At 66.3% G+C, this 56,016-nt stretch carries 51 protein-coding genes and 1 pseudogene (2 of these 52 running past the window's edge); 11 read left to right on the forward strand and 41 right to left on the reverse strand.

From position 1 onward, the window contains the following. From hisD to VLK31_RS03815, 26 genes are all read right to left on the reverse strand, one after another. On the reverse strand, window positions 1–386 hold the 5' portion of the coding sequence (hisD, locus tag VLK31_RS03690; protein ID WP_409167009.1) for a histidinol dehydrogenase. The gene continues 985 nt to the left of window position 1, outside the view; the window shows 386 of its 1,371 coding nt (coding positions 1–386); its start codon is at window positions 384–386; its stop codon lies off the left edge, out of view. Between the two features lie 17 nt (window positions 387–403). Further along, entirely contained in the window at window positions 404–1,054 is a 651-nt protein-coding gene (hisG, locus tag VLK31_RS03695) for an ATP phosphoribosyltransferase (protein WP_409167010.1), read from the reverse strand. Next, window positions 1,051–2,340 carry a UDP-N-acetylglucosamine 1-carboxyvinyltransferase gene (gene murA, locus VLK31_RS03700; RefSeq protein WP_409167011.1) on the reverse strand — a complete coding sequence of 430 codons (1,290 nt, stop codon included), beginning with the start codon at window positions 2,338–2,340 and terminating at the stop codon, window positions 1,051–1,053. Before murA ends, hisG begins: the two co-directional genes overlap by 4 nt. Window positions 2,341–2,383: 43 nt before the next feature. Further along, window positions 2,384–2,626 carry a BolA family protein gene (locus tag VLK31_RS03705; protein ID WP_007835251.1) on the reverse strand — a complete coding sequence of 81 codons (243 nt, stop codon included), beginning with the start codon at window positions 2,624–2,626 and terminating at the stop codon, window positions 2,384–2,386. Window positions 2,627–2,645: 19 nt separating this feature from the next. Then, window positions 2,646–3,410, reverse strand: a complete 765-nt coding sequence (locus tag VLK31_RS03710) for an ABC transporter permease (RefSeq protein WP_409167012.1) — start codon at window positions 3,408–3,410, stop codon at window positions 2,646–2,648. 82 nt (window positions 3,411–3,492) lie between these two features. Then, complete coding sequence (locus VLK31_RS03715; protein ID WP_409167013.1) at window positions 3,493–4,440, reverse strand: ABC transporter ATP-binding protein; 948 nt, start codon at window positions 4,438–4,440, stop codon at window positions 3,493–3,495. Window positions 4,441–4,473: 33 nt separating this feature from the next. Then, window positions 4,474–4,749: a lipid asymmetry maintenance protein MlaB gene (locus VLK31_RS03720; RefSeq protein WP_093048583.1), complete on the reverse strand. Its 276-nt coding sequence runs from the start codon at window positions 4,747–4,749 to the stop codon at window positions 4,474–4,476. Window positions 4,750–4,754: 5 nt separating this feature from the next. Then, window positions 4,755–5,414, reverse strand: a complete 660-nt coding sequence (locus VLK31_RS03725) for a phospholipid-binding protein MlaC (RefSeq protein ID WP_409167014.1) — start codon at window positions 5,412–5,414, stop codon at window positions 4,755–4,757. A gap of 198 nt (window positions 5,415–5,612) precedes the next feature. Continuing rightward, window positions 5,613–6,329: a VacJ family lipoprotein gene (locus VLK31_RS03730; protein WP_409167015.1), complete on the reverse strand. Its 717-nt coding sequence runs from the start codon at window positions 6,327–6,329 to the stop codon at window positions 5,613–5,615. Between the two features lie 35 nt (window positions 6,330–6,364). After that, on the reverse strand, window positions 6,365–6,865 hold the full coding sequence (mlaD, locus tag VLK31_RS03735) for an outer membrane lipid asymmetry maintenance protein MlaD (RefSeq protein ID WP_409167016.1): 501 nt from the start codon (window positions 6,863–6,865) through the stop codon (window positions 6,365–6,367). A 37-nt stretch (window positions 6,866–6,902) separates the two neighbouring features. Further along, a complete protein-coding gene (gene mlaE / locus VLK31_RS03740) occupies window positions 6,903–7,685 on the reverse strand; it encodes a lipid asymmetry maintenance ABC transporter permease subunit MlaE (RefSeq protein ID WP_409167017.1) in 783 nt (260 codons plus the stop codon). Continuing rightward, the gene (locus VLK31_RS03745) at window positions 7,682–8,512 is read right to left on the reverse strand and encodes an ABC transporter ATP-binding protein (RefSeq protein WP_409167018.1); all 831 of its coding nucleotides are present in this window, start codon (window positions 8,510–8,512) and stop codon (window positions 7,682–7,684) included. Before VLK31_RS03745 ends, mlaE begins: the two co-directional genes overlap by 4 nt. A 100-nt stretch (window positions 8,513–8,612) precedes the next feature. Further along, complete coding sequence (locus tag VLK31_RS03750; RefSeq protein WP_409167019.1) at window positions 8,613–10,091, reverse strand: glutamate synthase subunit beta; 1,479 nt, start codon at window positions 10,089–10,091, stop codon at window positions 8,613–8,615. 35 nt (window positions 10,092–10,126) lie between these two features. Further along, on the reverse strand, window positions 10,127–14,866 hold the full coding sequence (locus VLK31_RS03755) for a glutamate synthase-related protein (protein WP_409167020.1): 4,740 nt from the start codon (window positions 14,864–14,866) through the stop codon (window positions 10,127–10,129). A 185-nt stretch (window positions 14,867–15,051) separates the two neighbouring features. Continuing rightward, entirely contained in the window at window positions 15,052–15,747 is a 696-nt protein-coding gene (locus VLK31_RS03760) for a transposase (protein ID WP_409167021.1), read from the reverse strand. 59 nt (window positions 15,748–15,806) lie between these two features. Then, the gene (locus VLK31_RS03765; protein WP_409167022.1) at window positions 15,807–16,694 is read right to left on the reverse strand and encodes a class I SAM-dependent methyltransferase; all 888 of its coding nucleotides are present in this window, start codon (window positions 16,692–16,694) and stop codon (window positions 15,807–15,809) included. Next, a complete protein-coding gene (locus tag VLK31_RS03770; protein WP_409167023.1) occupies window positions 16,691–17,275 on the reverse strand; it encodes a DUF1415 domain-containing protein in 585 nt (194 codons plus the stop codon). Before VLK31_RS03770 ends, VLK31_RS03765 begins: the two co-directional genes overlap by 4 nt. Beyond that, on the reverse strand, window positions 17,272–18,549 hold the full coding sequence (locus VLK31_RS03775) for a CynX/NimT family MFS transporter (RefSeq protein WP_409167024.1): 1,278 nt from the start codon (window positions 18,547–18,549) through the stop codon (window positions 17,272–17,274). The genes VLK31_RS03770 and VLK31_RS03775 overlap by 4 nt, the downstream gene beginning before the upstream one ends. After that, window positions 18,546–19,688, reverse strand: coding sequence for a deoxyguanosinetriphosphate triphosphohydrolase (locus tag VLK31_RS03780; RefSeq protein ID WP_409167025.1), 1,143 nt, complete (start codon window positions 19,686–19,688; stop codon window positions 18,546–18,548). The genes VLK31_RS03775 and VLK31_RS03780 overlap by 4 nt, the downstream gene beginning before the upstream one ends. Beyond that, on the reverse strand, window positions 19,673–20,782 hold the full coding sequence (gene aroB, locus VLK31_RS03785; RefSeq protein ID WP_409167026.1) for a 3-dehydroquinate synthase: 1,110 nt from the start codon (window positions 20,780–20,782) through the stop codon (window positions 19,673–19,675). The genes VLK31_RS03780 and aroB overlap by 16 nt, the downstream gene beginning before the upstream one ends. A gap of 33 nt (window positions 20,783–20,815) precedes the next feature. Beyond that, window positions 20,816–21,364 carry a shikimate kinase gene (locus VLK31_RS03790; RefSeq protein ID WP_409167027.1) on the reverse strand — a complete coding sequence of 183 codons (549 nt, stop codon included), beginning with the start codon at window positions 21,362–21,364 and terminating at the stop codon, window positions 20,816–20,818. Window positions 21,365–21,387: 23 nt separating this feature from the next. Further along, on the reverse strand, window positions 21,388–23,520 hold the full coding sequence (gene pilQ, locus VLK31_RS03795) for a type IV pilus secretin PilQ (RefSeq protein ID WP_409167028.1): 2,133 nt from the start codon (window positions 23,518–23,520) through the stop codon (window positions 21,388–21,390). Next, window positions 23,517–24,059, reverse strand: a complete 543-nt coding sequence (locus VLK31_RS03800; RefSeq protein WP_409167029.1) for a pilus assembly protein PilP — start codon at window positions 24,057–24,059, stop codon at window positions 23,517–23,519. Before VLK31_RS03800 ends, pilQ begins: the two co-directional genes overlap by 4 nt. Then, window positions 24,056–24,733 (reverse strand): type 4a pilus biogenesis protein PilO, encoded by a 678-nt coding sequence (locus VLK31_RS03805; RefSeq protein WP_409167030.1) that lies wholly within the window; start codon window positions 24,731–24,733, stop codon window positions 24,056–24,058. Before VLK31_RS03805 ends, VLK31_RS03800 begins: the two co-directional genes overlap by 4 nt. Window positions 24,734–24,739: 6 nt before the next feature. Beyond that, the gene (locus VLK31_RS03810) at window positions 24,740–25,360 is read right to left on the reverse strand and encodes a PilN domain-containing protein (RefSeq protein ID WP_409167031.1); all 621 of its coding nucleotides are present in this window, start codon (window positions 25,358–25,360) and stop codon (window positions 24,740–24,742) included. Continuing rightward, window positions 25,357–26,436 (reverse strand): pilus assembly protein PilM, encoded by a 1,080-nt coding sequence (locus VLK31_RS03815; RefSeq protein WP_409167358.1) that lies wholly within the window; start codon window positions 26,434–26,436, stop codon window positions 25,357–25,359. Before VLK31_RS03815 ends, VLK31_RS03810 begins: the two co-directional genes overlap by 4 nt. A 239-nt stretch (window positions 26,437–26,675) precedes the next feature. Here VLK31_RS03815 and VLK31_RS03820 point away from each other — a divergent pair, with 239 nt between their 5' ends. Next, a complete protein-coding gene (locus tag VLK31_RS03820; protein WP_409167032.1) occupies window positions 26,676–29,084 on the forward strand; it encodes a penicillin-binding protein 1A in 2,409 nt (802 codons plus the stop codon). Window positions 29,085–29,094: 10 nt separating this feature from the next. Here VLK31_RS03820 and cyaY read toward each other — a convergent pair whose 3' ends face one another. Then, the gene (gene cyaY, locus VLK31_RS03825; protein ID WP_409167033.1) at window positions 29,095–29,427 is read right to left on the reverse strand and encodes an iron donor protein CyaY; all 333 of its coding nucleotides are present in this window, start codon (window positions 29,425–29,427) and stop codon (window positions 29,095–29,097) included. Window positions 29,428–29,439: 12 nt separating this feature from the next. Here cyaY and lptM point away from each other — a divergent pair, with 12 nt between their 5' ends. Together lptM and lysA are read left to right on the forward strand one after the other, a co-directional pair. Next, window positions 29,440–29,730, forward strand: coding sequence for an LPS translocon maturation chaperone LptM (gene lptM, locus VLK31_RS03830; protein ID WP_409167034.1), 291 nt, complete (start codon window positions 29,440–29,442; stop codon window positions 29,728–29,730). Then, the gene (gene lysA, locus VLK31_RS03835; protein WP_409167035.1) at window positions 29,727–31,013 is read left to right on the forward strand and encodes a diaminopimelate decarboxylase; all 1,287 of its coding nucleotides are present in this window, start codon (window positions 29,727–29,729) and stop codon (window positions 31,011–31,013) included. The genes lptM and lysA overlap by 4 nt, the downstream gene beginning before the upstream one ends. Window positions 31,014–31,030: 17 nt before the next feature. Here lysA and VLK31_RS03840 read toward each other — a convergent pair whose 3' ends face one another. The 5 genes from VLK31_RS03840 to VLK31_RS03860 form a co-directional block, all read right to left on the reverse strand. Further along, window positions 31,031–31,699, reverse strand: coding sequence for a sulfite oxidase heme-binding subunit YedZ (locus VLK31_RS03840; RefSeq protein WP_409167036.1), 669 nt, complete (start codon window positions 31,697–31,699; stop codon window positions 31,031–31,033). Window positions 31,700–31,727: 28 nt separating this feature from the next. Continuing rightward, complete coding sequence (gene msrP, locus VLK31_RS03845) at window positions 31,728–32,747, reverse strand: protein-methionine-sulfoxide reductase catalytic subunit MsrP (RefSeq protein WP_409167037.1); 1,020 nt, start codon at window positions 32,745–32,747, stop codon at window positions 31,728–31,730. Window positions 32,748–32,874: 127 nt separating this feature from the next. After that, window positions 32,875–34,191: a c-type cytochrome biogenesis protein CcsB gene (gene ccsB, locus VLK31_RS03850; RefSeq protein ID WP_409167038.1), complete on the reverse strand. Its 1,317-nt coding sequence runs from the start codon at window positions 34,189–34,191 to the stop codon at window positions 32,875–32,877. Continuing rightward, window positions 34,188–36,368 carry a cytochrome c biogenesis protein ResB gene (locus VLK31_RS03855; RefSeq protein ID WP_409167039.1) on the reverse strand — a complete coding sequence of 727 codons (2,181 nt, stop codon included), beginning with the start codon at window positions 36,366–36,368 and terminating at the stop codon, window positions 34,188–34,190. The genes ccsB and VLK31_RS03855 overlap by 4 nt, the downstream gene beginning before the upstream one ends. Before the next feature lie 130 nt (window positions 36,369–36,498). Further along, the gene (locus tag VLK31_RS03860) at window positions 36,499–37,179 is read right to left on the reverse strand and encodes a c-type cytochrome (RefSeq protein WP_409167040.1); all 681 of its coding nucleotides are present in this window, start codon (window positions 37,177–37,179) and stop codon (window positions 36,499–36,501) included. A gap of 79 nt (window positions 37,180–37,258) precedes the next feature. On the opposite strand from VLK31_RS03860, the gene yihA reads away from it, so the two are divergent. Then, window positions 37,259–38,050, forward strand: a complete 792-nt coding sequence (gene yihA, locus VLK31_RS03865) for a ribosome biogenesis GTP-binding protein YihA/YsxC (RefSeq protein WP_409167041.1) — start codon at window positions 37,259–37,261, stop codon at window positions 38,048–38,050. Window positions 38,051–38,135: 85 nt separating this feature from the next. Beyond that, entirely contained in the window at window positions 38,136–39,050 is a 915-nt protein-coding gene (locus tag VLK31_RS03870) for an alpha/beta fold hydrolase (protein WP_409167042.1), read from the forward strand. Here the strand turns inward: VLK31_RS03870 and VLK31_RS03875 are convergent. After that, window positions 39,044–39,928, reverse strand: coding sequence for a lipid A biosynthesis acyltransferase (locus VLK31_RS03875; protein WP_409167043.1), 885 nt, complete (start codon window positions 39,926–39,928; stop codon window positions 39,044–39,046). The genes VLK31_RS03870 and VLK31_RS03875 overlap by 7 nt on opposite strands. After that, window positions 39,925–40,815: a lysophospholipid acyltransferase family protein gene (locus VLK31_RS03880; protein WP_409167044.1), complete on the reverse strand. Its 891-nt coding sequence runs from the start codon at window positions 40,813–40,815 to the stop codon at window positions 39,925–39,927. Before VLK31_RS03880 ends, VLK31_RS03875 begins: the two co-directional genes overlap by 4 nt. A gap of 227 nt (window positions 40,816–41,042) precedes the next feature. Between VLK31_RS03880 and metK the strand changes: the two genes are divergently transcribed. Continuing rightward, window positions 41,043–42,224, forward strand: coding sequence for a methionine adenosyltransferase (gene metK, locus VLK31_RS03885; RefSeq protein WP_409167045.1), 1,182 nt, complete (start codon window positions 41,043–41,045; stop codon window positions 42,222–42,224). A 3-nt stretch (window positions 42,225–42,227) separates the two neighbouring features. Here metK and VLK31_RS03890 read toward each other — a convergent pair whose 3' ends face one another. Together VLK31_RS03890 and VLK31_RS03895 are read right to left on the reverse strand one after the other, a co-directional pair. Then, window positions 42,228–43,655, reverse strand: a complete 1,428-nt coding sequence (locus VLK31_RS03890) for a sensor histidine kinase (protein ID WP_409167046.1) — start codon at window positions 43,653–43,655, stop codon at window positions 42,228–42,230. A gap of 342 nt (window positions 43,656–43,997) precedes the next feature. Then, window positions 43,998–44,672 carry a response regulator gene (locus tag VLK31_RS03895; protein ID WP_409167047.1) on the reverse strand — a complete coding sequence of 225 codons (675 nt, stop codon included), beginning with the start codon at window positions 44,670–44,672 and terminating at the stop codon, window positions 43,998–44,000. Window positions 44,673–44,876: 204 nt separating this feature from the next. On the opposite strand from VLK31_RS03895, the gene VLK31_RS03900 reads away from it, so the two are divergent. Genes VLK31_RS03900 through VLK31_RS03910 form a run of 3 tightly spaced genes read left to right on the forward strand, consistent with a single transcriptional unit; the run spans window position 44,877 to window position 47,652 of the window. Then, entirely contained in the window at window positions 44,877–45,914 is a 1,038-nt protein-coding gene (locus tag VLK31_RS03900; RefSeq protein ID WP_409167359.1) for an ABC transporter substrate-binding protein, read from the forward strand. A gap of 2 nt (window positions 45,915–45,916) precedes the next feature. Further along, window positions 45,917–46,729 carry an ABC transporter ATP-binding protein gene (locus VLK31_RS03905; RefSeq protein WP_409167048.1) on the forward strand — a complete coding sequence of 271 codons (813 nt, stop codon included), beginning with the start codon at window positions 45,917–45,919 and terminating at the stop codon, window positions 46,727–46,729. A gap of 47 nt (window positions 46,730–46,776) precedes the next feature. Continuing rightward, entirely contained in the window at window positions 46,777–47,652 is an 876-nt protein-coding gene (locus VLK31_RS03910) for an ABC transporter permease (RefSeq protein ID WP_409167049.1), read from the forward strand. A 334-nt stretch (window positions 47,653–47,986) separates the two neighbouring features. Here VLK31_RS03910 and VLK31_RS03915 read toward each other — a convergent pair whose 3' ends face one another. The 4 genes from VLK31_RS03915 to VLK31_RS03930 form a co-directional block, all read right to left on the reverse strand. Further along, window positions 47,987–50,146: a TonB-dependent receptor domain-containing protein gene (locus VLK31_RS03915; RefSeq protein ID WP_409167050.1), complete on the reverse strand. Its 2,160-nt coding sequence runs from the start codon at window positions 50,144–50,146 to the stop codon at window positions 47,987–47,989. Between the two features lie 62 nt (window positions 50,147–50,208). Continuing rightward, entirely contained in the window at window positions 50,209–50,397 is a 189-nt protein-coding gene (locus VLK31_RS03920; protein WP_409167051.1) for a hypothetical protein, read from the reverse strand. Continuing rightward, on the reverse strand, window positions 50,394–51,590 hold the full coding sequence (locus tag VLK31_RS03925; RefSeq protein ID WP_409167052.1) for a PepSY-associated TM helix domain-containing protein: 1,197 nt from the start codon (window positions 51,588–51,590) through the stop codon (window positions 50,394–50,396). The genes VLK31_RS03920 and VLK31_RS03925 overlap by 4 nt, the downstream gene beginning before the upstream one ends. A 33-nt stretch (window positions 51,591–51,623) precedes the next feature. Further along, entirely contained in the window at window positions 51,624–53,744 is a 2,121-nt protein-coding gene (locus VLK31_RS03930; RefSeq protein WP_409167053.1) for a TonB-dependent siderophore receptor, read from the reverse strand. A gap of 469 nt (window positions 53,745–54,213) precedes the next feature. Between VLK31_RS03930 and VLK31_RS03935 the strand changes: the two are divergent. Continuing rightward, window positions 54,214–54,294: pseudogene (locus VLK31_RS03935) on the forward strand (hypothetical protein); the annotation flags it as partial. Window positions 54,295–54,455: 161 nt separating this feature from the next. Further along, complete coding sequence (locus VLK31_RS03940) at window positions 54,456–55,553, forward strand: phospholipase D-like domain-containing protein (protein ID WP_409167360.1); 1,098 nt, start codon at window positions 54,456–54,458, stop codon at window positions 55,551–55,553. Between the two features lie 25 nt (window positions 55,554–55,578). Here VLK31_RS03940 and VLK31_RS03945 read toward each other — a convergent pair whose 3' ends face one another. Further along, on the reverse strand, window positions 55,579–56,016 hold the 3' portion of the coding sequence (locus VLK31_RS03945) for a sulfite exporter TauE/SafE family protein (RefSeq protein WP_409167054.1). The gene runs 342 nt beyond the window's last position; the window shows 438 of its 780 coding nt (coding positions 343–780); its start codon lies beyond the right edge, outside the window; the stop codon is at window positions 55,579–55,581.

Raw genomic sequence — 56,016 nt, forward strand, 5'->3', positions numbered from 1 at the left:
TTCTGGCCCAGCAGCGTGCCGTCGGCGTCGCGGTAGCTCCAGCTTTCGCCGGAGGCCTTTTTCTGTGCCTCGTGGTAGCTGCGCACGCGGTCGGCCGCGGCTTGCAGGGCGTCGCGCTGCACAGCGGGCAATGAGTCGAAGGCTTCCTTGAAGTCGGCCTGCGTCAGTTCGAGCTCGGCCACCGACGCGGCACCCAGCCCGTCGAACCGGCGCGTGTACTCCAGCACCGCGTCGTCGCCGCGCTTTTGCACATCGGCCAGGATGTCCGCCACCACCTTCTCGATGGCCGCGTCCGCGTCGGCGGACCAATGCAGCCGCGCCTTGAATTCAGCGTCAAAGCTGGCTGAAGTCGTGGAGAGTCGGGCGGGGGCGGCTTGCAGAGTCATGGGCGTGGGGAAAAGATTCAGGCGGAAGGAGCGGCAGGAATGGCCGACGCAAACGCGTCGATGATGCGGCGGATGGGCTCGCGCTTGAGCTTCAGCGCGGCCTGGTTGACCACCAGGCGGGCGCTGATGTCCATGATGCGTTCCACCTCGACGAGGTGGTTGGCCTTGAGCGTGTTGCCGGTCGAGACCAGGTCGACGATGGCGTCGGCCAGGCCCGTGAGGGGCGCCAGCTCCATGCTGCCGTAGAGCTTGATCAGGTCGACGTGCACACCCTTGCTGGCGAAGAAGTCGCGCGACAGGCCCACGTACTTGGTGGCAACGCGCAGGCGCGAGCCCTGCTTCACGGCCGAGGCGTAGTCGTAGTCGTTGCGCACGGCCACGCTCAGGCGGCAGGCCGCGATGCGCAGGTCCAGCGGCTGGTACATGCCCTGGTTGCCGTTTTCCAGCAGCACGTCCAGCCCGGTCACGCCCAGGTCGGCGCCGCCGTACTGCACGTAGGTGGGCACGTCGGACGCGCGCACCAGCACCACGCGCACGTCGGGCCGGGTGGTGGCGAGGATGAGCTTGCGCGACTTCTCGGGGTCTTCGGTGACCTCGATGCCGGCGGCGGCCAGCAGAGGCATCGTCTCTTCGAAGATGCGGCCCTTTGAGAGTGCCAGGGTGATCATGCTGCGGCTCCGGTCACACGTTCGATGTCGGCACCCAGGCCGCGCAGCTTGGCTTCCATGCGGTCGTAGCCCCGGTCCAGGTGGTAGATGCGGTCGACCAGCGTTTCGCCCTCGGCCACGAGGCCGGCAATGACCAGGCTGGCGGACGCGCGCAGGTCGGTGGCCATCACGGTGGCGCCCGAGAGCTGTTGCACGCCCTCGACCATGGCCACCTTGCCCTCCACATGAATGCGCGCGCCCAGGCGCACCATTTCGTTCACATGCATGAAGCGGTTTTCGAAGATGGTCTCGGTGACCATCGAGGCGCCGCGCGCAATGACGTTCAGGGCCATGAACTGGGCCTGCATGTCGGTCGGAAAGCCCGGGTACTCGGTGGTGCTGAAGCTTTGCGCCTTCAGGTTCTCGTGCGCCGGGCCTTTCGAGCCGATGCGCACGCCGTCTTTTTCGCTGGTCACCGTGCAGCCCGCCTCGCGCAGCTTGTCGATCACGGCGTCCATGTGGTCGCCGCGCGCGTGGCGCAAAAAGGCCTCGCCGCCCGTGGCCGCCACGGCGCAAAGAAAGGTGCCGGCCTCGATGCGGTCGGCCACCACGGCGTGTCCGCAGCCGTGCAGTTTTTCCACGCCCTGAATGCGGATGTGGCTGGTGCCGTGGCCTTCGATCTTCGCGCCCATGCGAATGAGCATCTCGGCCAGGTCGACGATCTCGGGCTCCTGCGCGGCGTTTTCGAGCAGCGTTTCGCCCTCGGCCAGCACGGCGGCCATCAGAAAGTTTTCGGTGCCGGTGACGGTGACCATGTCGGTCAGAATGCGCGCGCCCTTCAGGCGGGTGCGGCCTTCGGGCAGGCGCGCGACCATGTAGCCGTGCTCGACCAATATCTCCGCGCCCATGGCCTGCAGGCCCTTGATGTGCTGATCGACCGGCCGCGAGCCGATGGCGCAACCGCCCGGCAGCGACACCTTGGCGTGGCCGAAGCGCGCCAGCAGCGGGCCAAGGGCCAGCACGGAGGCGCGCATGGTCTTCACCAGCTCGTACGGAGCCTCGGGGTTGGTGAGGTCGGCGGCGTTGAGCTGCACGGTGCCGTTGTCGTCACGCTCGGCGGTCACGCCCATGTTGCGCAGCAGCTTGAGCATGGTCGACACGTCCTGCAGGCGCGGCACGTTGTGCAGCGTCACCGGCTGGTCGGTCAGCAGCGCCGCGCACAGCTCGGGCAGCGCGGCGTTCTTGGCGCCGGAAATGAGTACTTCGCCGCGGAGCTCTCGCCCGCCGCGAATCAGAAGTTTGTCCATCGGAATTCCAGCGAAATCAAAGGCCCCCGCAAGGGCCGAAACGTTATTTTTCCACTGCCGCCCATTCGGCCGGCGTGTAGGTCTTCATCGAAAGCGCATGCACCTCGTCGGTGTGCATTTTCGCACCGAGGGTGGCGTAGACCCGCTGATGGCGCTGGATCGCGCGCTTGCCCTCGAATTCGGCCGAGACAATGGTGGCGTACCAATGTCGGCCGTCCCCCTCCAGCGTGATGTGCTCGCACGGAAGATGGGACTGGATCAGGGCCTGGAGTTGTTCGGCGGTCATGGGGTCTGGAATGAAGCGGTCAGCTTCGGATTTTGTAGCCGATGCGCAGGAGATGAACGGCAATGGCGCTCACCACCAGCCAGGCGGTGCCGACGATGCCCAGGCTGAGCCAGGGCGAGGCGTCGCTCACGCCGAAGAAGCCGTAGCGGAAGCCGTCGATCATGTAGAAGAACGGGTTCAGGTGGCTCACCTTCTGCCAGAACGGCGGCAGCGAACCGATGGAATAGAACACGCCCGACAGAAAGGTCATGGGCATGATCAGAAAATTCTGGAACACGGCCATCTGGTCGAACTTCTCGGCCCAGAGCCCTGCAATGAGGCCCAGCGTGCCGAGCATCGCGGCGCCCAGGAACGCGAACACGATGATCCAGACCGGCGCCACGAAGTCCGGCGTCGCGAAGAACACGGTCACCACGAACACGCCCAGCCCCACGGCCAGGCCGCGGATGAGCGACGAGCCCACATAGGCGAAAAACCAGCCCCAATGCGACAGCGGCGTGAGCAGCACGAACACCAGGTTGCCCATGATCTTGCTCTGGATGATCGAAGACGAGCTGTTGGCAAACGCGTTCTGCAGCACGCTCATCATCACGAGGCCAGGCACCAGGAAGGCCGTGTAGCCGACGGTGCCGTAGACCGTGACGCGGCCTTCGAGCACATGGCCGAACACCATCAGGTACAGCAGCGCGGTGAGCACCGGTGCACCCACCGTCTGAAAGCCGACCTTCCAGAAGCGCAGCGTCTCTTTGTAGAGCAGCGCGCGCCACCCGGTGACGGCCATCATAGGACCCCCTTGCGCGGCACTGCGTGTTTGCGCGTCCGCCCAAGGGGGAGCCTCGCTTGCTTGGGGCGGCCCGGCGCGGCGCTCATCGCGCCACCTCCAGCGGGGTCTGCTCGCCCGCCATCAGGTCGATGAACACGTCTTCCAGGTCGGCCTTGCGCATTTCCACGTCTTCCACGGCGACGCCGGCTTCGCGGATTGCGGCCAGCAGTTGTTCGACTTCATGGGCGTTCTGCGCCGGCAGCTGCACGATGCGCCCGGTGATGCGCGCATGCTGGGCAATGGCCCAGGGCAGCATGGCGTCGGTCTTGAAGCGCAGCACATTGCTCGCGGCCGACTTCAGCAGCTCGCTGGTGCGGTCGAGCGCAATCACGCGGCCCAGCTTGAGCATGGCGATGCGGTTGCACAGCGCCTCTGCCTCTTCGAGGTAATGGGTGGTCAGCAGCACGGTGCTGCCCTGCTTGTTGAGCTTGGCGACGAACTGCCAAAGCGTTTGGCGCAGCTCGACGTCGACACCGGCCGTGGGCTCGTCGAGCACGATCACCGGCGGCTTGTGCACCAGCGCCTGCGCCACCAGCACACGGCGCTTCATGCCGCCAGAGAGCTGGCGCATGTTGGCGGTGGCCTTGTCGGCCAGGCCCAAGCTCTGCAGCAGCTCGTCGATCCAGGCTTCGTTGTTCTTGATGCCGAAGTAGCCCGACTGAATGCGCAGCGACTCGCGCACATTGAAGAAGGGGTCGAACACCAGTTCCTGCGGCACGATGCCCAACTGGCGGCGCGCCTCGGCAAAGTCGCGCTGCACGTCGAAGCCATGCACGCTGATGCTGCCGGACGTGGGGCGGGACAGCCCCGCGAGCATGCTGATCAGGGAGGTCTTGCCTGCCCCGTTCGGCCCGAGCAGGCCGAAGAACTCGCCTGGCTCTATCTGGAATGTGACCTCGTCGACGGCCTTCAGCCCGGACTTGCCTTGGGCTTTTTGCTGCTTGGAGGGGGGGTAGGTCTTGGAGACCGATTGGAATGAGATCGCGGGCATGGGAGCCCGCGATTTTACGGGGCCGTTACTTTTTCAGGGCGCGGCCGGCAAAAGGCCTGCGATTCCGTACAGAGCGGCCAGCTCGCGCAGCCGCGGCGACAGGCCCTTGACCGAGAAGCCGCGACCCAGCGCGCTGGACTCGCGCCGGCATTCGAGCAGCACCGCGAGGGCCGACGAATCGAACTGCGCCAGGGCCGTGGCGTCCACCACGGTGGAGGACGAGTCAGCCTGGCCTTTGAGCCCCTGCTGCAGCATGCGCATGCAGGCGGGGGCCTCGTCGTGAGTCAGGCGCGTGGGCAGGACCAGCATGGGTGTCAGCCCTTGCTGTTGCCCTTGTTGCGCGCCGCGAGCGCCGCAATCAGGCCGTCGACACCGCTCTTGTTGATTTCCTGCGAGAACTGGGTGCGGTAGGTATCGACCAGCCACACGCCCAGCACGTTCAGGTTGTAGACCTTCCAGCCGGCGCCTTGGCCGGGGGTCTTCTCAAGACGGTAGTCGAGTTGCACCGGGTCGCCACGGCCCTTGACCTCGGTGCGCACGAGCACGTCGGTGTCGTCGGCGGAACCGCGGAACGGGCGCACGGTGACGGTCTGGTCGCTGACTTGGTCGAGCGCGCCCGCGTAAGTGCGCACCAGCAGCGTCTTGAACTCTTCCTGCAGGCGCTTTTGCTGCTCCGGTGTGGCCGAGCGCCAGGCCGGGCCGACGGCCGAGGCCGTCATGCGCTGGAAGTTGACGTTGGGCATGATCTTGCTGTCGACCAGCACCATGATCTTGCTGACATCACCCGACTTGATCGACTTGTCCGACTTGATGGTGTCGAGCACGTCGGTCGAGATGCGCTTCACCAGCGCATCGGGGGTTTCGTCGGCAGCGCGCGCGGGGGTCACGAAGGCGGCTGCGGCGCTGAACAGCATTGCGCCGGCCAACACCATGTGGCCGAAGCTGCGGCGCGGCAGAGTCATCTTGTTGTTCATTGAGAGGTCCCTCTGGTTTCGGATTGGACGCAGCACGCAAACAAAACGGCGTGCCACGACTTGAACGGTTTGGACAGGACCCGGGACGACCGGGTTCCTTTAGCGCAGGTGAAGCCTTGCAACGGAATGCAAGCGCTCGGCCTGGGCCGGGGGTATGTCCTTGCGCGTTCGGTTTGCTCGTTGTACCTGTTGTACCTGCTACTTGCCCGCGTCGTCGTCGGACGACTTGCCGTCCTGGATGAGGCTGCGGCGGCGTTGCAGGAAGGCATCGCGCGTGAAGGAGTACTTGTCGAGCGCGGCGTCGTCGATCAGGCGACCGGCGCGCAGGTATTGCGAGCGCTTGTCCACCACACGCAGCACGGTCAGCGAATTGCGCCATGCCACGTCGTTCACGGCATTGAGCGCATCGCCGTAGAAGTCGACCGGCTTGGCGATCGTGTCGCGCAGCGTGGACGGCCCGAGCACCGGCAGCACGATGTACGGACCCGCACCCACGCCCCAGCGGCCCAGCGTCTGGCCGAAGTCTTCGTCGTGGCGGTCGATGCCAGCTTCGGTCGCCACATCGAGCAGGCCGCCAAGGCCGAAGAAGGTGTTGACGTTGACCCGCATGAAGGTCTCGGCGCTGTTTTGCAGCTTGAGCTGGGCCACGCTGTTGGCAAAGCTCCAGACGTCGCCCAGGTTGCCAAAGAAGTTGCTCACGCCGGTGCGCACCATCGAGGGCAGCACCTTCACGTAAGCGGTCGACACCGGCACGAGCACGGCCTCGTCGAGCTTGTCGTTGAACGTGAACACACCGCGGTTGAACGGCTCGAACGGGTCGGACGGATTCGCGTTGGGGCCGGTCGCGCAGCCGGCCACAAGGGCGAACAAGGCTGCCGCGCTGGTCCAGCGGGCGTATTTGGCTATGTTTTTCATAGCAATTGGGGCGGCATGCAAGAAGGATCGTGTTTTCATTTTTTATTGGGAGTGCCCTGCGCCGAACCGGAGCTCGAACTCCCATCGGCGGCTTTGCTGTAGAGGAACTGGCTGATCAGATTTTCCAGCACAACCGCCGATTGCGTGGCTGTGATGGTGTCGCCGGCCTGCAGGTTCTTCTCCTCGGCGCCCGCCTCGATCCCGATGTACTGCTCGCCGAGCAGGCCACTGGTCAGGATCTTGAGCGAACTGTCCTTGGGAAAACTGTAGCGGTTTTGCAATGCCAGCGTCACGTCGGCCTGAAAGGACTTGTCGTTGAAGGTGATCGACTCGACCCGGCCCACCACCACCCCGGCGCTCTTCACCGCCGTTTGCGGCTTGAGCCCGCCGATGTTGTCGAAGCGCGCGGTCACCGCGTAGGTCTTCTGGAAATTCAGGCTCAGCAGGTTGGCCGACTGCAGCGCGAGAAACAGCAGGGCCGCCGCGCCGATCAGCACGAACAGGCCGACCCAGATGTCGTTGTTGGAACGTTGCATGGTTTGCACTCTTTAGAACGATGGGGCCCGGGCCCCTTTAGATACTGAACATCATGGCGGTCAACAAGAAGTCGAGCCCCAGCACCGCCAGCGATGCCGTCACCACGGTGCGCGTGGTCGCGCGCGACACGCCCTCGGGCGTCGGCTGGGCTTCATAGCCCTGCAGCAGCGCGATGAAAGTCACGGTGAAGCCGAAAACGACGCTCTTGATGACGCCGTTGCCCACGTCACGCCACACATCGACGCCGCCTTGCATCTGCCCCCAGAACGCGCCCGGGTCGACACCCAGCATCAGCACGCCCACCACATAACCGCCCATGATGCCGACCGCGCTGAACACGGCCGCCAGCAGCGGCATGGTGATGACGCCGGCCCAGAAGCGCGGCGCAAGAATGCGCTGCACCGGGTCGACCGCCATCATTTCCATGGCGCTCAGTTGCTCGTCGGCCTTCATGAGGCCGATTTCCGCGGTGAGCGAGGTGCCGGCACGCCCGGTGAACAGCAGCGCCGCCACCACCGGGCCGAGCTCGCGCACCAGGCTCAGCGTGACCAGCAGGCCCAGCGCTTCGGAAGAACCGTAGCGCTGCAGCGCGTAGTACATCTGCAGCCCCAGCACGAAGCCCACGAACAACCCTGACACGCCGATGATCGCGAGCGAGTAGTTGCCCAGAAAGTGGATCTGGTCGCGCACGAGGCTGAAGCGCCGCATGATCTGCGCGCCGGGGCCCAGGAGCCGCAGGAAGAGCTTCGCGCCATGGCCCAGGTTGGCCAGCCGGCTGCGCACCGCAAAGCCGACATCGGCGGGCTTCCACCAACTCATGACCGCCCCCCTTCCACATTGCCGAAGTCGTCTTCGATGCTGACGCCCGGGTAGTGGAACCGCACCGGCCCGTCGGGCAGTGCATTGACGAACTGATGGACCAGCGGGTCGACGCTGTTGCGCACATCGTCGGGCGTGCCCTGCGCGGCAATGCCGCCGTTGGCCAGAATGATCACGTGGTCGGCGATGCGGAGGGTTTCTTCCAGGTCGTGCGACACGATGATGCTGGTGAGGCCGAGCGTGTCGTTGAGCTGGCGAATGAGGCGCGCCGCGGTGCCCAGCGAAATGGGGTCGAGGCCGGCGAAGGGCTCGTCGTACATCACGAGGTCGGGGTCCAGCGCAATGGCACGCGCCAGTGCCACGCGCCGCGCCATGCCGCCCGACACCTCGGTGGGCATCAGGTCGCGCGCGCCGCGCAGGCCGACGGCATCTAGCTTCATCAGCACGATGTCGCGCACCAGCGCTTCGGAGAGTTGCGTGTGCTCGCGCAGCGGAAAGGCCACGTTGTCGAACACGGTCATGTCGGTGAACAGCGCGCCAAACTGAAACAGCATGCCCATGCGCCGTCGTGCCGCATAGAGCGCTGGCGCATCGAAGCTGACGACGTCCTGACCGTCGAAAAGCACCTCGCCGCGCTGTGCCTTCTGCTGTCCGCCGATCAGTCGCAAGACAGTGGTCTTGCCACCGCCCGATGCGCCCATCAGGGCGGTCACCTTGCCGCGCGGAACGCTGAAGGAAACGCCGTCGAGGATGGCGCGCGCACCGTAGCCGAACGTGACGTCGCGGAACTCTACGAAGGGATGTGGCGGGGGTGCGGCAGGGTCCATCTCAATAAAAAAGCCGGGGCGCTTTTTCAAGCATCCCGGCATGCGGTTTCACGCGGATGATAACGGGGCCGTGACCGGCCCCGCAAAATTGAAACAAAATTCAGCGCGGCAAGTCGCTGAAACCCATCAGAAATTCATCCACCGAACGCGCGGCTTGACGGCCCTCGCGAATGGCCCACACAACCAGCGACTGGCCACGGCGAATGTCGCCCGCCGCAAAGACCTTCGGCACGCTGGTGGCATAGCCGCCGATGAAGTCGACCGTTGCCTTGGCGTTGCCGCGCGCGTCCTTCTCGACACCAAAGGTGTCCAGCACGGTGGCCACGGGGCTGATGAAGCCCATGGCAAGCAGCACAAGGTCGGCCTTCAGGATCTGCTCGCTGCCGGCAACCTCTTGCATGCGGCCGTCCTTCCATTCGACGCGCACGGTCTTCAGGCCGGTGACCTTGCCCTTTTCGCCGATGAACTCCTTGGTGGAGATGGCGAACTCGCGCTCGCAGCCTTCTTCATGGCTGGAGCTGGTGCGCAGCTTGATCGGCCAGTACGGCCAGGTCATGGGGCGGTTCTCTTCCTCGGGCGGCTGCGCCATCAGCTCGAACTGCGTGACGCTGAGCGCGCCGTGGCGGTTGCTGGTGCCCACGCAGTCGGAGCCGGTGTCGCCACCGCCGATGACGATCACATGCTTGCCCTCGGCGCGCAGTTGGCCCTTGACCTTGTCGCCCGCATTCACGCGGTTTTGCTGGGGCAGGAACTCCATCGCGAAATGAATGCCGTCGAGGTCGCGGCCGGGCACCGGCAGGTCGCGCGACTGTTCTGCGCCGCCGGTGAGCAGCACGGCGTCGAAGTCTTTGTGCAACTGCTCGGGCGTGACGGTTTCCTTGGCCAGGTTGGTGACCTTGGAGCCCTTGCCCAGCGGGTCTTTCGCGGCACCGACCATCACGCCGGTGCGAAAGGTGACGCCCTCGGCCTTCATCTGCTCGACGCGGCGGTCGATGTGCGTCTTCTCCATCTTGAAGTCGGGAATGCCGTAGCGCAGCAGGCCGCCGATGCGGTCGTTCTTTTCGAACAGCGTCACGTCGTGGCCCACGCGCGCCAACTGCTGGGCAGCGGCCATGCCGGCCGGGCCCGCGCCCACCACGGCCACCTTCTTGCCGGTCTTGTGCTTGGCGACGCGCGGCGCCACCCAGCCTTCGTCCCAGGCGCGGTCGATGATCGCGTGCTCCAGCGACTTGATGCCCACCGGGTCGTCGTTCACGTTGAGCACGCAGGCCGCCTCGCAGGGCGCGGGGCAGATGCGGCCGGTGAACTCGGGGAAGTTGTTGGTCGAGTCGAGCACCGCGAAGGCGTTCTGCCAGTCGTTGCGGTACACCAGGTCGTTGAAGTCCGGAATGATGTTGTTGACCGGGCAGCCGCTGTTGCAGAACGGCGTGCCGCAGTCCATGCAGCGCGCGCCCTGCACCTTGGCCTGGTCGGTGTCGAGGCCGACAACAAATTCCTTGTAGTGCTTGACGCGCTCCTCGACGGGCTTGTAGCCCTCCTCGACGCGCTCATGCTCCATGAAGCCAGTGATCTTGCCCATCGTGATTCCTCTGTTCTTCGTATCTGTGGCCGCGCTCAGACGGCGGCCGGTGCGGTCAGCGCATGCGGCTCGAGGCCGGCGTGCGCATTGTTGCCACTGCTCGTGAGCTCGACCTTGCGGTCGTGCAGCTCGGCCAGCGCGCGCTTGTATTCGTTCGGGAACACCTTCACGAACTTGGTGCGCGACACGGCCCAGGTGTCGAGCAGTTCGCGTGCGCGCTTGCTGCCGGTCCAGCGGTGGTGGTCCTCGAGCAGCTTCTTCAGCTGCGCTTCGTCGGTCACGCCGCCGTGCCAGATCTTGCGGTGCACGCTGGCCGTTTGTTCGGCCGAGGTCAGCACCTTGTCCAGCGACACCATCGAGAGATTGCAGCGCGTGGCGAACTGGCCGTCTTCGTCGTAGACGAAGGCAACGCCGCCGCTCATGCCGGCCGCAAAGTTGCGGCCCGTCTGGCCCAGCACGGCCACCGTGCCGCCCGTCATGTATTCGCAACCGTGGTCGCCGGTGCCTTCAATGACCGCCGTGGCACCCGACAGGCGCACCGCGAAGCGTTCACCGGCCACGCCGCACAGGTAGGCCTCGCCGGTGGTCGCGCCGTACAGCGCGGTGTTGCCCACGATGGTGTTGCGCACCGCTTCACCGCGGAAGTCGAGGCTGGGGCGCACCACCACGCGGCCGCCGGACAGGCCCTTGCCGGTGTAGTCGTTGGCGTCGCCGATCAGGTACAGCGTGATGCCGCGTGCCAGGAAGGCGCCGAACGACTGGCCGCCCGTGCCTTCGAGCTGGATGCGGATCGAGTCGTCGGGCAGGCCTTGCGGGTGCACCTTGGTCAGCGCGCCCGACAGCATGGCGCCCACCGAGCGGTTCACGTTGCGCACCACCTCGATGAACTGCACCTTCTCGCCCTTGTCGATGGCGGGACGCGACTTCTCGATGAGCTTGACGTCCAGCGCGCGCTCCAGGCCGTGCTCCTGGTTCTCCACATGGAAGCGCGGCACGTCGGCCGGCACGTTCGGCAGCGCGAACAGGCGGCTGAAGTCCAGGCCCGAGGCCTTCCAGTGCTCGATGCCCTTGCGCATGTCGAGCAGGTCGGCGCGGCCGATCAGGTCGTTGAACTTGCGGATGCCCAGCTGGGCCATGATCTGGCGCACTTCTTCCGCCACAAAGAAGAAGTAGTTGACGACGTGCTCGGGCTTGCCCGAGAACTTCTTGCGCAGCAGCGGGTCTTGCGTGGCCACGCCCACCGGGCAGGTGTTCAGGTGGCACTTGCGCATCATGATGCAGCCCTCGACCACCAGCGGCGCGGTGGCAAAGCCGAACTCGTCCGCGCCCAGCAACGCGCCAATGGCAACGTCGCGGCCGGTCTTCATCTGGCCGTCGGCCTGCACGCGGATGCGGCTGCGCAGGCGGTTGAGCACCAGCGTCTGCTGCGTCTCGGCCAGGCCGATTTCCCACGGGCTGCCCGCGTGCTTGATCGACGACCAGGGCGATGCGCCCGTGCCGCCGTCATGCCCGGCAATCACGACGTGGTCGCTCTTGCACTTGGCCACGCCCGCGGCAATGGTGCCCACGCCAATTTCGCTCACCAGCTTCACGCTGATGCTGGCGTGCGGCGCGGTGTTCTTCAGGTCGTGAATGAGCTGCGCGAGGTCTTCGATCGAGTAGATGTCGTGGTGCGGCGGCGGCGAAATGAGGCCCACGCCCGGCACGGCATAGCGCTGCTTGCCGATGTACTCGGTGACCTTGCCACCCGGCAGCTGGCCGCCCTCGCCCGGCTTGGCGCCTTGCGCCATCTTGATCTGGATCTGGTCGGCCGAATGCAGGTACTCGGCCGTGACGCCGAAGCGGCCCGACGCCACCTGCTTGATGCGCGAACGCAGCGAGTCGCCGTCCTTCAGCGGCAGGTCGACCTCGACGTTCTCGGCACCGATCACGCTCTTGAGCGTGTCGCCCTGCTTGATCGGGATGCCCTTGAGCTCGTTGCGGTAGCGCGCCGGGTCTTCACCGCCCTCGCCCGTGTTGCTCTTGCCGCCGATGCGGTTCATGGCAATGGCGAGCGTGGCGTGCGCCTCGGTGCTGATGGAGCCCAGCGACATCGCGCCGGTGGCAAAGCGTTTGACGATGTCCGCGGCCGACTCGACCTCGTCCACCGGAATGGCCTTGGCCGGGTCGATCTTGAACTCGAACAGGCCGCGCAGCGTGAGGTGGCGGCGGTTCTGGTCGTTGATGAGCTGCGCGTATTCCTTGTACGTGTTCCAGTTGTTGGAGCGCGTGCTGTGCTGCAGCTTGGCAATGGCGTCGGGCGTCCACATGTGCTCTTCACCGCGGGTGCGCCAGGCGTATTCGCCGCCGGCGTCCAGCATGTTGGCCAGCACCGGGTCGTCACCGAAGGCGGCCTTGTGCATGCGGATGGCTTCCTCGGCGATCTCGAACACGCCGATGCCCTGCACGCGGCTGGCGGTGCCGGTGAAGTACTTGTCCACGGTCTGCGTGTTCAGGCCGATGGCCTCGAACAGCTGCGCGCCGCAGTAGCTCATGTAGGTGCTGACACCCATCTTCGACATGATCTTGGACAGACCCTTGCCGATGGCCTTCACGTAGTTGTAGACCGCCTTCTCCGCGCTCAGGTCGCCCGGCAGGTCGGCGTGCATGGCCGCCAGGGTTTCCATGGCCAGGTACGGGTGCACGGCTTCCGCGCCATAGCCCGCGAGCACGCCGAAGTGATGCACCTCGCGCGCCGAACCGGTTTCCACCACCAGGCCGGCCGTGGTGCGCAGGCCTTCACGCACCAGGTACTGGTGCACCGCCGACAGCGCCAGCACGGCGGGAATGGCCACCTGCGTGGGGCTCACGCCGCGGTCGCTGATGATCAGGATGTTGTGGCCGCCCTTGATGGCGTCCACCGCTTCGGCGCACAGCGAGGCCAGCTTGGCTTCGACACCTTCGTCGCCCCAGGCGAGCGGGTAGGTGATGTCCAGCGCGTAGCTCTTGAACTTGCCCTGCGTGTACTTGCCGATGTCGCGCAGCTTCGCCATGTCGGAGAAGTCGAGAATCGGCTGGCTCACTTCGAGCCGCATAGGCGGGTTGACCTGGTTGATGTCCAGCAGGTTGGGCTTGGGGCCGATGAAGGACACCAGCGACATCACGATGGCTTCGCGGATCGGGTCGATCGGCGGGTTGGTCACCTGTGCAAACAACTGCTTGAAGTAGTTGTACAGCGGCTTGTTCTTGCTGGAGAGCACGGCCAGCGGGCTGTCGTTGCCCATGGAGCCGATGCCCTCTTCGCCGGCCTGCGCCATCGGGCTCATCAGGAACTTGATGTCTTCCTGCGTGTAGCCAAAGGCCTGCTGGCGGTCGAGCAAAGCGACCTGGCTCAGCGGTGCGGAGACCGGCTCGGCCTTCACGCTGTCGAGCTTGATGCGCAGGTTTTCGATCCACTGCTTGTAGGGCTTGCTGTTGGCGAGGGTGGACTTGACCTCCTCGTCGTCGATCATGCGGCCCTGCTCCAGGTCGATGAGGAACATCTTGCCGGGCTGCAGGCGCCACTTGCGCACGATCTTCTGCTCGGGCACGGGCAGCACGCCTGATTCCGACGCCATGATGACCAGGTCGTCGTCGGTCACGCAGTAGCGCGAGGGGCGCAGGCCGTTGCGGTCGAGCGTGGCGCCGATCTGGCGGCCGTCGGTGAACACGATAGAGGCCGGGCCGTCCCACGGCTCGAGCATGGCGGCGTGGTACTCATAGAACGCGCGGCGGCGCGGGTCCATGGTGGCGTGCTGTTCCCAGGGCTCGGGAATCATCATCATCACGGCCTGGCTGATGGGGTAGCCGGCCATCGTCAGCAGCTCGAGGCAGTTGTCGAAGGTGGCGGTGTCGGACTGGTCGGCAAAGCTGATGGGGTAGAGCTTTTGCAGGTCCGGGCCGAGCACGGGCGAGGACATGACGCCTTCGCGCGCCTTCATCCAGTTGTAGTTGCCCTTGACCGTGTTGATTTCACCGTTGTGGGCGACGTAGCGGTACGGGTGGGCCAGCGGCCATTCAGGGAAGGTGTTGGTCGAGAAGCGCTGGTGCACCAGGCCCAGGGCCGAGACGCAGCGCTTGTCCTGCAGGTCGAGGTAGTAGGTACCGACCTGGTCCGCCAGCAGCAGGCCCTTGTAGACCACGGTGCGGCTGGACATGCTCGGAACGTAGTATTCCTTGCTGTGCTTGAGCTTCAGGCGCTGGATGTTGGCGCTGGCGGTCTTGCGGATCACGTAGAGCTTGCGTTCCAGCGCGTCCTGCACGATCACGTCGTTGCCGCGGCCGATGAACACCTGGCGCAGCAGCGGTTCCTTTTCGCGCACGGTGGGCGACATGGGCATGTCGCGGTTCACCGGCACGTCGCGCCAGCCGAGCAGCACCTGGCCCTCGGCCTTGATGGCGCGTTCCATCTCCTGTTCGCAGGCCTGGCGCGAGGCGTGTTCCTTGGGCAGAAAGATCATGCCGACGCCGTACTCGCCGGGCGGGGGCAGCGTGACGCCCTGCTTGGCCATTTCTTCGCGGTAAAGGTGGTCGGGCAGCTGAATCAGGATGCCCGCGCCGTCGCCCATGAGCTTGTCGGCGCCCACGGCGCCGCGATGGTCGAGGTTTTCGAGGATCTTCAAGCCCTGCTGCACGATGGCATGGCTTTTTTCGCCCTTGATGTGTGCGACAAAGCCGACGCCGCAGGCATCGTGCTCGTCGGCACCGGAATACAGACCGTGTTCTTGGAGATATTGAATCTCGGCAGCCGTCGTCATGGGCGCGCTCCTTCAGTTTTCGCAGGGAAAGGGAGCATATTGCGATGCACAAAGAATGCCAAACACTTTAATTGGGGTCAGATTCCAATTAAATCCCGACTTTTCTGGTCAGAATTAAATTAGGGACATATTAAAAAGAGAAGCAATGAATTCATGGCAGGCAATGGATCTGCCCGAATTGCAGCTCAGGATTCAGGTGTCGAAGGCGGCCGGCCGGCCTTGCCTTTGACCACGCGACGCTCGGTCGACTTCTGCAAGCCATCCAGAAAATCGTTGTCGCCGGCCGCCCAGCCCCGCAATGTGGCCTCGGTCAGCGCGCTCTGGTCGGCCGCCCGCACCCCGCCGCGCACCAACTCGACATACGCGGCCTCCCGCGCAAAAGGCGTGTTGCCCAGCTCCCAGTACAGCGGGTGCGGCGTCAGAAGCCGGTCGTGCCGCAGGCCGGCGTAGTGGCCGTGGCTGGACCAGGGAAAGTCCCGCGCGTCCGCAGCCATGCCGGCGCGCACCGGGTTCAGGTCGATGTAGGCCATGCAGGTCAGCAGGTAGCGGTCGGTCTGGATCAGCGTCGACCTGTAGCGCCCCTCCCACAGCGTGCCGCTGCGGCCGTGCCGGTCGTTGAAGTAGCGCACATAGCTGCGCCCCACCGACTGCATGAACTGCGGCAGGCCGGTGGTGCTGTCGGGCGTGGCCAGCAGGTGGAAGTGGTTGTCCATCAGCACATAGGCATGCAGCGCGATGCCGAAGCGCACGGCGTTCTCGGCCAGCAGGGCGAGCAGCTTCTCGTGGTCGGCGCGGTCCACGAAGATCGGCTGGCGGTTGTTGCCGCGCTGGATCACGTGGTGCGGCATGTCGGCCAGGGTCAGACGGGGAAGGCGGGCCATGGACTGAGCGGGTGCTGAACGGGTGGTCGGACCGGCCTGTCGGGTTTGGGGACTGGCCTTCAGTCGAGGCGAAAGCGCGTGTCGCCCAGCGTGTCGAGCCCGAACTGCGCCAGCAGCTCGCGCAGCCGCGTCGCCGCACTCGCCTTGCGCTGGCCGGTGTAGCGCGCCAGGATCAGCTCGTTCTTCATGCTGTGCTCCCAGCCCACCAGCTCGGTGACGGTGACGCTGTAGCCGTTGGCTTCCAGGTACAGGCAGCGCAGCACATTGGTGAGCTGGCTGCCGATTTCGCGCGTGTGCAGCGGGTGGCGCCACAGCTCAGCCAGCGGGGTGCGCGCCAGTGCCAGCGCCTTGGTTTCGCGCAGGCAGGCCGCCACCTCGGCCTGGCAGCAAGGCACCAGCACCATGCAGCGCGCCTTCTTGGCAAGGCCGAAGGCGATGGCGTCGTCGGTGGCGGTGTCGCAGGCGTGCAGCGCGGTGACCACGTCGATCTGCTCGGGCAGCTCGCCGGCCTTTGCGGATTCGGCCACGGTCAGGTTCAAAAACGACATGCGCTCGAAGCCCAGGCGTTGCGCCAGCGCGCGCGAACGCTCGACCAGCTCGGCGCGCGTCTCGATGCCGTACACGTGCCCTGCCCCCGGCCGCGCGCGGAAGAACAGGTCATAGATGATGAAGCCCAGGTACGACTTGCCCGCGCCGTGGTCGGCCAGCGTGGCACCGGCGCCCTCCTCCGGCAGCTCCCGCAGCAACTGCTCGATGAACTGGAACAGGTGATACACCTGCTTGAGCTTGCGCCGCGAGTCCTGGTTGAGCCGGCCCTCGCGGGTGAGGATGTGCAGCTCCTTGAGCAGCTCGACGGACTGGCCGGGCTTCAGCACCTCGGCCAGTTCGGCGTCGGCCTTGGCGACCTTGTTCGTCTTCACTTCTTTGCTGGCAGTTTTCATGTTCATGGCTTGGCACTCCCGGGGCCGACGTCGAGCGCGGCCCAGCCCTGGGCGCCCAGCGCCTGGAGGGTGTCGATGTTGCGTTCGAAGATCGCTTGCGCCTCCGGAAACGCGTCGACCGCGCGGTCCACGCTGTCTTCGCGCAGCAGGTGCAGCGTGGGGTACGGCGCGCGGTTGGTGGCGTTGCCCAGGTCGTCGGGCTCGGTGCCGGCGAACTGGAATTGCGGATGAAAGCTCGCCAGCTGGAACACGCCGTCGTAGCCGGCGCGCGCAAGCTGGCGCTCGGCACGGGCCGTGAAGTCGTTGAAGTCCAGAAAGTCGGCCAAGGTGTTGGGTGCAATCAAAAGGGTGGTGTCGCGCACGGCGGCGTCGAGGGCGGCGAGGTCGGCGGCTTGCGCGAGCAGCGCCGCCATCAGGTCGGCGGAAGCGGGGTCATCGGCGGGCTCGTACACGGCGTAGTGAATCTGCCCCTTCACATGCACCGCCTTCGCGAACGGGCACAGGTTGAGGCCGATCACCGCGCGCTCTAGCCAGCGCCGCATGTCGGCTTCGGCCTGAAGGGCGCTGATTGTCGCCGCGCCGCTCATGCCATCTCCGCCGCAGGGCGAATGCGCCCCAGCCGCCGCGCGATGGCCATGCCGATCAGCGAGCAGGCCAGCGTGGCCGTCCAGGTCCAGTGCCACCCGCCGACGCGGTGGGCCACCCACGCCACCGCCGGCGGCGCCAGGAACTGCCCGAGGGACGACGCCTGCTGCATGAGCCCGATCGTCGTCGACACGGTGGAAGGCCCGGGCGCCAGCCGCACGCCCAGCAGGAACAGCGTGGCCGGCACCATGCCGCCGCCCAGCGAGAACGCGCACACCGCGATGTAGCGCAGCGCGGGTGGCAGGCTCAGCGCGTCGCTGCCCTGCCCCAGTTGCGCGAAGGCCGCGACGCCGCCCAGCGCCATCGTCAAGAAGCCAAGTTGCAGCAACCGCTGCGGCGCCACGCCGCGCTGCAGCCAGCGGCCGCCAGCAATATTGCCGACGATGTTCATGGCCGCGGCCAGCGCGGTCAGCACCGCGTTCCAGCCGGGCGGCACGCCGGCGCCGGCGTAAATGGCCGGCAAGAAGCCGATCACGGCCATCCACTGGGCCGAGTACACAGCGAACGTGAGGCCCACGAGCCACGGAGCGCGCGCGCCGACCGTGGCGCGCAGGCGCGACGACCAGCCGGCGGTGCCCTGCCCGGAGGCCGCCGCCGCACGCGAACCATCGCCCGGCACCACCAGCCACACCCAAAGCGCGGCCAGCGCCGACACCAGCGACAGCGCCCACCACCAGTCGGCCCATCCGCCCCACGCGATCAGCGCGGGCCCCAGCAGCAACGCCAGCGCCACGCCAAGCGGCATGTAGGCGCCCCACAGGCCCAGCGCGGCCTTGTCGGCGCCCGGCGGGGTCAATGCGCGGATGAGGCCTGGGCCCGGCATCACGGCCAGCAGAAAGCCGATGCCCTCGACGGCGCGCAGCGCCAGCAGCCACTGCACGGCATGCGCCTGGCCCAAAACGCCCGCGCCGACCAGCCCGCCCAGCAGGCTGGCGACCGTCAGCACGCCCAGCCCGGTGAGCATGCTGCGCCGCAGGCCGATGCTGTCGGCCGCGAGGCCGGCGACCAGGCCCAAGGTCATGCTCGCCACCTGCACCAGGGACAGCAGAAAGCCGGCCTCCACCAGACCGATGCCGAGCGAGGCCTGCAGCGCCGGCACAGCGGGCGGCAGCTTGCCCAGGTGCAAGGCGCCGCTGACGCCGCCCAGCAGGACGGCAAAGGCGGCGACGGGCACGCGCGGCCGTGCAGCCCTTGCAACCTCGACGGAAGCGTTCACGCGATGCCCCGGCGGCCCGTGAGCCGCTCGTGTTCGCGCATGGCGAACCGGTCGGTCATGCCCGCGATGTAGTCGGCCACCGCGCGGTGCCTGTCGTCGCGCTCGGCATAGGAGTCGGGCATTTCGGCGCTGCGCGCGAGGTAGGCGTCGAACAGCTCGCGCACCACGTCCTGCGCCTGGTCGGTGGTCTGCGTGACCTGCGGATGGCGGTAGAGGTTGTGAAAGAGAAAGCGCTTGAGGTCTTCCGACTGCGCCTGCATGGCCTGGCTGAAGGCCACCACCGGCGGCGCACGGCGCACGCCGTCCGCATCGGCCGGCGCGAGAGTTTCCAGCGCGGCGCGCGTGGCGTCGATCACGTCGTAGACCTGCGCGCTCAGCATGCGCCGGATGGTCTCGTAGAGCACGCGGCGGCCCTGCAGCTGCGGATACTCCGCCATCGCCTCGCGGCGGTAGCGTTCGAACAGCTCGACCTCGGACAGCTGCGCCAGCGTGATCAGGCCCGAGCGCACGCCGTCGTCGATGTCGTGCGCGTTGTAGGCGATGGCATCGGCCAGGTTGCACAGCTGGGCTTCAAGGCCCGGCTGCGTGCGGTCCAGGAAACGCCGGGCCACCCCGCCGGGCTCCGCCGCCTCGATGCGCTCGGCGTTGGCGCGGGAACAGTGCTTCAGGATGCCCTCGCGGGTCTCGAAGCTGAGGTTCAGTCCGTCGTACTGCGGATAGCGGTGCTCCAGCGCATCGACCACGCGCAGGCTCTGCAGGTTGTGCTCGAAGCCACCGTGCGCGGCCATGCAGGCGTTGAGCGCGTCCTGTCCGGCATGGCCGAAGGGCGTGTGGCCCAGGTCGTGCGCCAGGGCAATGGCCTCGACCAGGTCTTCATTGATGCGCAAGGCCCGCGCGATGGAGCGGCCCAGCTGGGCCACCTCCAGCGAGTGCGTGAGCCGGGTGCGAAACAGGTCGCCCTCGTGGTTCAGGAAAACCTGGGTCTTGTAGACCAGCCGGCGAAAGGCCGTGGAATGCACGATGCGGTCGCGGTCGCGCTGGAACGCATCGCGCGTGGGCGCGGGCGCCTCGGCATGCCGACGGCCGCGCGAGTGCGCGGGCTGGCAGGCATAGGCCGCGAGACTCATCCCGCGCAGCATTGCGCGAGCACTTCGCGCACCAGCGCGTCGGGCGCGCCGCGGACCACGGCGCTGCCGGGCCTGTCGATCACCACGAAGCGGATCTCGCCGGCTTCGGATTTCTTGTCGACCCGCATCAGCGACAGATAGCGCTCCGCCCCCAGCGCCGGGCCCACCGTGGGCAGGCCGGCGCGCTGGATCAGCCGCGTGAGCCGCTCGACGAAGGCGGCGTCGATACCGCCGAGCCGCTGCGACAGGTGCGCGGCCATGACCATGCCGCAGCCCACGCCCTCGCCGTGCAGCCATTCGCCATAGCCCAGGCCCGACTCGATGGCATGGCCGAAGGTGTGGCCGAAGTTGAGGATGGCGCGCAGGCCGGTCTCGCGCTCGTCCTGGCCCACCACCAGCGCCTTGATTTCGCAGCTGCGCTTGACGGCGTACGCCAGCGCGGCCGGGTCGCGCGCCACCAGCGCGTCGATGTTCGCTTCGATCCAGTCGAAGAACGCCATGTCGTGGATCGGGCCGTACTTGATGACCTCCGCCAGGCCGGCGCTGAGCTCGCGCGGCGGCAGCGTCTGCAGCGTGGCCAGGTCGCACACCACCAGCTGCGGCTGATAGAACGCGCCGATCATGTTCTTGCCCAGCGGGTGGTTGATGGCGGTCTTGCCGCCTACCGAAGAATCGACCTGCGCCAGCAGCGTGGTCGGCACCTGAATGAAAGGCACGCCGCGCATGTAGCTGGCGGCGGCAAAGCCGGTCATGTCGCCGACCACCCCACCGCCCAGGGCGAACAGCACGGTCTTGCGGTCGCTGCCATGGCCCAGCAGGTCGTCGAAGATCAGGTTCAGCGTCTGCAGGTTCTTGTGCACTTCGCCGTCGGGCAGCTCGAGCAGGTGAACGGTGCGAAAACGCCCCGCGAGGGCAGTCTGCAGCGCCTTCGCATACAGCGGCGCCACCGTGGTGTTGCTGACGATCAGGGCGGAAGCGGCCGCGGGCACGGCGGCAAAACTCTGGGGGTCGTCCAGCAGGCCGGCACCGATGAGGATGGGGTAGCTGCGGTCGCCGAGCTGGATGTCGACGCGTTCTGGCAAGGCGGGAAGTACGGGCAAAGGCATGGCGGCGAGTTTAGGCGCTGCGGCCGGGCGGGGTCAGGCGGCAGGATCTTCCGGGTGGGCGCCTGGCTCGACGATGCCGGCCAGTTCCAGCTGCATCACGATGATGTTCACCAGCATCGCAATGGAGGGGCGGCCGGTATCGACCACGTCGTGCGCGGTCTGCCGGTAGAACGGATCGCGCGCATCGTGCAGCTCACGCAACCGGCCCAGCGGATCGGCCACCTGCAGCAAGGGGCGCTTGACGTCGTGGCGCAGGCGCCGGAACAGGTCTTCGGGGGTGGAGCGCAGGTAGATCACGTGGAAGTGATCGCGCAACTGGCCGCGGTTGGCATCCCGCAGCACCGCGCCACCGCCGGTGGCCAGCACGCCGTGGGCGTTGGCCGCCAGGTCGGCGATCACGTTCTGCTCGAGATCCCGAAAGGCGGCCTCGCCTTCGCGGTCGAAGTAATCGCGAATCGAGCAGCCAATGCGCTGCTCGATCACATGGTCGGTGTCAATGAAAGGAAGGTCCAGCCGCATGCCCAGGCGCCGGCCCACTGCGGATTTTCCGGCGCCGGGCAAACCGACAAGTGCGACCGCCACGCGGTGGCTGCTACGCCCGCGCGTCAGCGCGCGGCGTTGCGGTCGGTAATCATCTTCGGAGTGATAAAGACGAGCATTTCGGTCTTGTTGGCAACGCGTTCGCGCTTGCGGAACAGTGCACCCAGGTAGGGCACTTCACCCAGCACCGGCACGCGCGATTCGTCGTTGGTTTCTTGAAGCTCGAAGATACCACCGATGACAACCGTGCCGCCGTTCTCGACCAGCACCTCGGTCTGCACGTGCTTGGTGTTGATGGCCGGGCCGGCCGACGTGTTCACGCCGCGCGCGTCCTTGCTCACATCCAGCGTGAGGATGATGTTGCCTTCGGGCGTGATCTGCGGCGTCACTTCCAGCTTCAGCACCGCCTTGCGGAACGAGATGGAGGTTGCACCGCTGGACGTTGCCTGCTGGTAAGGAATTTCCTCGCCCTGCTCGATCAGCGCCTTGGTCTGGTCGGCCGTGATGACGCGGGGGCTGGAAACCAGCTTGCCCTTGCCGTCGGCTTCCAGCGCGGAGATCTCGAGATTCAGCATGCGCGAGAAGCTGGAGTTGAACAGCGACAGGGCGAAGGTGCCTGCCGAGTTGCCGGTGCCGCCGGCGTCGCCCGCAGGGAGGTTGATGAAGTTGGAATTGGTGAAGGTGGTCGTGGTGCCGCCGGCGGTCGAGAGCGGCATCGCACCGACCGTGGCCAGGGCACGATTGCCCGACGACGTCGCGAAACGCTCGCCGGCAATGCCGCCGCCCAGCTTCACGCCCAGCGACTTGCCGAAGGTGTCCGATGCCTCGACGATGCGAGCCTCGATCAGCACCTGGCGAACCGGAATGTCGAGCTTCTGAATCAGTTCGGAAACCTGCGCCAGGCGCGACGGAATGTCAGACACGAAAAGCTGGTTTGTCCGGGCCTCGGCGATCACACTGCCGCGCGGGCTCAGGATGCGCGTCGTGGTGCCGCCACCACCGCCACCGCCGGCAGACGCACCCGTGCCCGTCAGCCCCTGTGCAATGGCAATTGCCTTGGTGTAGTTCAGCTGGAACGATTGCGTGCGCAGCGGCTCCAGGTTTTCGATAGTGGCCTTGGCTTCGAACTCGAGCTTTTCCTTGGCGTTGAGCTCATCCTTGGGCGCAATCCACAGCACGCTGCCGTTCTTGCGCATGCCCAGGTTCTTGGCCTGCATGATGATGTCGAGCGCCTGGTCCCACGGCACGTCCTTCAGACGAAGCGTGAGTGCACCGTTCACCGAGTCCGAGGTCACGATGTTGAAGTTCGTGAAATCGGCGATCACCTGCAACAGCGAGCGGATTTCGATGTTCTGGAAATTGAGCGACAGCTTTTCGCCGTTGTAGCCGACGCCTTGCGTCAGCTTGGTCGGGTCGACCTTGCGCGCCCGCATTTCGACCACGAACTGGTTTTCGCTTTGGTAGGCACTGTGTTCCCAGTCGCCCTTGCCCTCGATCGTCATGCGAACGCGATCGCCTGCCTGTTGCGAGGTGATCAGCTGAACCGGCGTACCGAAGTCGGCAACGTCGAGACGGCGGCGAAGGCCTTCGGGCAGCGTGGACTTGGTGAACTCCACAACCAGGTTCTTGCCCTGCTGCTTCACATCGACGCCAACCTGGTTGTTTGGAAGGTCGACGATCACGCGGCCCGTGCTGTCCTTGCCAAGACGGAAGTCAACGTCTTTCAGCGGCAAGGTGTCACGGTTGCGATTTTCCGCGAATGCCGTCGCGGCGGAGGCAACCAACGCCGTGCCGGCCACCGGCTCCAGCACGATCAACAACGACTTGCCCTGGATCTCGGCCTTGTACGCTGTCGCCTGCTTCAGGTTCAGCACAACGCGGCTGCGTTCACCCGCCTGAACCACGTTGACAGAACGCAAGTTGCCTTGGTTCACATCGATGGCGGAACGGCCGATGCCATTCGTGACGCCCGGAAAGTCAAGTGCGATGCGCGCCGGCGTCTGCACGGCAAACCCGGCAGGCACCGCGGTGAGCGGCTGTGCAAGATCGATGCGAATCACTTCCACACCGGACTGCGTCGAACTGGTCACCGCTTCAATGGCGTTTTGTGCATGGGCCGCGGCCAATGCGCCGAAGGCCAGCAGACCAAGTCCTGCGGCGCGCAGCCACTGTGCCGTTTTCAATATTTTGGGGTTCATTTTTTCGCACTCTCTTGCAACTGCAGCGTGGCTACGCGTTCGATCCATTCACCGGCCGCGTCTTGCACGATCTCACGCAAGTCGACGTCGGTTTCGTTGATACGGGTGATGCGCCCGTAGTTGAGTCCCAGGTATTCGCCGACGCGCACCTTGTAGAGCAGCTTGTCCACACGAACAAGCGCCACCAACTGGCCGTTGCGGTTCATGCTGCCGACCATCGCCATCGCGTCGAGCGGAAAGGCTTCGAGCGCTTCCTTGCGGCGCGCCAGTTCGGGCGCGATCAATTCAGACGTGCTCGGCTGGTTCGACTCGCGTCGAAGCGCCTGCGTCAGCTTCAGCATGTTGAAAGGCTCGAACGAAGCGGCCTCCGTGTAGGCTTGCGGCGTGAATTTCTTGGGTGCCGTGATGGGAGGCACCGAAGGTTTCACCTGCGCACGCTGCTCGGCCATCCAGCGCTGCGTGTCTTCCTGATCGGACTCGCAGGCCGTCAGCGCCAACGCAGCCAGCGTCAGCCAGAGGATCTTGGCAACGGCCTTCACTTCTTCCCCTTCGGCGCGGCGGCACGCTTCTGCGCAGCCCGCTCGTCATCGTCCAGGTAGCGGAACGTGCGCGCGGTGGTGTCCATCGTCAGCATGTCCTTGTCCTTCTGCGGCGTGACGGTGATGTTGTTCAGCGTCACGATGCGCGACAGCGCTGCCACGTCGGCCACGAAGGCCCCCATGTCGTGATAGCGCCCGGTCACGCGCATGGCGATCGGCAGCTCGGCGTAGTAGTCCTTGACCGACACCTGGCCGGGGCGGAACAGCTCGAACTGCAGGCTGCGGCCAAGGCCCGCCTGATTGATGTCGGACAGCAGTGCATCCATTTCAGCCTTGCTGGGCAGCTGCTTCTCGAGCAACGTCACGTACTGCTGCACCTGCTCGCGCTGCTTCTTCAGCAGATCGAGGTTGGCGGCCTGCGCCACCTTCTTGGAATAGTCGGCCTTGAGCGCGACTTCCTTGGTGCGCTCGCTTTCAAGTTCGTCGTTCGAGTTGGTCAGCCAGACGAACCACAGGGCGACCAGCACCAGGGCGGTCACCGCCAGGCACAGCGCGTAGCGCGGCACCGCCGGCCACATCGACGGATCGTTCGGGTTGAGCCCGCGGAACTGGTCGCCAAAACGGCGCAGTGCCGCGGCGACATCTACTTTCTGGGAGGGGCGATTGCTTGCCATGATCGATTACCCCTTGGACTGCGCAGCGGCAGCCACTGCCTTGTCGGCAGCGGCTTTCTGGGCATCGGTGGGGCGCTTCAGCCCGATGCGCATCGTGAAGTTGGCAACGCGGCGTTGATCGCGCTGGCTCAGGTTGACGTTGGCCGAAGTGATTTCGACCAGCTCCGGCTTCACGAGCCAGGGACTGTTGTTGCCCAGGTTGCGCAGCAGCTCGGACACCCGCTCGTTCGACTGCGCCATGCCTTGCAGCGTGACGGTCTGGTTGTCCTGCTTCATGTTCGTGAGGTAGACGCCGTCGGGCAGTTGCCGGACCAGTTCATTGAGCAGGTGAACCGGCAGGTTGCGGTCGCCTTGCAGGTCTTCGACCGCCAACTGGCGCGCACGCAGGCCCGCAATTTCTTCCTGCAGTGTCGAAATCTCCTTGATCTCGACTTCGAGTTTCTTGATTTCGGCCTGGAGATAGCCGTTCTTCGACTGCTGGGCGGAGATTTGCGCCTCGAACCACAGGTAGCCCAGTCCGGCAATCAGCAGCCCCAGGACAGCCGCGCCGCCCAAGGTGCCGTAGAACGCCTCGCGGCGCCGCTTGCGTGCGGCTTCGCGGTGCGGAAGCAGATTGATGAGGATCACTGCACGAACCTCCGCATGGCAAGACCGCAGGAGGTCAGGTAGGAAGGCGCTTCGCGCTTGACCTTCTTTTCGCGGATGTTGGAGCTGAACTCCATGCCGTCGAAGGGGTTGAGCAGCGAGCACGCGAACGAGGTCTGCCGGGTCACGGCATTGGTCAGACCCGGCAGCGATGCCGAGCCGCCCGCGAGCAACACGTAGTCGACGCGGTTGTGCGGCGTGCTTGTGAAGAAGAACTGGAGCGCACGCGCAATTTCCTGCGCGATGCTTTCGACGAAGGGCTTGAGCACGCCCGAGCCGTAGTCGTCGGGCAGGTCGCCGCTGCGCTTCTTGGCTTCGGCTTCCTCGGCGGAAAAACCGTACTGGCGCACGATGAGCTGCGTGAGCTGCGCGCCGCCGAAGGCCTGGTCGCGGTCGTACAGCACTTCCTGGTTGCGCAGCACCTGCATGCTGGTGGTGAAGGCACCCACTTCGAACAGCGCCACGATGGCGTCGTTGCCCTTGCCCGGCAGTTGTTCGATCAAACGGGCCGTTGCCAGTCGCGACGCATAGGACTCGACGTCGAGAATCATCGCCTTCAGGCCCGCGGCTTCCGCCAGGCCTTCCCGGTCCTGAACCTTTTCCTTGCGGGACGCTGCAATCAGCACTTCCACGTCGCCCGGCGACGATGTGCTGGGGCCTGTGACACAGAAGTCCAGGCTGACTTCGTCCAGCGAGAACGGGATGTACTGGTTGGCTTCGGATTCGACCTGAATCTCGAGCTCCTGCTCGCTCATGCCACCCGGAAGAATGATCTTCTTGGTGATTACGGCCGAAGGCGGCAGCGCGAGCGCGACGTTGCGGGTGCGCGTGCCGCTTTTGCGAATGACGCGCCGAACAGCTTCAGCAACCTCGTCGAACTTCTCGACGTTGCCATCGGTGATCCAACCGCGTTCCAGGGGTTCGATGGCACAGCGTTCCAGAACCAGCTTGCCGCTGGCCTCGCGGCCGAGCTCGACCAGCTTGACGCTGGACGAGCTGACGTCCAGCCCGAGCAGGGGAGCGTTCTGACGACGAAACAATGATCCAAGAGCAGCCAAGTTAGGTTCCTCTACCCCTGTATTTGTAACCAATAGAAAAAATTGCGTTCGGTTGCATGCTAGCAGCAGGCGTAGCACCTACCAAGCAACCGCGGGGCGCAAAAGCCCCAACCGTTGTCAAAACCTGACGTCAAATCCGCATTTTGTAACTTTTGAATTAGCTCGATGCAAGGGCGACAAAGAACGGATGGTGGGAAGGAGGCGGCTTTTTATAATGTCCGGTGACTCTCCGGCCCTCCATGCAAGAAACATCCAGCCCCAAAGGGCCAGCCAAGACCCCTCCCCCCCGCCGCCCGACCTGGCTGAAGTGGCTGTTGCGCTTTTTCTTCTGGGGGTTCGGCATTGCCGCTGCCGGCGTGCTGTCGGTGCTGTGCGTGGTGGCGGTGGCCCTGGCCGTTGCGTACCCGAACCTGCCGGACATCACGGAACTTTCCGACTACCGGCCCAAGCTGCCGCTGCGGGTGTTTTCGGCCGAAGGCATCCTCATTGGCGAGTTCGGCGAGGAGCGCCGCAACCTCACGCCCATCTCGGCCATCCCCAAGGTGATGAAGGACGCGGTGCTTGCCGCCGAAGATTCGCGCTTCTACGACCACGGCGGCGTCGACTACAAGGGCATGGTGCGCGCGGGCCTGGCCAACCTGAACCGGGTGAAGAGCCAGGGCGCCTCGACCATCACGATGCAGGTGGCACGCAACGTCTACCTCAGCTCGGAAAAGACGCTCACGCGCAAGATCTACGAGGTGCTGCTCACCTTCAAGCTGGAGCACCTGCTCAGCAAGGACCAGATCTTCGAGATCTACCTGAACCAGATCTACCTGGGCAACCGCGCCTACGGCTTTGCGGCTGCTTCGGAGGCTTACTTCGGCAAGCCCCTGCAGGAGCTCACCATCGCGCAGGCCGCCATGCTGGCCGGGCTGCCGAAGGCACCGGGCGCGAACAACCCGGTGAACAACCCGCAGCGCGCGCGCGGGCGCCAGTTCTATGTGATCGACCGCATGCAGGAAGCCGGCTTCATCACCGCCGAGCAAGCGGCCGAAGCCAAGAAGGAAGAGCTGCACCTGCGCGACGCCGCCGACCCGAACCGCCTGCACGCGGAGTACGTGGCCGAAACCGTGCGCCAGCTGATGTATGCGCAGTACGGCGACAGCACCTACACGCGCGGCCTGAAGGTCTACACCTCGCTGGTCGCGGCCGACCAGGCCGCCGCGTACAAGGCGCTGCGCAAGGGCATCATGGACTACGAGCGACGCCAGATCTACCGCGGCCCCGAGAAGTTCGTCGACCTGCCCGCCGACGCCAAGGAAGTCGACGAAGCGGTGGACGATGCGCTGAGCGACCACCCCGACAACGGCGACGTGATGGCGGCCGTGGTGCTCAAGGCCACGGCCAAGCAGATCGACGCGGTGCGCGCCAACGGCGACCCGGTGCAGATCACCGGCGATGGGCTCAAGCCCGCGCAGTCTGGCCTCTCCGACAAGGCGCCGCCCAACATCAAGATCCGCCGCGGCGCGGTGATCCGGGTGGTGAAGACGCTCAAGAACACCTGGGAGATCACGCAGTTGCCCGAGGTGGAAGGTGCCTTCGTCGCCATGGACCCGCGCGACGGTGCCATCAAGGCGCTGGTGGGCGGCTTCGACTTCGGCAAGAACAAGTTCAACCACGTGACGCAGGCCTGGCGTCAGCCGGGCTCGAGCTTCAAACCCTTCATCTATTCCGCGGCGCTTGAAAAGGGCTTCACGCCGGCCACCATCATCAACGACGGCCCGCTGTTCTTCGACGCCGGCACCACTGGCGGCCAGCCCTGGGAGCCGAAGAACTACGGCGGCGGCTACGACGGCCCGATGTCGATGCGCACCGCGCTGATGAAGTCGAAGAACCTGGTGTCGATCCGCATCCTGCAGTCCATCGGCACGCGCTATGCGCAGGACTGGATCACCAACTTCGGCTTCGACAAGGACAAGCACCCCGCCTACCTGCCGATGGCTCTTGGCGCGGGCTCGGTCACGCCGATGCAGATGGCCGTGGGCTACTCGGTGTTCGCCAACGGGGGCTACCGCGTGAACCCCTACCTCGTGACCCGCATCACCGACCATAAGGACAAGCTGCTGGTCGACAAGCAGCCGACGCTGCTCAACGAGGCGGCGCGCGCCATTCCGCAGCGCAACGCCTTCATCATGGACACCCTGCTGAACTCCGTGGCCCGCGCCGGCACCGCCGCCAAGGCGCAAGCCATGCTCAAGCGCCCCGACCTCTACGGCAAGACCGGCACCACCAACGACTCGCTCGACGCCTGGTTCGCAGGCTTCCAGCCGACCATGACGGCCATTTCGTGGATCGGCTACGACACGCCGCGCAACCTGGGCGACCGCGAAACCGGCGGTGGGCTGAGCCTGCCGATCTGGATCGCGTACATGGAAACCGCCATCAAGGGCGTACCGGTGACCGAGCTGTCGGCCAACCCGCCGTCCGGCATCGTGAGCGTGGGCGGCGAGTGGTACTACGACGACTACGCGCCGGGCCGCGGCGTTGCCAGCCTGGGCGTGGAAGCCGCGCCCACCGCGCCGGCAGAGGCCCTGACCGGCGCACCGGTGAGCCCGCCGGCCCCGCCCGAGGAGCGCAACCGCATCCTCGACATGTTCAGGAACTGAAAACCGTGAATCAGGCGGCCGCGAATTCCAGCGGCTGCCCGGCTTGGCGGGTCGCTTCGCGCGACAGGTTGGCGAAGAATTCTTCGCCGGTCTTGGTGTCGACCCAGGCGGTGCCGTTGTGGCGGTAGTGGTAGCCGCCGGAGCGCGCGGCCAGCCAGATCTCTTGCAGGGGCTTTTGCAGGTTGACGATCAACTGGCTGCCATTCACGAATGAAATCGTGATCATCCCGCCCACCCGCTGGTTGTCCAGGTCGACGTCGCTCGCGTCGTTGATGCGGTCGCAGCCTTGCTCGATGGCGGCGAGCGCGGCTTCGGCGTGGTCCATGTACTCAATGTCGGTCATTACAATTTCACTATGTTGAACGTTCGCCAAATTCTAGTGAGCCACCGCGCCCGCGCCGTGCTCATGGTCTGCCTTGTCGCAGGCACCACCGCTCTGGTCGCTTGCGGTCAGCGCGGCGCGCTGTACCTGCCGACCGATCCCGCGGCCACCGGACGCGCCACCCTGCCCCAGTTGCTGACGCCGGACGCCTTGAGCCCCTCGTCCAGCAACGCCGCAGTGCCCGCGCCCGCAGCCGCCGCCAGCGCACCCGCCGCGCCTGCAAGCGCCCGCGTCGCCAACCCCACCCCCGAACCCCGCAAATGAGCGACAACATCACCCCCGCCGCGCTGCCCGGCCACCCCCACATCGCCGAGCGCGATGGTGCGCTGCACATCGAAGGCATGGCGCTCGACGCCCTGGCACGCGAGCACGGCACCCCCTTGTTCGTCTATTCGAAGCAATGGATGCTGGACGCCCTGGCGGCCTACCAGCGCGGCTTCGAGGGCCGCGATGCCCTCGTCTGCTACGCCATCAAGGCCAATTCGTCGCTCGGCGTGCTGCGCGTGTTTGCGCAGGCCGGCTGCGGCTTCGACATCGTCTCGGGCGGCGAGCTGTCGCGCGTGCTGGCCGTGGGCGCCGACCCGAAGAAGATCATCTTCTCGGGCGTCGGCAAGACCCGCGCCGAGATGCGCCAGGCCCTGGCGGCCGGCATCGCCTGCTTCAACGTGGAGAGCGAGGCCGAGCTGGATGTGCTCAACGAAGTGGCGCTGGCCGAAGGCCACCGCGCGCCCATCAGCATTCGCATCAACCCGAACGTCGACCCGAAGACGCACCCCTACATTTCCACCGGCCTGAAGGGCAACAAGTTCGGCATTGCGCACGACCGCGCGGTCGAGGCCTACCGCCATGCCGCCAGGCTGCCGGGTCTGGAAGTGGTGGGCATCGATTGCCACATCGGCTCGCAGATCACCGAAGCCTCGCCCTACCTCGACGCCTGCGACCGCATCCTGGACCTGGTGCAGGCCATTGAAGCGGCGGGCGTGCCGATCCATCACCTGGACTTTGGCGGCGGCCTGGGCATCGACTACAACGGCGAAGTGCCGCCCAAGGCCGATGCGCTCTGGCAGCAACTGCTCGCCAAGCTCGACGCGCGCGGCTTCGGCCAGCGCAAGCTGGTGATCGAGCCCGGCCGCTCGCTGGTCGGCAATGCCGGCGTGTGCGTGACCGAGGTGCTCTACACCAAGCCGGGCGAGGACAAGAACTTCTGCATCGTGGACGCGGCCATGAACGACCTGCCGCGCCCCGCGATGTACCAGGCCTTCCAGCGCATCGTGCCGCTGCGCACGCGTGCCGGCGATGCGCCGACCTACGACGTGGTCGGCCCGGTCTGCGAAAGTGGTGACTGGATCGGGCGCGACCGCGCGCTCAACGTGGTGGCGGGCGACATGCTGGCCGTGCTGTCGGCCGGTGCGTACTGCATGAGCATGTCCAGCAACTACAACACGCGCGGGCGTGCTGCCGAGGTGCTGGTGAGCGGCGCCACCGCCAGGCTGATTCGCCGTCGCGAGACGATGGAAGACCAGCTGCGCGCGGAAATCGACGGCTGAGACGCCGCGTCAGTTGGTCAGTTGCTGGTGCGCAGCGGCTTCTCGCCGCCACGCGTCACCGCGGCACCCGCCGCAAGCACCTTGGCCTTGCGCTTGCTCGCGAAGTTCCAGACACGCCAGCCCAGCAGCACCGCGATGATCCCGGCGTAGACGAACACTTCGGCAAAGTTGTTCTTGCCCGCGCGCATCCAGAAGAAGTGCAGCAGCCCGAGCCCCGCAATCACGTAGACCAGCTTGTGCAGCATCTGCCAGCGCTTGGCGCCCATCGCCTTGATCGCGCGATTGAACGATGTGGCGGCCAGCGGCGTGAGCAGCACGAAGGCCGAGAACCCCACCAGAATGAACGGCCGCTTCGCGATGTCCTTGGCGATGTCGCCCCACTCGAAACCCATGTCGAACCAGCTGTAGCACAGCAGGTGCAGCACCACGTAGAAGTACGCGAACAGGCCCAGCATGCGGCGGTAGCGCGCCAGCGCGTTCCACTTGGTCATCACGCGCAGCGGCGTCACCGCCAGCACGATGCAGATGAAGCGCAGCGTCCAGTCGCCCATGGCGCGAATCAGGAACTCGGCGGGGTTGGCGCCAAGCCCGTCGGTGAAGGCACCGTAGCCCAGCCGCAGGAACGGCAGCAGGCACAGCAGGAAGACGACCGGCTTGGTCGCCGGATGCATGAGCAGCTTGTTCATGGTGAAGGGCAGGCAGCGCGGGGCCGGCTCAGAAGTTCTTCTTCAGGTCCATGCCCGCATACAGCTGGCCGACCTGGGCTTCGTAGCCATTGAACATCTCGGTCTTGCGCCGCTTGGCGAACAGGCCGCCGCCGTCGCCGATGCGGCGCTCGGTGGCCTGGCTCCAGCGCGGGTGATCGACGTTGGGGTTCACGTTCGAATAGAAGCCGTACTCGTTGGCCGCCGCCTTGTTCCATGCGGTGCTCGGCTCTTTCTCGACGAAGCGGATCTTCACGATCGACTTGGCCGACTTGAAGCCGTACTTCCATGGCACCACCAGACGCACCGGCGCGCCGTTCTGGTTGGGCAGCACCTCGCCGTACATGCCGAAGGCCAGCAGCGTGAGCGGGTTCATCGCCTCGTCCATGCGCAGGCCTTCGGTGTAGGGCCAGTCGAGCACGCGCGAACCCACGAAGGGCATGGTCTTGGGATCGGCCAGCGTCACGAATTCGATGAACTTGGCATTGCCCTGCGGCTCCACCTTCTTGATGAGCTCGGCCAGCGAGTAGCCGACCCACGGAATGACCATCGACCAACCCTCGACGCAGCGCAGTCGGTAGATGCGCTCCTCCTGCGCGCTGAGTTTCAGCAGGTCTTCGATGCCGTACTTGCCCGGCTTCTTGACCAGCCCCTCGACCTCCACGGTCCAGGGCCGCGTCTTCAGCGTGCCGGCGTTCTTGGCAGGGTCGGCCTTGTCGGTGCCGAACTCGTAGTAGTTGTTGTAGGTCGAGGCGTCCTTGTAGTCGGTGAGCTTGTCCATTGCCACCGCACCAGGAACCGCCGACTTGGCGCCGGGCAGCGGCGCAAGCTTGTTCGGGCGCTCGGTCTGCGCCAAGGCTTCGCGCGACGCGAATGCCGCCAGCGCGGCACCCGCGGCGCCGCCTGCCATCAGCTTGAGCAGGTCGCGCCGGCCTTCGTATTCGGCACGCGGCGTGATCTCGCTCGACAGCGGGTGAGTGAAGCCGTTGTCGCCGGTGTGGCGACGGGTCGGGCGGGAATGAAACGACATGACAGGCCTTTCGCGTGAATCGTTGTGCTCAGGGTAGTTCGTGACCAGCCCTGATTTGGTTACGCGCCATTGCGGCGCGTGGTTTCAATTCTTCGTCAAAGGCACGCAAAGGCGCCAGGCCCGCCGCCTACAGCGTGCCGTAGCTGTGCAGCCCGCTCAGGAACATGTTCACGCCCAGGAAAGCAAAGGTCGTCACCGCCAGGCCGCCCAGCGCCCACCAGGCCGCCACGGTGCCGCGCAGGCCCTTCACCAGCCGCATGTGCAGCCAGGCCGCGTAGTTGAGCCAGACGATCAGCGCCCAGGTTTCCTTCGGGTCCCAGCTCCAGTAGCCACCCCAGGCGTCGGCCGCCCACAAGGCGCCCAGCACGGTGGCGATGGTGAAGAAGGCAAAGCCGACGGTGATCGACTTGTACATGACGTCGTCGAGCACCTCGTTGGCCGGCAGGCGCGCCGCGATGCGCTTGCGCCCCAGCAAAATGCCCGCGGCAATCAGCGCCGAGATGCCCGCATAGACCACCCAGTAGCTGCCGCCGGCTTCCTGCACGCGCTGGCGAAAGGCCACCGGCACGAAGCACAGCGCCACGCCCAGCAGCCAGATGGGCGTGAGCTTGTACCAGCGCTTTTCTTCAGCCTGCTCCTTGATGAGGTAGGCGAAGGCCACCATGGCCGCGAGCGAGAAGGTGCCGTAGCCGATGAAGTTGGCGGGCACGTGCAGCTTCATCCACCAGCTCTGCAGCGCGGGCACCAGCGGCTGAATTTCATGCGCCTCGCGCACGATGGTGTACCAAAGCAAGAAGCCCACCGCCGCGCTGACCACCAGCATCACGAAGGCGCCGAGCGCGCGCGTGTTGTAGCGCTCCTCGAAGTACAGATAGAACGCCGCCGTGAGCCAGCAGAACAGCACGAACACCTCGTACAGGTTGCTGACCGGAATGTGGCCGATGTCCGGGCCGAGCAGATGGCTCTCGTACCAGCGCACCATGGTGCCGATGAGCGCCATGGTCACCGCGGCCCAGGCCAGGCGCGAGCCGATCATGTCGAAGGTGTCGGCCTGCTTGCCACCGAAGAAACCGAGCCAGTAGAAGATGGTGCTCATGAAGAACAGCACGCTCATCCACAGAATGGCCGACTGGCTCGACAGGAAGTACTTGAGCCAGAACACCGTGTCCGCGCGCGCCAGGTCGCCCTGGTAAGAGCTGATGGCCAGCAGCGACGCCGCAGCCACCACGATGGCCAGCACGCGCAGCGGCCGCCAGAACCAGCCGATGGCGATCATCGCGATCATCGCGCCCACCAGAATCGGCTTCTCGTAGTAGTCCATCGACCCCGCGTAGCGCGTGAACGCGAACAGCCCGCCGGCGATCACCAGCGCCGCGAACACCCAGTCGAACAGGTTGCGGCGCGAGCGCCAGCTTTCGTTGAGCGTGAGGGTCGTGGTGTTCATGGTGTCTCGGGTGCTTCTTTGTTCAGGGCGAGCAGCTTGTGCTTGAGATGCTCGAATTCGCGGTCGCTGTCGATGGTCTTGCGGTTGACAGAAAACGCCATCGTGGCGCTTGTGGTGCCTTCAGGGGCGGTGCCGTCAGGCGAAACGGGCGAGAGCCACACCCACAGCCGACGCTCGCGCACGTACAGCATGGCAAAAATTCCGATGATCAGCAACAGGCAGCCCAGATACACGACCTTCTTGCCGGGGGCACGCGCCACCTGGAACACGCTGGCCTGAACCTGGGTGAAGTCGGTCATCATCATCGCGACCGGGGCCGGGTAGAAGTGCGCGTCGCTGATGGCCAGCACGGCCTGCGTCAGGTAGGCCTGAGACTTCTCGTCGTTCGCCAGCGCTGGCTGGCCGGCGCTTTCGCGGCTCAGGTTGAGCACCTCGAACAGCACGTCGTTCAGGATGCGCACCAGCACGCCACCGGCGCGCTCGCGCTCGGCCTCGGGCACGTTGACTTCCATGAACTCGGCAATCGCCTGCCAGCCGCCCACCGTGGTGGCGTCGGCCTTGGCACGCTCGCTGCCCGCGAAGAGCGCCAGTGCGCGCGTGGCCGACACGCGCAGCTGCGCGCCCATCTCGGGGCGCTTCGGGTCGCTCGCCTTGGTGATGTAGCGCTCGATGGCGCGGGCGCGCACGTCGGCGTCGCCCAGTGCGGTGCGCATGCGCACGAAGCCGTCCATGGAGCCCTGGTCGTCGGCCGGCACGCGCAGGTAGCGGAACGGGTCTTCGGGCTTCTCGCGCATGCCCAGCAAGAACACCGGCTGGCCGTCGCCGGTGTCGACCGGCACCATGTAGTTCTGGTACTCGCGCGCCTGGCCCGACGCGTCGCGCAGCTTGTAGCCGATGCTCGGCCCGATGTTGCGCAGCACCTTCGGCTTGTTGACCTTGTTGGCCGCACCCAGGCGCGACTCGATGTCGTGGCGCAGGTCGACCTTGCGCACGTCGGCGCCGCTGCGCATGGCACCGGCGTCGGAGAAGTTCTCGACATTGATCACGCGCAGCGCGGCAAATTCGAGCGTGAGCTTGTCCTTGCCGTTGGTGATCTCGGTGCTCGGTCCGCCAATGACGCCCTCCACCTCGAAGGGCTTGGCCGCGGCGGCCATCGGCACGGCCTGCAGCTTCACCTTGGAGCCGCCGTCGTCGAAGCTGGACTGGTAGATCTCCACGCCCTTGTAGCTGGCCGGGTGGTTGACCTCGATGCGCGCGGGCACCGCTTCGCCGGTCTCGCGGTCGTGCAGCACCACCTCGCTCGCAAAGAGCTTGGGCATGCCGGTGGAGTAGTAGTCGACGATGAACTTCTTCAGCTCGATGGAGAACGGCAGCTCCTGCAGCAGCACGCCATCGGACTGGTTCAGGATGGCCACGCTGCCCTGCCCGCCTTCAGGCACGAGGATGTTGCCGCGAAAGGTCGGGTTGCTGGCCGACAGGCGGTACTGCGGCGGCACGTCGGCGATCATGCCGCCGCCGGTGTACACGCTCTTGCCGTTGAACCAGGTCTGCGCGCGCACCATGAGGTCGCCGTCGAGCAGGCCGCCGATGCACACCAGCACGATGGCGCTGTGCGCCGCGATGTAGCCCAGCTTGTGCGCGCCGCCGGCGCGCGCCGCCACCATCCAGCCCGCGTCTGTCGCCCGGCTTCCCTGGGTGGCCTCGCGCTGCTGCAGCTTGACTTTCCAGCCGCCGCTCACCAGCAGCTTGCCGATGCGGTCGGCCGCGGCCTCGGGGGTTTCACCCAGCCGGTTCTCCGCACGCTGGCCGAAGGCCTTCAGGCTCTGCGCGCGAATGTCTTCCTTGAAGGTCTTCAGGTCGGCCAGGATGCGCGGCGTGTTGCGCGATATGCACAGCGAGGTGCTGATCACCAGGAACAACAGAATCAGCAGGAACCACCAGGCGCTGTAGACCGCGTCGAGCTTGGCGGCGCGAAACAGCTCGGCCCAGAACGGCCCGAACTGGTTGATGTAGTTGTTGATGGACTCGTGCTGCTTGAGCACGGTGCCGATGATCGACGCGATGCAGATGACGGTGAGCAACGCAATGGCGAAGCGCATCGAAGAAAACAGCTCCACCGCAGCGCGAAGCATTTGCGGGCCGCGGCGAACGCGAAGGCCATGTGTGGAGACGGACATCGGGCGAAAGAAATGAGGAAGTGGGGAAAAACAAAAAGGCGGGCCATCCTTCTGGATGGGCCCGCCCTTTGTTTGGGGTTGTTATCGGCGGTTAGTTCACGCTCGTCGCGCGTGATGGCCAGGGGTGTGGCTAGCGCAAGCCGGCAATGTAGTCGGACACGGCCCTTATTTCGCGGTCGTTGAGCTTGGCGGCCACGCCCGTCATGGGCGCGCTGTTCAGGCGCACGTTGTCGCGGAAGGCCGTGAGCTGGGCCACGGTGTACTCGGCGTTCTGGCCGCCCAGGCGCGGGTACTGGGCCGGGAGGCCGGCGCCATTGGGGCTGTGGCAGCCGGCGCAGGCCGGGATCTGGCGCTCGCCGATGCCGCCGCGGAAAATCTTCTCGCCCATGGCCACGGTGTCCTTGTCCTTCGAGAAGCCGGCCTTGACCTTCTTGGAACCCACGAACCAGGCGATGTCGCGCATGTCCTGGTCGCTGAGGTGCGAGGCCATCGAGGTCATGACGCTGTTCTTGCGCTTGCCGGACTTGAACTCCTGCAGCTGCTTGACGATGTATTCGGGGTGCTGTTGCGCCAGCTTCGGGTTGGCTGCAATGGTGGAGTTGCCATCTGCGTTGTGGCACGAGGCACAACTCTGGATGGTGGGGGTGCTGGCGCTGAACAGCGTGTCCCCCTTTGCCGGGTCCGGCTTGGGCAGCTTGGCGGGCGCCGCAGCTGCTGCATTCGGCGCTGCCGCGTGCTCATCGGCTGCAAGACTTGCGCTGGATGCAAGGCCCACCAGGGCCGCAAGCAGAATATTGGCAAACAACTTCATATCGGGGGGCTTCGCTTCGAATTTATTGGCGCAAAACCTCACGATTCTACAATGTGGGTCTAGTTTCGAAAGTCCGTAGATGCCCTTCCCGCGCGCCAAGCCCGCTGCCTATCCTCCCCGCGCGGCGCCCGCCGCGGACCCCCAGGTCGCCGAACGCGAACGCGTGGCCCTGGGTTGGATGCACACCGCCCACTTCCTCACCAGCGCTCCGCAGCTGGAACACCTGCCCCCGGTCGACCTGCCCGAGATCGCCTTCGTCGGGCGCTCCAACGCCGGCAAGTCGACCGCCATCAACACGCTGACGCAGCAGACGCGCCTGGCCTTCGCCTCGAAGACGCCGGGCCGCACGCAGCACATCAACCTGTTCGGCATCGGCAAGCAGAAGGTCGACGACGCCGTGCTGGCCGACCTGCCCGGCTACGGCTACGCGGCCGTGCCCAAGGAAGCCAAGCTGCGCTGGCAGCGCGTCATGGGCAACTACCTGATGACGCGCGAGAGCCTGCGCGGCGTGGTGCTCATGTGCGACCCACGCCACGGCCTGACCGAGCTCGACGAGATCCTGCTCGACGTGATTCGTCCGCGCGTGGAAAAAGGCCTGAAGTTCCTCGTGCTGCTGACCAAGTCCGACAAGCTCACGCGCACCGAAGCCGCCAAGGTGCTGTCCATCACGCGACTGAACGCCGGCGGTGGTGAGGTGAAACTGTTCTCCGCCCTGAAGAAGCAGGGCGTGGGCGAAGCGGCCGAGCTGCTGTGGCGCTGGGTGCACCCCGAAGGTGCCGCGGCCCCTGATGCTGCTGACGCTGCTGCTGTTGCTGCTGCAACCGCGCCACAAGCCGAAACCGACACGCCGGAGCCGCCCGCAGAAGCCTGATACCCCAACAGGCTGCTATGGCCGTCCAGCGTGCGTGGTTCACTATCAAAAGAAGAGCGACAGTCAACCCAAGGAGACAACAAGCATGATCGAGACCTTCCAACGCAGCCTGCCCAACGGCACCACCCTGAGTTGCCGCGCCGCCGGCAAGCCGGGCCGGCCGCTGATGGTGTTCCTGCATGGCTTTCCAGAAGCAGCGTTCATCTGGGACGCGCTGCTGGCGCACTTCTCCGACCCTGCCCACGGCGGCTACCGCTGCGTGGCGCCCAACCTGCGCGGCTTCGAAAAGTCGAGCGCGCCGACCGACGTGGCGTCGTACCGGCCGCACCTGCTCGTGCAGGACATCCAGCAGCTCGTGGCCACCGAAAGCGCCGACGGCACCATGGCCGCGCTGGTGGCCCACGACTGGGGCGGCGCCTTCGGCTGGGGCTATGCCAACGCGTTTCCGCAGCAGGTGGGCAAGCTGGTCATCATCAATTCACCGCACCCGGGCACCTTCACCCGCGAGCTGCGCAACAACCCGGCGCAGCAGCAGGCCAGCGCGTACATGCACTTCCTCGCGCGCCCCGACGCCGAGACCCTGCTGGCGGCCGACGACTTCAAGCGCATGTGGCCCTTCTTCACGCTGATGAAGGCCGGCCCCGACGGCTTCGGCTGGCTGACGGAAGAGGTCAAGCAGCAGTACCGCGAGGTCTGGGGCGCGGGCCTCACGGGCGCGTGCAACCTGTACCGCGTGACGCCGATGAAGCCGCCGCTGCCGGGCCAGGGCGTCGACAGCATTCCGGTGCTGCCGCGCGAACGCCTCACGGTGGATGTGCCGACCTTCGTCTTCTGGGCGCTCGATGACGCAGCGCTGCTGCCGGGCCTGCTCGAAGGGCTGGACGACTACGTGCCCAAGCTCGAGATCAAGAAGGTGCCCGGCGCCACCCACTGGATCGTGCACGAGCAGCCGCAGCTGGTCGCCAGCGAGATCGAGGCCTTCCTGCAGCGCGCTCAGTAGATCGGCGGCTCGCCTTCGGGGCGGGTCTTGAAGCGGCGGTGCACCCAGTAGTACTGGGCCGGCATGGTGTCGATGTAGCCCTGCAGGCGCTCGTTCATGAGGGCCGTGTCGGCCTCGACATCGTCGGTCGGAAAGTTCTGCCAAGTGGGCAGCACCTCGATCTCGTAGCCGCCCGGCGTGAGCCTGGACACCACCGGCACCACCTTGGCCTTGCCCAGCCGCGCAAAGCGCGAGAGCGAGGGCACGGTGGCCGCCTGCACACCGTAGAACGGCACGAAGATGGTCTGGTCGCGCCCGAAGTCCATGTCGGGCAGCAGGTACAGCAGGCCGCCCTTGCGCAGGCCCTGCAGCACCGGCTTGATGCCGTCCACGCGGTTGAGCGCGGCCACGTCGCCGAAGCGCGTGCGGCCCTCCCGGATCCAGGCGTCGACCATGGGGTCGCGCTGGGTCGTGTAGATGGTGGCCGAGGGCCGCGACGTGTGCATGGTGAGCGCGGTGGCCGCGGCATCCAGCCCGTAGAAGTGCGGCGCGAACAGGATCATGGGCGCGTGGCCGTCCGCGATCTCGCCAATCTCCGGGGCCGCGCCCACCACCTTAAGCCGGCTCGCCACCACCTTCTCGGGCGCATGCCAGAGCCAGCCGCGGTCCAGCCACGACTGCGCCACATAGACGAAGGTTTCGCGCGCCATGGCGCGGCGCTCGGCCTGCGACTTCTGCGGAAAGCAGACGGCCAGGTTGGTGTCGACCACGCGACGGCGCGGCACCGCCACGCTGTGCAGAATGCGCCCCAGCACCGCGCCAAAGCCGCGCACCACCGGCAGGGGCAACGGCGCAATCGCGCGCATGAAGCCGATGCCGAGCTTGGAACCGAAGCTCATGCGGCCTCCCCGGTGGCGGCGGTCACGCGCTCGGCGCGCGGCTCCTTGTAGCGGGCGTAGTCCCACACGTACTGGCCGGGCAGGCTGCGAATCAGCCGGCCGATGCCGTCGTTCATGGCGGCCGCCGCATCCTCCACGGAGGCCGAGGGGTCGGTCAGCGCGGTGCCGACGAGGGGCTCGAAGCGAATCACGTAGCCCGCGCCGCGCGGAAGGCGCTCGCACACGCTCAGGAAGCAGGCCGCGCCGGTTTGTTGCGCGAGTCGGGGAAGCAAGGTCATGGTGTACGCGGGGCGTCCGAGGAACGGCGCCCACACGCCCTGGCCCAGGGGTGGCACCTGGTCGGGCAGGATGCCGGTGTAGCCGCCGCTGCGCAGCGTGCGGATCAGGCCGCGCACGCCGCTGTTGTTGGTGGGCAGGGTCTGCAGGCCGGGACGGTCGCGCGAGCCGGCGGCGATCAGGTTGGCCATCCATTTCTTGCGCGCCGGGCGAAACAAGGCCGTGATGGGCCCGTAGGCAGAAAGAAAACGCTCGCCGATGGCCTGGCCGCACATCTCCCAGCTGCCCAGGTGCGGCGCGACCAGAATCACGCCCTTCTTCGCCTGCATGGCGGCCTCGAAGGCCTCGACGCCTTCCCAGCGCACCACGCGGTTCAGCACCGTCTGGCCATGGGGACGCAGCCACAGCCAGGGCAGTTCGGAGGCCATCTTGCCGGCGGCTGCAATGGCGGGGCGGTATTGGTCGGGCGCGAAGCCCGCGCTCTCGGCGTTGGCCTTGAAGCGGCGGCGATAGCCCGGCGCGCTCCACCACACCAGCCAGCCCAGCATGGCGCCGAGGCCATGCATCAAAGGCATGGGCACGCGGGCAAGCAGGCGGAACAGGGTGATCATTGAAACGGGAAAACGGGAGGGGGGAGGGTCAAAAAACGGACGCGCGCGCATGGTAGGCGCGGCTCGAATAGAATCCAAATTGTCGCCGAGTTACGGAACAACTTGCAGGGCGACAAACACAAGCGCATGGCGATTGTGCCCCGTCGATTTCTCGACATCTGCTAAAGCGTTCGCCAGGGCTCCGCAGAGTTGGCAACGCGCCAATTCACTTCAAGGAGCTTTGAAAAATGGCGAACGACTTCCTCTTCACTTCCGAATCGGTTTCCGAAGGCCACCCCGACAAGGTTGCCGACCAGATCTCCGATGCCATCCTGGACGCGATCTTCGAGCAGGACCCGCGCAGCCGCGTGGCCGCCGAGACGCTGACCAACACCGGTCTCGTGGTGCTGGCCGGTGAAATCACCACCAACGCGCACGTCGACTACATCCAGGTCGCGCGCGACACCATCAAGCGCATCGGCTACGACAACACCGAGTACGGCATCGACTACAAGGGTTGCGCCGTGATGGTCTGCTACGACAAGCAGTCCAACGACATCGCCCAGGGCGTGGACCACGCATCGGACGACCATCTGAACACCGGCGCCGGCGACCAGGGCCTGATGTTCGGCTACGCCTGCGACGAAACGCCCGAGCTGATGCCCGCGCCCATCTACTACGCACACCGCCTCGTGGAGCGCCAGGCCCAGTTGCGCAAAGATGGCCGCCTGCCCTTCCTGCGCCCCGACGCCAAGAGCCAGGTCACGATGCGCTACGTGGACGGCAAACCGCACAGCATCGACACTGTGGTGCTGTCGACGCAGCACCACCCTGACCAGAGCGAAACGCCGACCAAGATGAAGGCCTCGTTCAACGAAGCCATCATCGAAGAGCTCATCAAGCCCGTGCTGCCCAAGGAATGGCTGCAGAACACGCGCTTTCTGATCAACCCGACCGGGCGCTTCGTCATCGGCGGTCCGCAGGGCGACTGCGGCCTCACCGGCCGCAAGATCATCGTGGACACCTACGGCGGCGCCTGCCCGCACGGCGGTGGCGCGTTCTCGGGCAAGGACCCGTCGAAGGTCGACCGCTCGGCCGCCTACGCCGCGCGCTACGTGGCCAAGAACATCGTGGCCGCCGGCATCGCGCGCCAGTGCCAGATTCAGGTCGCCTACGCGATCGGCGTGGCAGAGCCGATGAACATCACGGTCTACACCGAAGGCACGGGCCTGATCTCCGACGAGAAGATCGCCGCCCTGGTGCGCGAGCATTTCGACCTGCGTCCGAAGGGCATCATCCAGATGCTCGACCTGCTGCGCCCGATCTACCAGAAGACCGCCGCCTACGGCCACTTCGGCCGCGAAGAGCCCGAGTTCACCTGGGAAGCGACCACGCAAGCCGCCGCCCTGCGCGCAGCCGCCGGCCTGTAAGGCCTACGACGTTTGCGCCTGCCCTTCCGGCGGCGCAAACGTCACCGTGACCAGCAGCCCGCTCGCCTCGCGCGGGTTGGCTGCCAGGTCCACATTGGCATCGAAGGCCCGCGCAATTTCGCGCACGATGGCCAGGCCCAGCCCGGTTCCCTCGGTGTCCTGGGCCACGCGGTAGAAGCGCTCGAACACCCGTTCGCGCACCTCGGGCGCAATGCCCGGGCCGTTGTCTTCCACCGTCAGTTTCACCACGCCGTCCACCTGCCGCACGCCGACGGTCACGCGACCGCCCTCCTGCGTATAGCGCAGCGCGTTGTCCAGCAGGTTGCCCGTGAGCGCGTCGAGCAGCGCGGGCTGCGCCAGCACGAAGGCCGCATCGGGCGCCTCCAGCCCAAGGTCGATGCGGCGCCGGTCCGCCAGTGCGGCCAGCTGCTCCACGCAGCGCAGCGCCACCACCGCCAGGTCGACCCGTTCGAGCCGCGTGTGCGCGTCGCCATGTTCGGCCTGCGCGAGCAGCAGCAGCTTGTTGGTCACGTCGACGAGACGGCGGTTGCTGGTCTGCATGGCGACCCACATTGCGTCCATGTCGGCACGGCGCGTGTCCCATTCGCCGCGGTGCTGGCGTGTGTAGCGCGCAAACTCGATCTGCGAGGCCTGCATGGCCAGCGGCGTGCGCAGTTGGTGTGCCGCGTCGGCGATGAAGCGGCGCTGCGCCTCGGAGTGCGCCTTCAGCTGGCCGACGAAGCGGTTGATGGTGTCGGCCACGGGCCGCAGTTCGCTGTGCAGCGCGGCGGGGTCGACCACCAGGTCGAGGTGCAGCGGGTCGCGCTGCGCGAGCTGCTGGCTGAGCCGCACGATGGGGCGCAGCTCCAGCGTCAGCGCCACCACGGCCAGCGCAATGGCCAGCACGAGCGCAATGAGCAGGTATTGCATCGAAGGCCACCACAGCGTGCGCAGCATGTGGTTGCGGCTGCCTTCGGTCTTGCCGACGGCAATGGTGATGTCGCGCGCGCCGCCTGCTTCGTACATGGCGCGCGTGGTGACCACGGCGCGCAGCGGCACGCCGGCAAACTGCGTGTCGTACCACTGTGCGCGGTCTACGCCTTCGGGCTTGCGCACGGCGGGCAGCGGAAAGTCGGCCGAGCCGGCCAGCACTTCGCCGTTGGCGCCGGTCACGCTGAGGAAGACGCGGTCGCGTTCGGGCGACACGAACAGGCTGAGCGCCGACGGCGGCACGCTGGCCTGCACGTCGTCGCCTTCCCAGATAAGCCGGTCCGACAGCACCTTGGCCGAGGAGAGCAGGTCGTGGTCCTGCACGTAGTCGGCAACCTCCGCTGCGTTGCGCCAGTTGAGGTAGCCGCAGATGGCCACGAACACCGACAGTGGCAGCAGGAGCCACAAGGCCAGTCGCAAGCGAAGACTGGCGCGTTTCATGTGGCGGGCTCCTGTTCGGGGCGCTGTTGTTCAAGGCGCTGTTGTTCAAGGCGCTGTCGTTCAGGGCGGGTGCACAGGCCGCCGGGTGCTCCCCTCCGCGAATGTCCCCCGCTTCGCTCCTCCTTTATTTCGCTGCGGGGAGCACCCGACGCCCTGTGCACTAGACACGCTCGTTGTGATCCTGCGATCAACGACTGCTCTGGATAACGCTCACGCCGATGGGGTGCCTTGCGCAGCGAAATAAAGGAGGAGGGGCGCAGCCCCGGGGGACATTCGCGGAGCAAGGTACCCCGTCGGCGTGAGCGCCGCCCTGAAGAACAGCGCACAACGAACAGCCCCACCCTAGTCTTCCTGCCGCGTACGCAACAGATACCCCACGCCACGCAGCGTGATGATCGTCGCCTGGCTCGCCTCGAGCTTCTTGCGCAGCCGGTGAATGTAGATGTCCACCGCGTCCGCGCTGGGCTCGTCGTCCAGCCCGAAGATCGCATCGATCAGCGCCTGCTTCGACACCGTGCTCCCCACCTTCAGCATCAACGTCTCCAGCAGCGTGCGCTCGCGCGGCGGCAACGCCAGCTCTTCGTCGGCCAGCGCGAACTGCCGCGTGCGCAGGTCGTAACGCAGGTCGCCACACGCGATGTCGTTGGCCTTGCCCGGCGTCTGGCGGCGCACCAGCACCTTGATGCGCGCCACCAGCTCGCGAATTTCGAAAGGCTTCACCAGATAGTCGTCGGCGCCGATCTCCAGACACAGCACCTTCTGGTCGAGCGAGGCCGTGGCCGTGAGGATGATCACCGGCACCGTGTCGCCACGCTCGCGCAGCCGACGCAACACCGCCTTGCCGGAGAGCTGCGGAATGTTGAGATCGAGCAGCACCACGTCGTAGGCCGTCTGCGTGAGCAGCCGGTCGGCCGCGTCGCCGTTGTCCACGTGGTCGACCACGAAGTCCTGCGCGCGCAGCAGGCTGGAGAGCCAGTGCGCGAGTTGCGGGTTGTCTTCGATCAGCAGCAGCTTCATGGGGGTCGGGGGTGGTGGCCGTGGATTCTAGGAAGCTTGGGAAGCATTTCCCGGCCCTAGGGATAACCATGACAAATCACGCACGCCTGCGAAAGCTGGCCGAAAGACGCCGCTTCCTAGACTGGCCCCGGCCTGCAGCAGAAGCGATGCATGCGGGCGTTCAAACCGATTCCAACAAGGAGACCCGACACCATGCGCCTGTCCATGTTCACCACCCGTCGCAGCCTGCTGGCCGCCGCCCTGTGCACCGCCTTCGCCGCCACCGCGCCACTCGCCCAGGCCGCCGACGCGCCCATCACCATCATGGTGGGCGGCATCAACAAGATCATCTACCTGCCGGCCAAGCTCACCGAGGCGCTGGGCTACTTCAAGGACGAAGGCCTGAACGTCGAGCTGCAGTCGCAGCCCGCGGGCGTGGATGCGGAGAACCAGCTCATTGCCGGTGCGGTGCAGGGCGTGGTGGGCTTCTACGACCACACCATCGACCTGCAGAGCAAGGGCAAGGAAATTCAGGCCATCGCCGTGTTCTGCAAGGTGCCGGGCGAGGTGGAGATGGTGTCGACCAAGGCCGCCGCCGCGGGCTTCAAGACCATGGCCGACGCCAAGGGCGGCAAGACGCTGGGCGTGACCGGGCTGGGCTCGTCCACCGACTTCCTCACGCGCTACCTGGCCGACCGCGCCGGCGTGGCATCCAAGGACTACTCGCTGCTGCCGGTGGGCGCCGGCAACACCTTCATCGCGGCCATGAAGCAGGACCGCATCCAGGCCGGCATGACCACCGAGCCCACCGTGTCGCAGATGCTGAAGACCGGCGACGCCAAGGTGCTGGTCGACCTGCGCACCGAGGCCGACACCATCAAGGCGCTAGGCGGCCTGTACCCGGCCGCCAGCCTCTATGTGCAGAACACCTGGGCCGAGTCGCACAAGGCGGAGGCCTCCAAGCTGGCGCACGCCTTTGCACGCACCATGGAATACATCCACACCCACAGCGCCGAAGAAATTGCCGAGAAGGTGCCGCGCGACTACTACGGCAACGACAAGGAGCTGTACGTGACGGCGCTGAAGGCGTCGCTGCCGATGTTCACCACCGACGCGAAGATGCCCGCGGGCGGCCCCGAGACCGTGCTGAAGGTGCTGGCCACCTACAAGCCGCTGGTCAAGAGCAAGAACATCGACCTGTCCAAGACCTACAGCAACGCGTACCTGGCGAACGCGGGTGTCGCGGCCGTTTCGGCAAAGTGACCATGCGCAACGGAACCCCTCCCTCCAGCCAGAACGCCGCGACCTCGGCGATCGACTTCGACGACGTGTCGCTGCGCTTCATCTCGCAGGACGGCAACGCCACGGTGGCGCTGCGCAACTTCAGCATGTCGGTGGCGCGCGGCGAGTTCGTGGCCATCGTCGGGCCCACGGGCTGCGGCAAGTCGACCACGCTGAACATGATCACCGGCCTGCTCAAGCCCACGGTGGGCGACGTGCGGGTGATGGGCCAGCCCGTGAAGGGCGTGGACCCGCGCATCGGCTTCGTGTTCCAGGCCGACGCGGTGTTCCCGTGGCGCAGCGTGGAAGACAACGTGGCCGCCGGCCCGGTCTTTCGCGGCAAGCCCAAGAAGGAAGCGATGGCGCTGGCGCAGGAATGGATTCACCGCGTGGGCCTGTCCAAGTTCGGCAAGCACTACCCGCACCAGCTTTCCGGCGGCATGCGCAAGCGCGTGGCGCTGGCGCAGACCTTCATCAACAACCCCGAAATCCTGTTGATGGACGAGCCCTTCTCCGCGCTCGACATGCAGACCCGCACGCTGATGCAGGACGAGCTGCTGCAGCTGTGGTCGGGCAACGGCGGCAGCGTGGTGTTTGTCACGCACGACCTGGAAGAAGCCATTGCGCTGGCCGACCGCGTGTTCGTGCTGTCGGCGCGCCCCGCCACGCTCAAGCGCGTGTACGAGATCGACCTGCCGCGCCCGCGCGTCATGTCCGAGGTGCGCTACGACCCTAAATTCATCGCGCTGTCCAAGCGCATCTGGGACGACCTGCGCGAGGAAGTGGTCATCCAATGAACACCGCAACGACGACCCCGGCAACAGCAGCAAAAACAACGAAGACCATGACGACCTCCTCCACCACCCCCGCGGCCGCGGTGCTGCCCTCGTCGCTGAGCGACGCGGCGCTGGCGCGCGAATCCGAAGTCGCGCAGGCCGCCATTCGCGCACGGCGCCGCATGATCATCGGGCTGCGGCTGGTGGTGCTGGTGGTGGCGCTCGGCGGCTGGGAGATTGCGGCGCGCCTGAAGTGGATCGACCCGTTCTTCTACTCCATGCCTTCGATGATCTACGACCAGCTCGTGGAGTGGATCCGCGACGGCACCTCGCAGGGCTCGCTGTGGATGCAGGTGGCGGTGACGCTCGAGGAAACGGTGATCGGCTTCCTCATTGGCTCGATTGCCGGTGTGCTGTGCGGCATCTTGCTGGGCCGCAACAAGCTGCTGTCGGATGTGTTCAGCCTGTACATCCAGATTGCCAACTCGATTCCGCGCGTGGTGCTGGGCTCGATCTTCGTGATTGCGCTGGGCCTGGGCATGGCCTCGAAGGTGGCGCTGGCGGTGGTGATGGTGTTCTTCGTGGTGTTCGGCAATGCTTTTCAGGGTGTGCGCGAAGCCGACAAATACATGATTGCGAACGCTCAGATTCTGGGCGCTTCACCGCGGCAGGTGACGATGTCGGTGGTCATTCCGTCGGCCATGTCGTGGATTCTGGCGAGCCTGCATGTGAGCTTCGGCTTTGCGCTGGTGGGTGCGGTGGTGGGCGAGTTTCTGGGCGCCAAGGAGGGCATCGGCCTGCTGATCTCGACGGCACAAGGCGCCTTCAATGCCAGCGGCGTGTTCGCTGCGATGATCGTTTTGGCGGTGGTCGCGTTGGCTGCTGACTTCTTGCTGAGTTCGCTTGAAAAGCGGCTGCTGAAGTGGCGGCCTGCTGCGTTCTGAGGACTGCATTTGGATCGAAAAACGGCGGGCATTGCTCGCCGTTTTTGCGTCTGTGGTTCAGGGCGGGTGCACAGGCCGCCGGGTACTCCCCTCCGCGAATGTCCCCCGGCCTGCGGCCTCCTCCTTTATTTCGCTGCGGGGAGCACCCGACGCCCTGTGCACCTGGGCACGCTCTGAGTGATCGCGCGATCAACCCCGGCTCTGAACTCGATCACGCCGATGGTGGGCTTCTTTTCGCGAAATAAAGGAGGAGGCCGCAGGCCGGGGGACATTCGAGAAAAGAAGCACACCGTCGGCGTGAGCGTCGCCCTGAATGACTTCAAAGCGCGACTATTCAAAACCGATAAGCACCACCAACCCCCACAGTCCAATTGCGCCCAGGCGCAGGCTCGTAGTACCGCCCATTGCCCTCATTGACGATCACAGAGCCCACATAGCGCCGATCGAACAGGTTATCGACCCGCGCAAATGCGTTGAACTCCCACCGCTCCCACTTCTTCAGATACCCCGCATACACAGCAGCAACCGAGTAGCCCGGCGCACTGGCCGTGTTGACATCGTTCGCCTGCAGATTGCCCAACGCACGCATCTCCACACCCGCGCGCCAGCCCTCTGGCGGCACCCAGCCCAGCGAGGCGAACAACGACTGCCGCGCAATGCCCGGAATGCGATTGCCCGCCGCCACCGTGTTCGACGCGGCACAAGGCGACGGCGAACAGAAGGCATCACGGTACGTCGCGTCCAGCCACGTATAGGCCAGTTGCGTGCGCCAGTGGCTCGCCGTCTCATGCTGCCAACCCAGCTCGAACCCGCTGCGCTTCGTGCGCCCCGCGTTCTGGAAGGTGGCACGGCCGCCCACGTTGGTGTCCGTCACGATCTCGTCGCGCGTGCGCGTCTCGAACAAAGCCGCCGTCAGCAATCCACCCGCCAGCCGGGCCTTCGCGCCGACCTCCACGCTGTCGTTCACCGATGGCCGCAGCGCAAAGTTGAGGCCGCTCGCGCCGCTCGACCGGTACGACAGCTCGTTGAGCGTCGGCGTCTCGAAACCACGGCCGACCGAACCGTACAGCGCCAGGTCTGCCGTGGCCTGGTAGCGCAGTGAAGCCACCGGCAGCGTCTTGCTGTAGCGCGCGCTGCCGCTGTCGTCGCGGTTCGTGCCCACGATGTAGCGGTCTTGCGAGTTGAAGTGCACGCTGCTGCGGCGCACGCCGGCCTCCAGCGTCCAACGGTCGGTGAAGCGCCAGGTGGCCTGGGCGTAGGGGTCGAGGTTCCACACCTCGTTGAGCTCGTTGCGCCGCAAGCGGCCCTGCACGCCGAGCACCGGCGCCGACAACGGGCCCAGGTAGTTTTCATAACCGCGGCGCTTCTCGCGCAGGCTGTCGTAGCTCACGCCCGCCACCACGTCGAAGGGGCGGTCGGCCAGCGTCAGCGCGGCGTTCCAGCGAATGTCCGCGCCGCCGTACTGCCGCGACAGGTCGATCACCCCGCCCGCATTCAAGGGGTTCTGCTGCGCCGAGGGCGGAATCGACTGGTACTGCGTGGTCTTGCGCTCGCCGCTGTACAGCGTGAGGCGCAGGCCCTGCTCGGCATTGATGCGCCGCTCGTACAGCAGGCCGACCTGCGTCTGCTCGACGGTCTTGCGGGTGTTGTACTGCGTGGCCAGGGGCGCGTTGCGCGGCGCCAGGGCGTACTGGTCGGCCGTGAGGCCCAGAGGGTCTTGCGCGTCGATGCGCACGCTGTTCATCACCAGCGTGAGCTTGTCGCCGTTGTCCAGCGCAATGCCGAGCTTGCCGTTGGCAATGTCGCGCCGCGCGGCGCTGTGCTCGCGCCAGCCATCGGTGTGGAAGCGGCTGGCGTCGAGCAGGTAGTCGACCGCGCCCTGCGCACCGCTCAGTTGCAGCTGCTGCCGCCAGGTGCCGAAGCTGCCGCCCGCAAGCGAATACGACAGCCGTGGCGCGCCCTCGCCCGAGGCGGTGAAGGCCTGCACCACGCCACCCGACGAATTGCCATAGAGCGCGGAGAAGGGCCCGCGCAGCACCTCCACACGGTCCACCGAGCCGATGTCGATGTTCGATGTCTGCCCCTGCCCGTCGGGCAAGGTGGCCGGAATGCCGTCGACATACAACCGCACGCCGCGCACGCCGAAAGTGGAGCGCGCGCCAAAGCCGCGAATCGACAGCTGCAGGTCTTGCGCGTAGTTCAACCGGTTCTGCACCTGCAGCCCCGGCACCGCGCCCAGGCTCTCGGAGAGGTTGACCTGCAAACGGCCTTCGCGCATTTCGCTGCCATCGACGCGGTCGACCGAGCCGGGCACGTTGAACGGCGTGACCTCGCCGCGCGGGGTGGTGACAGTGATCTCGCGCAAGCGCGCATTGCCTGCTTCGCTATTGGTGTCGGCATCGGCCGGCGGCGCCGTTGGCGACTGCTGCGCCTGCACAACGAGCGGCGCGCCCAGCGCCAGAAGGCAGGCAACAGTGACGGGTGCGAGGTTCATCGCGCCGATTCTGCTTCGGCGCGCGGCCGCGGGTGTCGCGGTGGCGCGACGCCAAGGGAAAACTAGCGGGTGGGCGACTTTCGCCAGCCGAACCACGCGCACACGGCCACCGGAATGCCCAGCGTGAGCCACGCCAGCATGTCGCCCACCCCGCCGTCGCTGAACAGCGCGGAGATGAGCCCGACGACCGTCAACAGGCCCAGCACGATCGGCCAGCGCCACATGCGCCAGAAGCCCTGGTGTTCCTTCATGCCTGCACCTTCATGGCCGGTGCCGGCTCGGGTTGCACGGCGCCAGGAAGCGGTGCCGGTTCATGCGCCGCCGCCTTCGCCTTGCCCCCCGCGGGCGCGGCATTCCCCCGCTTCAGCCACAGGTACAACCCGCTGCCCAGCACGATGATGGTCGCGATGTCGAGCAGCGCCCACAAGATCTGCATCGGCATGCCGCCGTAGTCGCCGAAGTGCAGCGGCTGCGACACCAGCAGCGCCGTGAGGTACCAGGGCAGCTTGGGCGACGCGGTCACCTGCGCCGTCTTGGCATCGACCAGCACCGGCTGAAAGAGCTTGGAGGTGAAGGGCTCGCTGCCGCGCACGAAGAAGGTGGTGTGGTGCGGGCTGGAGAACGAGGTGCCGGGGAACGCGATGAACGACAGCTTCATGCCGGGCGCATGCTGCAGCGCGGCGTCCATCGAGCGCTGCACCGAGGCGCGCTCGCTCACCGCCACCACGGGCTCGTTCTTGTAGGGCGTGAGCAGCGCGCTGAGCTGGTCGTACTGCCAGTACTTGATGAGCAGGTCGGCCCAGGTGTTGATCATGCCGGTGGAGCCCACCACGAACAGCCACACCAGCGTGACCACGCCCAGCAGGTTGTGCAGGTCGAGCCACTTCAGGCGCGGACGCTTCTCGCGGCGCACCGTGCCGAAGTCGAGCTTGCGCATGAAGGGCGAGTACAGCACCACGCCCGAGACGATGGCCACCAGCAGCAGCAGGCCCATGAAGCCCAGGAACAGCTTGCCCGGCAGGCCCGCGAACAGGTCGACGTGCAGCTTGAACATCACGTACATGAAGCCCTCGTCGAACTTGGGCTGCGCAAGGATGGTGCCCGTGCGCGCATCGACCGCAATCGACTTGAAGTCGTCCGTGGGCGCCGGCGTGGGCGTGAGCGTGACGAACCACAGGCCGTCGTCGTCCTCGGGCTGCGAGGCGAACTGCACCACCCGGTCGGGGTGCTGCGCCTTGGCGATGTCGAGCACGCGGTCCAGGCTGATGCGCGGCGTGCCGGCCGGCATCTTGGGCGCCTCCACCTCGGTGCCCAGCAGGTGGCCGATCTCGTGGTGAAAGATGAGCGGCAGGCCCGTCAGGCACAGCAGCAGCATGAACACCGTGCACACGAGGCTGCTCCACTTGTGCACCCAGGCCCAGGTCTTTATTTTTCGGCTGTTCATTTCGTCGTGGGGGCTTCGGCTGTATGCCGTATTTTAGAAACGGTAGGTGGCGCTGGCCACCACGCTGCGGCGCGCACCGTACCAGCAGTCGCCACGCGACAGGCAGGTGCTGAAGTAGGTCTTGTCGGTGGCGTTGTTGATGTTCAGCGCATAGCGCCACTTGGCCGACTCGTAGGCCAGCATCAGGTCGAGCAGGGTCACGGCGGGCACGCGCGGGCCGGCGCTGGTGCCGTCCACGTCCGTGAAGCCGCTCATGGAGCGCACGCCGACACCGGCCGAAAAGCCCGTCACGCCGGCAATGGCAAAGCGGTACTTGCCCCACACCGACACCTGGTCGCGCGGCTGCTCGGTGAGCTTGGCGTCGACGTTGATGTGGGTGTAGTTGGCAATCAGGTCGAGGTCGCGCGCCAGCGTGGTCTTGAGCTCCAGCTCCACGCCCTTGTTCTTCGTGGCGTCGACCTGGCGGCCGTAGTTCGGGTTGGTGCTGTCGGAGACGATGCGGTTCTTTTCCTTCAGCGAGAACACCGAGGCGGTGAAGCTGGTGGCCGAGCCCGCGGGCTGGTACTTGACGCCGGCCTCCACCTGCTCGCCGCGCAAGGGCTTGAACAGGTTGCCCTCTACGTTGGTGCCCGCCTGCGGCGTGAACGACTCGGTGTAGCTCAGGTACGGCGACCAGCCCGAGGGCAGCGTGTACATCACGCCCAGCCGGCGCGAGGTGGCGCTGGTGGTCTGCGAGTCGCTGCCCGCCGCGCCGGAGGTGCTGCGGTCGTAGCGCAGGCCGGCCACAAAGATCCAGTTGTCCAGCTTCATCTGGTCCTGCACATAGACACCGGCATTGCGCTGGGTGGTGCGGGGCTGCCGCGCCAGGTCGGTCACCGGCACGTAGCCGATGCCGTACACCGGGGCGTAGGCGTCGATGGTGCTGTACGCGGAGCCTTGAATCTGGTCTTGCCGCTGGCGCGAATACTCCGCGCCCACCAGCAGCGTGTGACGCACGCGGCCGGTGTCGAAGTGGCCTTCGACGTGGTTGTCCACGCCAGTCATGCCGGTCCAGGTCAGCGACTTGGAGTTGATGCGGCCCAGCAGGCGCTGGCCGGCCGGGTCCAGGCCCCAGCCGCCGCGCAGCGAGAAGAAGTCCGCGTAGTGGTAGTGCGAGTCGTTGTACGTGCGCGACATGCGCAGGTTCTGGCGGAACGTCCAGTCGTCGTTGAAGCGGTGTTCGAACTGCCAGCCGAAGGTCTTGCGCTCGGTGTCGTAGCCGTCGCCCGGCTCGCCGATGAAGCGGCTGGACGGCAGCGGGCCGTTGACGTTCGGCAGGATCGTGCCCTGCCACGGCAGGAACTGCGCGGTGCTGCCGGTCTTGTCCTTCTGCCAAAGCGCCTGCAGCGTCAGCGAGGTGGCGGCATTGGGGCGCCAGGTGAGCGACGGCATCAGGAGCGAGCGGTCGTCGGGCACGTAGTCGACCTGCGTGTCGGCCTTGCGCTGCAGCGCCACCAGCCGGTACGACCATTCGCCGTCCGCGGTCAGCGGGCCGGTGAGGTCGGCCTGCACCTGCTTGCGGCCGAAGGAGCCCAGCTGCACGCCCACCTCGCGGTAGGCCTGCTGCTGCGGCCGCTTGCTGACCATGTTGACCACGCCACCCGCGGTGCCCGCGCCGAACAGCATGCCGGCCGGCCCGCGCAGCACCTCCAGGCGCTCCAGCGTGTAGGGGTCGGGCCGCGCGGTGGCGGTGTAGTAGCCGGCGGAATACGTCTGCAGGCCGTCGAGGTACACGGACGGGTCGCTGCCGCGCACCGAGAAGCCGTCGGAGCGCGAGTCCAGCCCGTAGGCGTCGGAGCGCACGCCGGCGGCGTACGTGAGCGCGTCCTGCAGGTTGGTGGCACCCTGGTCGACCATCTGGTCGCGGGTGACCACCGTCACCGATTGCGGCGTTTCCGACAGCGGCGTGTCGGTCTTGGTGGCCGTCACCGCATTTTTCGCGCGGTAGCCGATGACCTGCGAGGTGGCCGTTTCGACCTCGGCGTTGGCGTCCACCCGAACTTCAGGCAGCGAACCGGCGTTGGCCGTCTGGGCCAGCACCTGATGCTGTGCGTAGATTGCCAGGCACCCGACCAGCACCGATGCGGCCTTGCGCCGCGCCACAAACTTCTTCATGCGTAAACAACCTCAAATACTATTAAGAACTATTCTCATTGTAGGCAGATGAAGTGACGGGTTTGCCCAATTTCCAAGCGTCGGGAAGGGCGTTGCGTTGTGAAATTACGTCTGTTTTTCGAGGCGAAGCGGCTACGATGCCGCCCGCACGCCCCGTGCGTTGGCCGCCTTCATGTTCAAGCTCATTGCCCTTTTGTTTCCCGCGCTGCGTGGCCCGGCGCTGCGCCTGATGGCCCGTGCGGCGGCATCCACGGCGGCATCCACGGCAGCAGTCGCGGCGGTGTTGGCGCTGACCGCCTGCGCCGGCCTGCCGCCGCGCATGCCGGAGCCGCCCACGCTGGCCATTGCGGCCTCCCCGGCCACCGAACTCGGCCGCGCCGCGCTCAGCCTGAACACGCCGCCCGACGGGCTGTCCAGCATGCGGCCGCTGATCGAGGCCTCCTACGCGCTCGACGCGCGCCTGGAGCTGATGCGGCGCGCCAAGTCGTCGCTCGACATCCAGACCTACCAGCTCGGCAACGACAAGACCGGCCGCCTGCTGCTGCGCGAAATGCGCAATGCCGCGCGCCGCGGCGTGCGCGTGCGGCTGCTGCTCGACGACTTCTACACCGCCGGCATGGACCCCCTGCTGCTCGGCCTGGCCGCCGAGCCCAACGCCGAGGTGCGCCTGTTCAACCCGTTCGTGAATGCGCGCGACCATGCGTCGGGCCGATGGCTGGAGTTCTTCACCGACTTCCGCCGGCTCAACCACCGCATGCACAACAAGCTGTTCGTGGCCGACGGCGCCATGGTCATCGCGGGCGGCCGCAACCTGGCCGACGAGTACTTCCTGCGCAGCGAGAGCGCGAACTTCATCGACTTCGAGCTGCTCATGGCCGGCCCGGTGGTGCCCGAGTCGGCCGCAATCTTCGACACCTACTGGAACAGCGACGTGGTCTACCCGCTGCGGCGCGTGGCCAGCACCAGCCGCACGCCGGAGAAACTGAAGGCCGACTTCGAAGAAGCCACCTCCCCCGCCCACGCCCCGCCGCCCGATCCACTTCCCATTACCGACCTGCTGGGCGACCTGCCGCTGGGCGCGCAGCTGGCCAACGTGGCCGAGCTGAAGTGGATGCGTGCCGAGGCCAACGCCACCGCCGACAGCCCCAACAAGGCGCTGGGCGTCATGACGCAGCCCACCCAGTCGCTGGCGCAGCGCTTTCACGAGATGCTGGCCACCGCGCAGTCGAACGTGGTGGTGATCTCGCCTTACTTCATTCCGGGCGACGAGGGCATGGAGCGCATCCGCCTGGGGCGCGAGCACGGCGTGAACATCACCGTCATCACCAATTCGCTGGCCGACAGCGACGAGCCGCTGTGAACATCAACTACAACCGCTACCGCGTGGACATGCTCAAGCTGGGCGTGAACCTGTACGAGGTGAGCACCCAGCAGCTGCGGCGCAGCGGCCAGTTCCGCGACCTGCTCAAGAAGGCGCGCGGCCGGCTGCACGCCAAGCTGGCGCTGGTGGACCGCCAGTGGGTGCTGCTCGGCTCCATGAACCTCGACCCGCGCTCCGCCCTGCTGAACACCGAGTTCGGCGTGCGCGTGCGCAGCTTCGACCTGACGCAGGCGCTGCTGTTCGCCTACCAGCTGGACGACATAGAGGGCGTGTACCGCGTCACGCTCAAGCCCGACGGGCAGAACGTGCAGTGGGTGGGCACCGGCGACGTCACCAACGAGGTGCTCGACAGCGAGCCCGACTCCAGCATGCTCACGCGGCTGCAGCTGCTGCTGTTCTCTTGGTTCGTGCCGACCGACCAGCTTTGACGCTGTCAGCGCATCGCGTGTCTCGCTAGGACAAGCGCGACGCCTCCCACAGCAGCTTGATGCCGAGCAGCAGCGTGAAGACCAGGAACGCGGTCTTCATGCGCTTCGGGTCTGCCACGCGCGCCACCCACGCGCCCAGCAGGCCGCCCGCCGCGCAACCGACGAACAGCGGAACGCCCAGCCGAAAGTCGATGCTGCCGCTGGAGACGAAGGTCAGCACCGACGAGCCGACCGCCAGCAGGTTGATGCGGGTCATGGCGAGAGCGCTCTCGCGGAACGTGAGGCCGTAGCAGCGCATCAGCGCAAGGATCAGGAAGGTGCCGAAGCCGGCACCGAAGAACCCCGAGTACATGCACAGCCCGAAGATCACCGCCACGCCCACCGGCGCGGGCGGCAGGCGGGCCTGCGCGTTGCGCGCGCGCTGCGAGAAGTCGGTGCGGTGCGTGGCCCAGAGAATCACGAT

Origin of the sequence: Variovorax sp. H27-G14 (assembly GCF_046156345.1) — a bacterium.
Taxonomy (GTDB): Bacteria; Pseudomonadota; Gammaproteobacteria; order Burkholderiales; family Burkholderiaceae_C; genus Variovorax.

What these genes read in the sequence shown, in the direction of transcription:
- lptM (WP_409167034.1), top strand. Translation starts at nt 29,440, where the DNA reads ATGTTGAACGTTCGCCAAATTCTAGTGAGCCACCGCGCCCGCGCCGTG.
- VLK31_RS03750 (WP_409167019.1), bottom strand. Translation starts at nt 10,091, where the DNA reads ATGGGCAAGATCACTGGCTTCATGGAGCATGAGCGCGTCGAGGAGGGC.
- VLK31_RS03760 (WP_409167021.1), bottom strand. Translation starts at nt 15,747, where the DNA reads ATGGCCCGCCTTCCCCGTCTGACCCTGGCCGACATGCCGCACCACGTG.
- VLK31_RS03890 (WP_409167046.1), bottom strand. Translation starts at nt 43,655, where the DNA reads ATGAAACGCGCCAGTCTTCGCTTGCGACTGGCCTTGTGGCTCCTGCTG.
- VLK31_RS03840 (WP_409167036.1), bottom strand. Translation starts at nt 31,699, where the DNA reads ATGAACAAGCTGCTCATGCATCCGGCGACCAAGCCGGTCGTCTTCCTG.
- VLK31_RS03920 (WP_409167051.1), bottom strand. Translation starts at nt 50,397, where the DNA reads ATGAAGGAACACCAGGGCTTCTGGCGCATGTGGCGCTGGCCGATCGTG.
- VLK31_RS03720 (WP_093048583.1), bottom strand. Translation starts at nt 4,749, where the DNA reads ATGCTGGTCCTGCCCACGCGCCTGACTCACGACGAGGCCCCCGCCTGC.
- mlaE (WP_409167017.1), bottom strand. Translation starts at nt 7,685, where the DNA reads ATGAGTTGGTGGAAGCCCGCCGATGTCGGCTTTGCGGTGCGCAGCCGG.
- yihA (WP_409167041.1), top strand. Translation starts at nt 37,259, where the DNA reads ATGCCCTTCCCGCGCGCCAAGCCCGCTGCCTATCCTCCCCGCGCGGCG.
- VLK31_RS03715 (WP_409167013.1), bottom strand. Translation starts at nt 4,440, where the DNA reads ATGCCCGCGATCTCATTCCAATCGGTCTCCAAGACCTACCCCCCCTCC.
- metK (WP_409167045.1), top strand. Translation starts at nt 41,043, where the DNA reads ATGGCGAACGACTTCCTCTTCACTTCCGAATCGGTTTCCGAAGGCCAC.
- VLK31_RS03915 (WP_409167050.1), bottom strand. Translation starts at nt 50,146, where the DNA reads ATGAACCTCGCACCCGTCACTGTTGCCTGCCTTCTGGCGCTGGGCGCG.
- VLK31_RS03855 (WP_409167039.1), bottom strand. Translation starts at nt 36,368, where the DNA reads ATGTCCGTCTCCACACATGGCCTTCGCGTTCGCCGCGGCCCGCAAATG.
- VLK31_RS03900 (WP_409167359.1), top strand. Translation starts at nt 44,877, where the DNA reads ATGTTCACCACCCGTCGCAGCCTGCTGGCCGCCGCCCTGTGCACCGCC.
- hisG (WP_409167010.1), bottom strand. Translation starts at nt 1,054, where the DNA reads ATGATCACCCTGGCACTCTCAAAGGGCCGCATCTTCGAAGAGACGATG.
- VLK31_RS03755 (WP_409167020.1), bottom strand. Translation starts at nt 14,866, where the DNA reads ATGACGACGGCTGCCGAGATTCAATATCTCCAAGAACACGGTCTGTAT.
- VLK31_RS03870 (WP_409167042.1), top strand. Translation starts at nt 38,136, where the DNA reads ATGATCGAGACCTTCCAACGCAGCCTGCCCAACGGCACCACCCTGAGT.
- VLK31_RS03930 (WP_409167053.1), bottom strand. Translation starts at nt 53,744, where the DNA reads ATGAAGAAGTTTGTGGCGCGGCGCAAGGCCGCATCGGTGCTGGTCGGG.
- VLK31_RS03860 (WP_409167040.1), bottom strand. Translation starts at nt 37,179, where the DNA reads ATGAAGTTGTTTGCCAATATTCTGCTTGCGGCCCTGGTGGGCCTTGCA.
- pilQ (WP_409167028.1), bottom strand. Translation starts at nt 23,520, where the DNA reads ATGAACCCCAAAATATTGAAAACGGCACAGTGGCTGCGCGCCGCAGGA.
- VLK31_RS03805 (WP_409167030.1), bottom strand. Translation starts at nt 24,733, where the DNA reads ATGGCAAGCAATCGCCCCTCCCAGAAAGTAGATGTCGCCGCGGCACTG.
- VLK31_RS03710 (WP_409167012.1), bottom strand. Translation starts at nt 3,410, where the DNA reads ATGATGGCCGTCACCGGGTGGCGCGCGCTGCTCTACAAAGAGACGCTG.
- cyaY (WP_409167033.1), bottom strand. Translation starts at nt 29,427, where the DNA reads ATGACCGACATTGAGTACATGGACCACGCCGAAGCCGCGCTCGCCGCC.
- VLK31_RS03730 (WP_409167015.1), bottom strand. Translation starts at nt 6,329, where the DNA reads ATGAAAAACATAGCCAAATACGCCCGCTGGACCAGCGCGGCAGCCTTG.
- VLK31_RS03940 (WP_409167360.1), top strand. Translation starts at nt 54,456, where the DNA reads ATGGCTGGAGTTCTTCACCGACTTCCGCCGGCTCAACCACCGCATGCA.
- VLK31_RS03875 (WP_409167043.1), bottom strand. Translation starts at nt 39,928, where the DNA reads ATGAGCTTCGGTTCCAAGCTCGGCATCGGCTTCATGCGCGCGATTGCG.
- msrP (WP_409167037.1), bottom strand. Translation starts at nt 32,747, where the DNA reads ATGTCGTTTCATTCCCGCCCGACCCGTCGCCACACCGGCGACAACGGC.
- ccsB (WP_409167038.1), bottom strand. Translation starts at nt 34,191, where the DNA reads ATGAACACCACGACCCTCACGCTCAACGAAAGCTGGCGCTCGCGCCGC.
- VLK31_RS03705 (WP_007835251.1), bottom strand. Translation starts at nt 2,626, where the DNA reads ATGACCGCCGAACAACTCCAGGCCCTGATCCAGTCCCATCTTCCGTGC.
- lysA (WP_409167035.1), top strand. Translation starts at nt 29,727, where the DNA reads ATGAGCGACAACATCACCCCCGCCGCGCTGCCCGGCCACCCCCACATC.
- VLK31_RS03895 (WP_409167047.1), bottom strand. Translation starts at nt 44,672, where the DNA reads ATGAAGCTGCTGCTGATCGAAGACAACCCGCAACTCGCGCACTGGCTC.
- VLK31_RS03905 (WP_409167048.1), top strand. Translation starts at nt 45,917, where the DNA reads ATGCGCAACGGAACCCCTCCCTCCAGCCAGAACGCCGCGACCTCGGCG.
- VLK31_RS03910 (WP_409167049.1), top strand. Translation starts at nt 46,777, where the DNA reads ATGACGACCTCCTCCACCACCCCCGCGGCCGCGGTGCTGCCCTCGTCG.
- VLK31_RS03925 (WP_409167052.1), bottom strand. Translation starts at nt 51,590, where the DNA reads ATGAACAGCCGAAAAATAAAGACCTGGGCCTGGGTGCACAAGTGGAGC.
- mlaD (WP_409167016.1), bottom strand. Translation starts at nt 6,865, where the DNA reads ATGCAACGTTCCAACAACGACATCTGGGTCGGCCTGTTCGTGCTGATC.
- VLK31_RS03780 (WP_409167025.1), bottom strand. Translation starts at nt 19,688, where the DNA reads ATGCTGCGCGGGATGAGTCTCGCGGCCTATGCCTGCCAGCCCGCGCAC.
- VLK31_RS03745 (WP_409167018.1), bottom strand. Translation starts at nt 8,512, where the DNA reads ATGGACCCTGCCGCACCCCCGCCACATCCCTTCGTAGAGTTCCGCGAC.
- VLK31_RS03820 (WP_409167032.1), top strand. Translation starts at nt 26,676, where the DNA reads ATGCAAGAAACATCCAGCCCCAAAGGGCCAGCCAAGACCCCTCCCCCC.
- murA (WP_409167011.1), bottom strand. Translation starts at nt 2,340, where the DNA reads ATGGACAAACTTCTGATTCGCGGCGGGCGAGAGCTCCGCGGCGAAGTA.
- aroB (WP_409167026.1), bottom strand. Translation starts at nt 20,782, where the DNA reads ATGCCTTTGCCCGTACTTCCCGCCTTGCCAGAACGCGTCGACATCCAG.
- VLK31_RS03880 (WP_409167044.1), bottom strand. Translation starts at nt 40,815, where the DNA reads ATGATCACCCTGTTCCGCCTGCTTGCCCGCGTGCCCATGCCTTTGATG.
- VLK31_RS03765 (WP_409167022.1), bottom strand. Translation starts at nt 16,694, where the DNA reads ATGAACATGAAAACTGCCAGCAAAGAAGTGAAGACGAACAAGGTCGCC.
- VLK31_RS03770 (WP_409167023.1), bottom strand. Translation starts at nt 17,275, where the DNA reads ATGAGCGGCGCGGCGACAATCAGCGCCCTTCAGGCCGAAGCCGACATG.
- VLK31_RS03725 (WP_409167014.1), bottom strand. Translation starts at nt 5,414, where the DNA reads ATGAACAACAAGATGACTCTGCCGCGCCGCAGCTTCGGCCACATGGTG.